Source organism: Ferruginibacter albus (genome assembly GCF_020042285.1).
In the GTDB taxonomy this organism is placed as follows: Bacteria; Bacteroidota; Bacteroidia; order Chitinophagales; family Chitinophagaceae; genus Ferruginibacter; species Ferruginibacter albus.
Genome location: NZ_CP083388.1, coordinates 2,673,162 through 2,730,832 on the forward strand (window position 1 = coordinate 2,673,162; position 57,671 = coordinate 2,730,832).

General features: G+C 34.7%; 57 protein-coding genes, 1 other RNA gene and 1 pseudogene (2 of these 59 cut by a window edge). 14 read left to right on the top strand and 45 right to left on the bottom strand.

Annotation, left to right across the window (positions count from 1 at the left end):
• A protein-coding gene (locus K9M53_RS11510) for an EamA family transporter (RefSeq protein WP_224014996.1) crosses the window boundary here: on the top strand, positions 1–309 show its 3' portion. Its footprint begins 615 nt before the window's first position; the window shows 309 of its 924 coding nt (coding positions 616–924); its start codon lies off the left edge, out of view; it ends in the stop codon at positions 307–309.
• Between the two features lie 69 nt (positions 310–378).
• On the top strand, positions 379–1,017 hold the full coding sequence (locus K9M53_RS11515) for a Crp/Fnr family transcriptional regulator (protein WP_224014998.1): 639 nt from the start codon (positions 379–381) through the stop codon (positions 1,015–1,017).
• A 208-nt stretch (positions 1,018–1,225) separates the two neighbouring features.
• On the opposite strand, the gene K9M53_RS11520 is transcribed toward K9M53_RS11515, so the two are convergent.
• The 3 genes from K9M53_RS11520 to K9M53_RS11545 all read right to left on the bottom strand — a co-directional run bounded on the left by K9M53_RS11520 (position 1,226) and on the right by K9M53_RS11545 (position 4,420).
• Positions 1,226–1,699, bottom strand: a complete 474-nt coding sequence (locus K9M53_RS11520; protein WP_224015001.1) for a hypothetical protein — start codon at positions 1,697–1,699, stop codon at positions 1,226–1,228.
• Positions 1,700–1,967: 268 nt separating this feature from the next.
• Positions 1,968–3,503 carry an OmpA family protein gene (locus K9M53_RS16135; RefSeq protein WP_315857661.1) on the bottom strand — a complete coding sequence of 512 codons (1,536 nt, stop codon included), beginning with the start codon at positions 3,501–3,503 and terminating at the stop codon, positions 1,968–1,970.
• 149 nt (positions 3,504–3,652) lie between these two features.
• Positions 3,653–4,420 carry a DUF72 domain-containing protein gene (locus tag K9M53_RS11545; RefSeq protein ID WP_224015003.1) on the bottom strand — a complete coding sequence of 256 codons (768 nt, stop codon included), beginning with the start codon at positions 4,418–4,420 and terminating at the stop codon, positions 3,653–3,655.
• 120 nt (positions 4,421–4,540) lie between these two features.
• Here K9M53_RS11545 and K9M53_RS11550 point away from each other — a divergent pair, with 120 nt between their 5' ends.
• Together K9M53_RS11550 and K9M53_RS11555 are read left to right on the top strand one after the other, a co-directional pair.
• Positions 4,541–4,756 carry a hypothetical protein gene (locus tag K9M53_RS11550; RefSeq protein WP_224015005.1) on the top strand — a complete coding sequence of 72 codons (216 nt, stop codon included), beginning with the start codon at positions 4,541–4,543 and terminating at the stop codon, positions 4,754–4,756.
• Positions 4,757–5,053: 297 nt separating this feature from the next.
• Positions 5,054–5,284 carry a hypothetical protein gene (locus K9M53_RS11555; RefSeq protein WP_224015008.1) on the top strand — a complete coding sequence of 77 codons (231 nt, stop codon included), beginning with the start codon at positions 5,054–5,056 and terminating at the stop codon, positions 5,282–5,284.
• A 49-nt stretch (positions 5,285–5,333) separates the two neighbouring features.
• Here K9M53_RS11555 and K9M53_RS11560 read toward each other — a convergent pair whose 3' ends face one another.
• The 4 genes from K9M53_RS11560 to K9M53_RS11575 form a co-directional block, all read right to left on the bottom strand.
• Positions 5,334–6,932, bottom strand: a complete 1,599-nt coding sequence (locus tag K9M53_RS11560) for an ATP-dependent DNA ligase (RefSeq protein ID WP_224015009.1) — start codon at positions 6,930–6,932, stop codon at positions 5,334–5,336.
• Positions 6,929–7,942, bottom strand: coding sequence for a ligase-associated DNA damage response exonuclease (locus K9M53_RS11565; RefSeq protein WP_224015011.1), 1,014 nt, complete (start codon positions 7,940–7,942; stop codon positions 6,929–6,931). Before K9M53_RS11565 ends, K9M53_RS11560 begins: the two co-directional genes overlap by 4 nt.
• A gap of 416 nt (positions 7,943–8,358) precedes the next feature.
• Complete coding sequence (locus tag K9M53_RS11570; RefSeq protein ID WP_255580625.1) at positions 8,359–8,583, bottom strand: YtxH domain-containing protein; 225 nt, start codon at positions 8,581–8,583, stop codon at positions 8,359–8,361.
• Positions 8,584–8,645: 62 nt separating this feature from the next.
• A complete protein-coding gene (locus tag K9M53_RS11575; RefSeq protein WP_224015014.1) occupies positions 8,646–8,813 on the bottom strand; it encodes a DUF1328 domain-containing protein in 168 nt (55 codons plus the stop codon).
• A gap of 837 nt (positions 8,814–9,650) precedes the next feature.
• Here K9M53_RS11575 and K9M53_RS11580 point away from each other — a divergent pair.
• The 3 genes and pseudogenes from K9M53_RS11580 (at position 9,651) to K9M53_RS11590 (ending at position 12,060) form a co-directional block, all read left to right on the top strand.
• A complete protein-coding gene (locus K9M53_RS11580) occupies positions 9,651–10,199 on the top strand; it encodes a YciE/YciF ferroxidase family protein (protein ID WP_224015016.1) in 549 nt (182 codons plus the stop codon).
• A 126-nt stretch (positions 10,200–10,325) separates the two neighbouring features.
• A pseudogene (locus K9M53_RS11585) lies at positions 10,326–10,766 on the top strand (low affinity iron permease family protein); the annotation flags it as partial.
• An 85-nt stretch (positions 10,767–10,851) separates the two neighbouring features.
• The gene (locus K9M53_RS11590) at positions 10,852–12,060 is read left to right on the top strand and encodes a DUF2252 family protein (protein ID WP_224015018.1); all 1,209 of its coding nucleotides are present in this window, start codon (positions 10,852–10,854) and stop codon (positions 12,058–12,060) included.
• A 23-nt stretch (positions 12,061–12,083) separates the two neighbouring features.
• Here K9M53_RS11590 and K9M53_RS11595 read toward each other — a convergent pair whose 3' ends face one another.
• A complete protein-coding gene (locus K9M53_RS11595) occupies positions 12,084–12,923 on the bottom strand; it encodes a L,D-transpeptidase (protein WP_224015021.1) in 840 nt (279 codons plus the stop codon).
• 225 nt (positions 12,924–13,148) lie between these two features.
• Complete coding sequence (locus K9M53_RS11600; RefSeq protein WP_224015023.1) at positions 13,149–14,225, bottom strand: NRAMP family divalent metal transporter; 1,077 nt, start codon at positions 14,223–14,225, stop codon at positions 13,149–13,151.
• A gap of 108 nt (positions 14,226–14,333) precedes the next feature.
• On the opposite strand from K9M53_RS11600, the gene K9M53_RS11605 reads away from it, so the two are divergent.
• Positions 14,334–14,549 (top strand): DUF6496 domain-containing protein, encoded by a 216-nt coding sequence (locus K9M53_RS11605; RefSeq protein ID WP_224015025.1) that lies wholly within the window; start codon positions 14,334–14,336, stop codon positions 14,547–14,549.
• A 190-nt stretch (positions 14,550–14,739) separates the two neighbouring features.
• Here the strand turns inward: K9M53_RS11605 and K9M53_RS11610 are convergent, their stop codons facing one another.
• The gene (locus K9M53_RS11610; RefSeq protein WP_224015028.1) at positions 14,740–15,504 is read right to left on the bottom strand and encodes a phosphatidylethanolamine N-methyltransferase family protein; all 765 of its coding nucleotides are present in this window, start codon (positions 15,502–15,504) and stop codon (positions 14,740–14,742) included.
• Positions 15,505–15,922: 418 nt separating this feature from the next.
• Here K9M53_RS11610 and K9M53_RS11615 point away from each other — a divergent pair, with 418 nt between their 5' ends.
• Complete coding sequence (locus K9M53_RS11615) at positions 15,923–16,144, top strand: hypothetical protein (RefSeq protein ID WP_224015030.1); 222 nt, start codon at positions 15,923–15,925, stop codon at positions 16,142–16,144.
• Positions 16,145–16,754: 610 nt separating this feature from the next.
• Positions 16,755–18,923, top strand: a complete 2,169-nt coding sequence (locus K9M53_RS11620; protein WP_224015032.1) for a carbohydrate-binding protein — start codon at positions 16,755–16,757, stop codon at positions 18,921–18,923.
• A 124-nt stretch (positions 18,924–19,047) separates the two neighbouring features.
• Here the strand turns inward: K9M53_RS11620 and K9M53_RS11625 are convergent, their stop codons facing one another.
• The 10 genes from K9M53_RS11625 to K9M53_RS11670 all read right to left on the bottom strand — a co-directional run bounded on the left by K9M53_RS11625 (position 19,048) and on the right by K9M53_RS11670 (position 26,621).
• Positions 19,048–19,491 (bottom strand): ASCH domain-containing protein, encoded by a 444-nt coding sequence (locus K9M53_RS11625; RefSeq protein ID WP_224015034.1) that lies wholly within the window; start codon positions 19,489–19,491, stop codon positions 19,048–19,050.
• A 252-nt stretch (positions 19,492–19,743) separates the two neighbouring features.
• The gene (gene idi, locus K9M53_RS11630) at positions 19,744–20,262 is read right to left on the bottom strand and encodes an isopentenyl-diphosphate Delta-isomerase (protein WP_224015036.1); all 519 of its coding nucleotides are present in this window, start codon (positions 20,260–20,262) and stop codon (positions 19,744–19,746) included.
• Between the two features lie 21 nt (positions 20,263–20,283).
• A complete protein-coding gene (locus K9M53_RS11635) occupies positions 20,284–21,588 on the bottom strand; it encodes a cryptochrome/photolyase family protein (RefSeq protein WP_224015038.1) in 1,305 nt (434 codons plus the stop codon).
• Entirely contained in the window at positions 21,578–22,273 is a 696-nt protein-coding gene (locus tag K9M53_RS11640) for a lycopene cyclase domain-containing protein (RefSeq protein ID WP_224015040.1), read from the bottom strand. The genes K9M53_RS11635 and K9M53_RS11640 overlap by 11 nt, the downstream gene beginning before the upstream one ends.
• On the bottom strand, positions 22,270–22,728 hold the full coding sequence (locus K9M53_RS11645; protein ID WP_224015043.1) for a sterol desaturase family protein: 459 nt from the start codon (positions 22,726–22,728) through the stop codon (positions 22,270–22,272). The genes K9M53_RS11640 and K9M53_RS11645 overlap by 4 nt, the downstream gene beginning before the upstream one ends.
• A 6-nt stretch (positions 22,729–22,734) precedes the next feature.
• Positions 22,735–23,193, bottom strand: a complete 459-nt coding sequence (locus tag K9M53_RS11650; protein WP_224015046.1) for an SRPBCC family protein — start codon at positions 23,191–23,193, stop codon at positions 22,735–22,737.
• Between the two features lie 3 nt (positions 23,194–23,196).
• Entirely contained in the window at positions 23,197–23,652 is a 456-nt protein-coding gene (locus K9M53_RS11655) for a hypothetical protein (protein WP_224015047.1), read from the bottom strand.
• Positions 23,652–24,488 carry a phytoene/squalene synthase family protein gene (locus K9M53_RS11660; RefSeq protein WP_224015049.1) on the bottom strand — a complete coding sequence of 279 codons (837 nt, stop codon included), beginning with the start codon at positions 24,486–24,488 and terminating at the stop codon, positions 23,652–23,654. Before K9M53_RS11660 ends, K9M53_RS11655 begins: the two co-directional genes overlap by 1 nt.
• On the bottom strand, positions 24,472–25,965 hold the full coding sequence (locus K9M53_RS11665) for a phytoene desaturase family protein (protein WP_224015051.1): 1,494 nt from the start codon (positions 25,963–25,965) through the stop codon (positions 24,472–24,474). The genes K9M53_RS11660 and K9M53_RS11665 overlap by 17 nt, the downstream gene beginning before the upstream one ends.
• Complete coding sequence (locus K9M53_RS11670) at positions 25,962–26,621, bottom strand: MarR family winged helix-turn-helix transcriptional regulator (protein ID WP_224015053.1); 660 nt, start codon at positions 26,619–26,621, stop codon at positions 25,962–25,964. The genes K9M53_RS11665 and K9M53_RS11670 overlap by 4 nt, the downstream gene beginning before the upstream one ends.
• 201 nt (positions 26,622–26,822) lie before the next feature.
• On the opposite strand from K9M53_RS11670, the gene K9M53_RS11675 reads away from it, so the two are divergent.
• A complete protein-coding gene (locus K9M53_RS11675; protein ID WP_224015055.1) occupies positions 26,823–27,689 on the top strand; it encodes a YihY/virulence factor BrkB family protein in 867 nt (288 codons plus the stop codon).
• Positions 27,690–27,982: 293 nt separating this feature from the next.
• A complete protein-coding gene (locus K9M53_RS11680) occupies positions 27,983–28,603 on the top strand; it encodes a phosphatase PAP2 family protein (RefSeq protein WP_224015057.1) in 621 nt (206 codons plus the stop codon).
• Here K9M53_RS11680 and K9M53_RS11685 read toward each other — a convergent pair.
• From K9M53_RS11685 to K9M53_RS11790, 22 genes are all read right to left on the bottom strand, one after another.
• The gene (locus tag K9M53_RS11685; RefSeq protein ID WP_224015059.1) at positions 28,600–29,853 is read right to left on the bottom strand and encodes a sensor histidine kinase; all 1,254 of its coding nucleotides are present in this window, start codon (positions 29,851–29,853) and stop codon (positions 28,600–28,602) included. The two genes, K9M53_RS11680 and K9M53_RS11685, sit on opposite strands and share 4 nt — an antisense overlap.
• Positions 29,853–30,521 carry a response regulator transcription factor gene (locus K9M53_RS11690; protein ID WP_224015061.1) on the bottom strand — a complete coding sequence of 223 codons (669 nt, stop codon included), beginning with the start codon at positions 30,519–30,521 and terminating at the stop codon, positions 29,853–29,855. Before K9M53_RS11690 ends, K9M53_RS11685 begins: the two co-directional genes overlap by 1 nt.
• A 55-nt stretch (positions 30,522–30,576) precedes the next feature.
• Positions 30,577–31,599, bottom strand: a complete 1,023-nt coding sequence (locus K9M53_RS11695; protein ID WP_224015063.1) for a YncE family protein — start codon at positions 31,597–31,599, stop codon at positions 30,577–30,579.
• A 66-nt stretch (positions 31,600–31,665) separates the two neighbouring features.
• Positions 31,666–34,692 carry an efflux RND transporter permease subunit gene (locus K9M53_RS11700; protein ID WP_224015065.1) on the bottom strand — a complete coding sequence of 1,009 codons (3,027 nt, stop codon included), beginning with the start codon at positions 34,690–34,692 and terminating at the stop codon, positions 31,666–31,668.
• A 7-nt stretch (positions 34,693–34,699) separates the two neighbouring features.
• On the bottom strand, positions 34,700–35,620 hold the full coding sequence (locus K9M53_RS11705; protein WP_224015067.1) for an efflux RND transporter periplasmic adaptor subunit: 921 nt from the start codon (positions 35,618–35,620) through the stop codon (positions 34,700–34,702).
• Between the two features lie 10 nt (positions 35,621–35,630).
• A complete protein-coding gene (locus tag K9M53_RS11710; protein WP_224015069.1) occupies positions 35,631–36,869 on the bottom strand; it encodes a TolC family protein in 1,239 nt (412 codons plus the stop codon).
• 11 nt (positions 36,870–36,880) lie between these two features.
• Complete coding sequence (locus K9M53_RS11715; RefSeq protein ID WP_224015071.1) at positions 36,881–37,306, bottom strand: PepSY-like domain-containing protein; 426 nt, start codon at positions 37,304–37,306, stop codon at positions 36,881–36,883.
• Between the two features lie 498 nt (positions 37,307–37,804).
• Positions 37,805–38,176, bottom strand: a transfer-messenger RNA (tmRNA) gene (gene ssrA / locus K9M53_RS11720).
• Between the two features lie 62 nt (positions 38,177–38,238).
• The gene (gene rseP, locus K9M53_RS11725; protein ID WP_224015072.1) at positions 38,239–39,624 is read right to left on the bottom strand and encodes an RIP metalloprotease RseP; all 1,386 of its coding nucleotides are present in this window, start codon (positions 39,622–39,624) and stop codon (positions 38,239–38,241) included.
• Between the two features lie 180 nt (positions 39,625–39,804).
• On the bottom strand, positions 39,805–40,962 hold the full coding sequence (locus tag K9M53_RS11730; RefSeq protein WP_224015075.1) for a 1-deoxy-D-xylulose-5-phosphate reductoisomerase: 1,158 nt from the start codon (positions 40,960–40,962) through the stop codon (positions 39,805–39,807).
• Positions 40,963–41,148: 186 nt separating this feature from the next.
• Positions 41,149–42,168 (bottom strand): T9SS type A sorting domain-containing protein, encoded by a 1,020-nt coding sequence (locus K9M53_RS11735; RefSeq protein ID WP_224015077.1) that lies wholly within the window; start codon positions 42,166–42,168, stop codon positions 41,149–41,151.
• Between the two features lie 233 nt (positions 42,169–42,401).
• Entirely contained in the window at positions 42,402–43,004 is a 603-nt protein-coding gene (locus K9M53_RS11740; RefSeq protein ID WP_224015079.1) for a DUF1684 domain-containing protein, read from the bottom strand.
• 7 nt (positions 43,005–43,011) lie between these two features.
• The gene (argH, locus tag K9M53_RS11745) at positions 43,012–44,343 is read right to left on the bottom strand and encodes an argininosuccinate lyase (protein ID WP_224015081.1); all 1,332 of its coding nucleotides are present in this window, start codon (positions 44,341–44,343) and stop codon (positions 43,012–43,014) included.
• 1 nt (position 44,344) lies between these two features.
• The gene (locus K9M53_RS11750) at positions 44,345–45,406 is read right to left on the bottom strand and encodes a M20 family metallo-hydrolase (protein WP_224015083.1); all 1,062 of its coding nucleotides are present in this window, start codon (positions 45,404–45,406) and stop codon (positions 44,345–44,347) included.
• Position 45,407: 1 nt separating this feature from the next.
• Positions 45,408–46,202 carry an acetylglutamate kinase gene (gene argB, locus K9M53_RS11755; protein WP_224015085.1) on the bottom strand — a complete coding sequence of 265 codons (795 nt, stop codon included), beginning with the start codon at positions 46,200–46,202 and terminating at the stop codon, positions 45,408–45,410.
• Positions 46,202–47,170: an N-acetylornithine carbamoyltransferase gene (locus K9M53_RS11760; protein ID WP_224015087.1), complete on the bottom strand. Its 969-nt coding sequence runs from the start codon at positions 47,168–47,170 to the stop codon at positions 46,202–46,204. The genes argB and K9M53_RS11760 overlap by 1 nt, the downstream gene beginning before the upstream one ends.
• A gap of 7 nt (positions 47,171–47,177) precedes the next feature.
• A complete protein-coding gene (locus tag K9M53_RS11765) occupies positions 47,178–48,311 on the bottom strand; it encodes an aspartate aminotransferase family protein (protein ID WP_224015089.1) in 1,134 nt (377 codons plus the stop codon).
• A 9-nt stretch (positions 48,312–48,320) separates the two neighbouring features.
• Positions 48,321–49,313 (bottom strand): N-acetyl-gamma-glutamyl-phosphate reductase, encoded by a 993-nt coding sequence (gene argC / locus K9M53_RS11770; RefSeq protein ID WP_224015091.1) that lies wholly within the window; start codon positions 49,311–49,313, stop codon positions 48,321–48,323.
• A complete protein-coding gene (gene argG, locus K9M53_RS11775) occupies positions 49,313–50,515 on the bottom strand; it encodes an argininosuccinate synthase (RefSeq protein ID WP_224015093.1) in 1,203 nt (400 codons plus the stop codon). Before argG ends, argC begins: the two co-directional genes overlap by 1 nt.
• Positions 50,516–50,612: 97 nt before the next feature.
• Positions 50,613–51,317, bottom strand: a complete 705-nt coding sequence (locus tag K9M53_RS11780; protein WP_224015095.1) for a GNAT family N-acetyltransferase — start codon at positions 51,315–51,317, stop codon at positions 50,613–50,615.
• 554 nt (positions 51,318–51,871) lie between these two features.
• Positions 51,872–53,365, bottom strand: coding sequence for a GH3 auxin-responsive promoter family protein (locus K9M53_RS11785; protein ID WP_224015097.1), 1,494 nt, complete (start codon positions 53,363–53,365; stop codon positions 51,872–51,874).
• A 118-nt stretch (positions 53,366–53,483) separates the two neighbouring features.
• Positions 53,484–53,921: a DUF4258 domain-containing protein gene (locus K9M53_RS11790; protein ID WP_224015099.1), complete on the bottom strand. Its 438-nt coding sequence runs from the start codon at positions 53,919–53,921 to the stop codon at positions 53,484–53,486.
• Positions 53,922–53,987: 66 nt separating this feature from the next.
• Here K9M53_RS11790 and mtaB point away from each other — a divergent pair, with 66 nt between their 5' ends.
• Positions 53,988–55,238, top strand: a complete 1,251-nt coding sequence (gene mtaB, locus K9M53_RS11795; protein WP_224015102.1) for a tRNA (N(6)-L-threonylcarbamoyladenosine(37)-C(2))-methylthiotransferase MtaB — start codon at positions 53,988–53,990, stop codon at positions 55,236–55,238.
• 177 nt (positions 55,239–55,415) lie between these two features.
• Positions 55,416–55,622, top strand: coding sequence for a hypothetical protein (locus tag K9M53_RS11800; protein ID WP_224015104.1), 207 nt, complete (start codon positions 55,416–55,418; stop codon positions 55,620–55,622).
• 130 nt (positions 55,623–55,752) lie between these two features.
• Here K9M53_RS11800 and K9M53_RS11805 read toward each other — a convergent pair whose 3' ends face one another.
• From K9M53_RS11805 to tatC, 3 genes are all read right to left on the bottom strand, one after another.
• Positions 55,753–56,544 carry a ferritin-like domain-containing protein gene (locus K9M53_RS11805; RefSeq protein ID WP_224015106.1) on the bottom strand — a complete coding sequence of 264 codons (792 nt, stop codon included), beginning with the start codon at positions 56,542–56,544 and terminating at the stop codon, positions 55,753–55,755.
• A gap of 12 nt (positions 56,545–56,556) precedes the next feature.
• Entirely contained in the window at positions 56,557–57,276 is a 720-nt protein-coding gene (locus K9M53_RS11810) for a ferritin-like domain-containing protein (protein ID WP_224015108.1), read from the bottom strand.
• Positions 57,277–57,384: 108 nt separating this feature from the next.
• Positions 57,385–57,671 carry the end of a twin-arginine translocase subunit TatC gene (tatC, locus tag K9M53_RS11815; RefSeq protein ID WP_224015110.1) on the bottom strand. It continues 586 nt past the right edge of the window, so the window shows 287 of its 873 coding nt (coding positions 587–873); its start codon lies beyond the right edge, outside the window — the gene reads right to left on this strand; it ends in the stop codon at positions 57,385–57,387.

Sequence of the window (57,671 nt, forward strand, 5' to 3'; positions counted from 1 at the left end):
TTTATTGTAGCGTTTGCTGTTGGAGAGCAAAAACTATTTGCATGGCAACAGATCAGTACATCATCTATGCTTGCAATAATTTATTTGATCACTTTTGGATCGTTGGTAGGTTATATTGCTTACATCTGGTTATTAAGTGTACGTTCTGCTGCTTTGGTAGGCACGTATGCTTATATTAATCCTGTAGTGGCAATGTTTTTAGGCTGGCTGTTGGTAAGTGAAACAATATCGTTTATACAGGTAATAGCATTGATAGTAATTTTAGTTGGTGTGTTATTAGTCAACTTTTCGAAATACAAGAAGTATTGAGCGCTTTTAAAGTTGACATATTTGTCATTATGGGCATTTGAGGTTAAATTTGTTTTACTAAAAATTGCTATGGCTTTACGTAATAACCTCATTCACATTTCCTCTGTGATCAATAAATGGGATACCAAGAAAGGTCCTTCTCCTTTATCTAAATTTTTAAAAATGGTGCATCCTGAAATGGATGAAGCTCCTTTGAAATATGTGGATGAGCATTGCTTTACTTACAATGTGAAAAAAGGAACCTTGCTTTTGAGAGAGGGTGAAATTTGCGAACACCTGTTTTTAATTTTAAAAGGTGCCGTGAGGGGTTATATACGTGATGAAAACAAAGAGATCATAACCTGGATAACACTGGAAAATGAAATGGTTACCTCGATAAGAGGCATGTATAAACAAGAACCTTCACTTGAATATATTGAGGCGATCGAAGATTGTGAACTGGTTGGTGCTACTTTTCAAGACCTACATTATTTGTACGACAATTTTAAGGACATGAATATTGCCGGCAGAAGACTTTTAGAAAAATATTGCATGGATGCAGATGCACGTGCAGAGATAGGCCGCTTGTCTAACGCTACTACCCGCTATAAAAGATTTTTAGAAACACAAAGTCAATTGGCAAATCGTGTTCCGCTTACTTATATTGCTTCTTACTTAGGTATTACGTTGGAAACATTGAGCAGGATCCGTAATAAGATGGCTAAGTAAAATTATCTTCTACAGTAAGATCAGTGAGGTTCATAAATCCTATGAGGACAGGGCATACCACATTCTATGGTTTATATTTCTCGCACAACAAGCTAAAGATGCATAAACTCTTCTTAATCATAGTAATTTGATAAATAAAATAGTTGATTACTAAATCACACTTTTAAACGCTTTCATCTTCTTCCGTTGAAGAAAATAATATCGAATTTTAAGAAAGGCTGCTTACTTCTTTTAAAAGATCATATTGGATGTCTTCATGCAGGCTATTAATTGCTGCAAGTATTTTTTTAATTTGTTGATCGTATAACTTTTGCAATGCTGCACTTCTTTTTATAGGTATATTAAAGGTTTTTACTAAAGTACAGAAATGAATAAGTATCATGGCTTCTGTCTGTTTGTCACCTGTATACTTCACGTACTTATTCGAATTACGCAAAATTCGTCGTAAATTTTTCTTAGCAATATAAAGGTTCTTTATGTTTACTTCTTTAAATAACTCACTCATTTCAATCTTTATTGCTTCTGTATACCCTTCTACATCATGCGCTTCAAAAAGTAAATAATTAAGCAATTCTTTATTTTCCTTTTTAAATTTTGCAAGACGTATACAAAGCTCTTCCATCTGTTTTGCAGAAATGTTTTGTAGCTCCTGTTTCAATTCACTAATACTTGCTGTTTTCATAGCTTAAAAAATAATTGCATTTAAGAAATAAATCATAAAGTAACTTCATTTAGTTAATATCGATAATACCACATCTGAACTTGCTTTAAATTTATAAACTAAATCTTTGTCTATTTATCCATATCTTTTTATGCCATTGAAGATCTACTTGAAACAAAGGGAAGCTTTTAGTTTTTCCCGCTCTCTAATTGTTCGTGCAAATGAAAGTACACTTAATACAAAAAATGGCTGTTTAAAACAGCCATTTATCTAATGTATTCTTAGGGATTTAATAAGTTGTCTCTAACTCTACTCTCCTATTCTTTGCACGTCCGAGAGAGGTTTTATTATCTGCAATAGGATTCGTTTCTCCAAAACCTGTTGCAGTTAATCTTGATTCAGCAATCCCTTTTTGAATCAAATATTTCTTAACTGACTCGGTTCTTTTTTGAGATAATTTCAAGTTATAATCATCATCGCCTACATTATCTGTATATCCTTTTATAACAAGATTAGCAGATTCATATCTTTTAAGTATATCCACCAGGGCATCTAATTGCACTAAAGATGACACTCTTAGTTTATCGCTATTTGTTTGGAAGAATATTTTACTGGCTATTTGTGTTATTCTTCTTATATCCACTTTAGACATTTCGGGACAACCTTTATTTGCAATTGTACCTTTTACTGCAGGACAACGATCATCAATATCCGGCACTCCGTCTCCATCTGTATCTGGACAACCTTTTAAACTTGCTGGTCCGGCTACATCAGGGCAACGGTCTTCTTCATTCATAACTCCATCCTTATCATTATCCATTGGACAACCATTGGCATCTACTTTAACGCCTGGTTTGGTATCAGGGCATTTATCATCCATATCAGCAACACCATCATTATCTTTATCAGGGCAACCTTTTAATTCTATTGATCCTGCGATTGTAGGGCAACGATCATCAATATCCGGCACTCCGTCTCCATCTGTATCAGGGCAGCCTTTAAATGCAGCTGTACCGGCTATTTCAGGACAACGATCATTTTTATCAGCCACGCCATCACTATCTTTATCCGGGCAACCTTGTAAGGATGCCGGGCCTGCATAATCAGGACATGCATCCAAATAATCAGGTGTGCCATCATTGTCTTTATCAAGAGGACAACCTTTCATATCTACTGTAACTCCTTTAGGAGTATTAGGACATTTATCTGCATGATCTGCTACACCATCACTGTCAGAATCTTTTTTCTTTCCAAAATTAAATGTCAATCCTAAAGAATGAAAAGCGTATGCATCATTGCCTCCACCTACCTTACCATCCTTATCATCACCAGTGGTATACATAAACATTTCTTGCAGGTTAAGCATTACAGAATTGCTTAGCCTGAAATTAACACCTGCGCCAAAAGATGGCACTGCATAATCAACTGTATTAGGATTGATGTTTATATTCTTATCAAATAGTAAAGCACCTCCACCAACAAATAGATAAGGTCTTACTGCGTGGCGAGGGCTTAAGATATTGAATCGAAGGTTTAAAGAAATGGTACTGAGATTATTTTTGAAATTTATAGAATCATGTTTTGACCCAACAATTCCTCTTGTTGCTAAAAAACTTATATCAAGGTGTTTTCCTAAATATCTTGAAACAGACAAACCGCCAAAGCCAAAAAAGCCGGTATTTGTTTTATAAAAGTCATTGCCCCAATCTCCTTCGTATTGAGTTGCGCCTCCATGTAAACCAATATTCCATTTTTTGTCTTCCGTTTGAGCATTTATTGCCACTGCAGATAATATGCATAAGCAGCCTAGTAATAGTTTTTTCATCTTTATACAATTTTGTTTACTATTACTTCTAATAACTATGCCTAAATATTTTTTCTATTAAATCATCGCAGAAAAGCTCTTTTATAGAGAAGATTTTTTTACAGTGAGTAAAACTATCTACATTTAGAGAAGTATGGGATATTAATAATTCACATCGCAAAATATTTATGACTTAACTCTTGTAATGTCCTGGCATTATTAAAAGCATCTCCTATAGTATTATTAAAGTATACATAAACATCTTTACCCCCTTGCATATATTCTTTTATTTGTTTGCTCTTTGCTTCTAAATACACATCATCATAACTTCCTTTGTAATCACCCAACAAACCATGAAACCTTATGAATACAAAAGATGCCTGTTTATTTACCCGGTTACTTTTTATTTTGGAAAAATCATGTAACACCATAGACGCTTTAAATTCATCTAGTAATTCAAACCCTTCTTCAACATACCAGGACACATCTCTGAATTCAACTGCGATATTCCAGTGATTTGAATGTTTTGAGTCGATTATTGTTTTAAGAAGGTTTTCAACCTGATCAAAATATTTAAGAGTGATCTTGCCGGGAAATTGAAACAGTAGACAGCCCTTCTTATCCCCTAACAACTCTATTCTTTTAAGGAATAAGTCAATATCAGTCTTCTTAAACTTTAATTCTTTTGCATGCGTAATCTCTTTCCAAAGCTTTACTGAAAATTTAAAATCAGCCGGAACTTCTTTAGACCATTTTTCAAAAGTAGATGACAAAGGAACCTTATAAAAAGTACTGTTCAATTCCACAGAGTTAAATAAGCTACTATAATATTCAAGCCTGCTTTTATCATGAAATTCTTTAGGGAATGTTGATTTATTCCCCGGCAGAACTATATTACTCGTTCCTATTCTTAAAATGCCAATTTCATTGCTTTTCATAAATAACGATCAGTTTAAATTGTGCCAGAAATTTAAATTATGCTCCTTAATACAATTATTCCCAGATCATTAGAATTTATAATGGCACTATTGTTGAATATTTTAAGAAAAATTATTTATATGAAAGTTTTAGGATTTATTTTAATCGCTGCCGGTATTCTAATGTTTGTATTTCACGGTATAAATTTTACAAAAGAAAAAAAGGTAGTGGATATTGGAGCTATAGAAATTAATAAAAATGAAACAAAACGTATAGAATGGCCCACTTATGCTGGTGTTATTGCGTTATTAGGAGGAATTACTTTACTTGTAATAGACAAAAGAAAAGAATCTTAAAGCAATTATAAATTGTAAGATTAATTGAAAAGATTACATGATTTACAGAAATGCAACTCTACGCATAGTTTTTGCAATCATCAACTCGGTTTTTCATAGGATATTGGATTTAAAACGGGCGGTATTTTTATACTGCCTTCTTTTCTCAAGTAATTAAAGTATTATTTGTTATACGTGCGTTAGTTTTTTGTTCGATATTCATCCAATTGAAAAATCGCAAGGCTCAAAGAAAATCTTTGAGCCTTACTTATTTAATTATTGGTATCGTAATTGTCTTGGTTTAAATAAAGAAAAATTATGGATAGAATAATTGCACCGAACGTATTTGATAAAGTAAAAGCAGAATTGGAAGAATTAGACAATGCCTTTATTGAGGTAAATGGAAAACAACTTAAACCAAGCAGTTGTTACTATATAGGCTATAATCCTCCACACATCCTTTATAATACTAATTGTCCGGATAGTCTCAAACTACATATTGAAAAAATACTCTCAAAATACACTTCATTCAATGAAAGTGAACTATAATGACTCAGATTTTAAAGGACTATTCCTTAAAATAGATTTGATTGACTACTTATTTGATTTCATATTTATTCAATAATTTTTTCAAATCATCCAATGTATTTATATCATTAACCGTTTTATCTTTTCTCCATCTATAAATCCTTGGAAATCGAAGTGCAACACCACTTTTATGGCGACTACTTTTGGCAATGCCTTCAAATGCTATTTCAAAAACCAACTCAGGTTTAACGGTTCTTACGGGTCCAAATTTTTCAATCGAGTTTCTCTTAACAAATGAATCTACTTCTGCAAATTCCTTATCGGTCAATCCGCTATATGCTTTCGCAAAGCTTACCAGCCTCTCGCCATCTTTAACGGCAAATGTGTAATCCGTATACAAATTACTTCTCCTCCCGTGACCTTTTTGGGCGTAGATCATCACTGCATCAATAGTCAACGGATCTATTTTCCATTTCCACCAATCTCCTACTTTTCTTCCAACCAGATAAGCAGATGATCTTCTTTTCAGCATTAATCCTTCACTCCCTACCTCTCTTGCTTTTAATCGAATAGCAGCCAAATCATCCCAGGAATTAAAATTTATTATAGGAGATAATTTTAAAACAGCGTTATTCACGGATTCAACTATGTGTTCCAACTGAGCTCTTCTTTCTTTAAGTGTTCTTTCACGCCAGTCATTTCCTTCATATTCCAACAGATCATACGCAAAAAATGCAACAGGGGCTTCATCTAAATTTTTTCGTGTTACATTCTTTCTTCCTATTCTTGTTTGCAAAATATTAAAGGATAAAGGCATGGTTTCTCTGAAAGGAAGTATCTCTCCATCCAACACTGTTCCTTCAGGCAATAAATCTTTTAAAATAAAATACTCCGGAAATTTATCTGTTATCAATTCTTCTCCCCTGCTCCATACAAATAATTCATTATTGCGTTTAATAATCTGTCCCCGAATACCATCCCATTTCCATTCTGCTGACCACTCATGTGGTTGGCCTAATGTTGCAGGTTCAGCATCCAATGCATATGCCAGGTAAAAAGGATAAGGCTTTGATATGTCTTTGAAAGAATGTTCTTCGCTTAGCAATTCGTCGAATAAAGTTGTTGATGGATCCCAGTTGCCGCTAATGTGATGTGCGATAACAGAAGGCGAAAGGTTTACAGATTTTGCCAACGAATTCACCATTGATTTTTGAGAAACACCAATGCGAAAACTACCGGCAATTAATTTATTAAAAACAAAAATTTCATGCTGACTCATTTTACCCCAGGCATCCGCAATAAATTCCTTCTTTACTTTTTCATCCGCTTTCTCCAATGTTTTTAATGTTTCTAAATAATGCCAAAGAGGATAATTATCTGTTGTACTTTTATTACCTGTTAATATCAATGCAATCGTTTCCCCTAGATCGCCTACGGTATGATAACATTCTTCGAACAGCCATAAAGGAATATCGGTAAGCTGCGAGCACCATATATGTAATAAAGAAGAGTTTACTATGCGCTTTGGTCGTCTTCCACTAAACAATGCAATTACCCAAACTTTGTCTTTATCATCTGCCGTAGAAAAATAATTTTCCAATGCCTTTAATTTGTCATTGGTTTTTGTAGAAGTTGCCAAAATAGTTACTAGCTCTGCAAACTGTTTCACGGTAATGGATTTGGTTCAACAATTGTTTCATCTTCATCTCCATACTCTGTCTTTACTTCTGCTGCTTCAATCCCCTGTTCATTCAAATAACGACTGAACGCTGACTGAAATCCATGAGTAGCAAACACTTTTTGTGCACCGGTATCTTTAATAGCAGTAAGCAAACCATTCCAGTCCGCATGATCGCTTAATACAAAACCTTTGTCTGCGTTACTTCTGCGGGTGTTTCCACGTACCTGCATCCAGCCACTGCAAATGCCCACTTCATATGGCTTAAACCTGTTTATCCAGGGAGAACTTTCAGAACCGGAAGGAGCAATGACTACACATCCTTTTAGTTTTTCTTTAGGTGTTAATGGAGTAATTAATTCTACTTCGGGAAGATGAATACCGGCATTTATTAATGCCTGGTGCATATTCCATACAGCGCCGTGTACAAAAATAGTTTCTGTTACTTCAGACAAAGGCTGTAATAATCGCTGAGCCTTTCCTAAGCTGTAAGCAATCAACACACTACTTACCTGCTCCTGCTGATTTTGTTTTATCCATTGTTGAATATTTTCATACACTACTTTTTGAGGCAACCATTTATAAATAGGCAATGCGAAGGTTGATTCTGTTATAAATGTATTGCAACGAACAGGCTCAAAGCTTCCACTGATGCCGTCATTTTCTACTTTATAATCGCCGCTGAAAACCCATATTTCATTTTTATACTCAAGCTTTACCTGTGATGAGCCAATGATATGCCCTGCGGGATGCAAGGATATTTTTACTCCGTTTATCGTGATCACTTCATTCCATTCTATACTTTGATAATTATTTTCTCCTAACCTTGCTTTTAATATCGCCGTGGTATAGGGATGGCAGAGATAATGCCCATTGCCGTTTTTTGCATGATCGCTGTGTGCATGTGTGATAATAGCTTTATCAACAGATTTCCATGGATCAATGTAAACATTTGCAGGTGGACAATATAACCCTCTATCAGAAAATTCAATTAAAGCCATACTTAAAATTACTTAAGTCAATTTATAAATACTATTTAGTCTCTTCAAACAAATGCCTGATCTTAACCACTTCCAAATCCAAGTCAACCTTTTAGTTGGGATGTTACAGCTATCCAACTATTCAAACTACATAAGCAAGAAAAACTCTTCAGGCTCCCATCAATGATACTATATATTTTGCAGGCGAGGGAACTTATAATGTATTTCATCAGGAACTGCTGAAGCTTTAACTAGAGGAGAATGTTGCACAATTGATTGGGTAATGGTAATATTTCAGCTTCTTTATTAGGTTTAAATCTAAAATAACTTTTCTCCATGAACAGTAACTGACTTCTAGATCAATTTAATTTATACATAAATTAAAGTATGCAAATAGCATGTGATTAAATTGAAGAAAATAACAATAATAAGTAAAGTTAAACCAACGCCTCATTAATTTTAGATTCAACATTTTCAACTTTTTCTACTACTTGATCTGCTAAAGCATTTACTTCATTATTTACGTCATCCCTGATAGCATTAATATTATCCTGAATAAAGTCCGAAAGATCATTAATGGATCTTGCAATTTTTTTTCTTGTTTCAGAGCCTTTACGAGGTGCTATAAGAATACCAATTACAGTCCCAATTATCAATCCCATAATAATTTTTTTAGAATTCATACACAATGATTTTTATAATAAAGAGATAATAAGAAACGTAATTACTTTTTCATAATAGTCACACCTAGTGTAAACATTACTATAACAAGCACGATAAATATAAAAAATAATGTCTTAGCAATTGATGCTGCTCCTGCTGCAATTCCGGTAAAGCCGAATATTGCGGCTACAATAGCAATTACAAAAAATATAGCTGCCCATTTTAACATAAAAAAGATTTTAAGTAGTTATTAAATAAACACAAAAAGTTCTTTAATTAATTGTTATAGAATCGTGCCATATATTTTTTAGCAATATTCATAAGCTTGGCGACTTCTATGTGTGGATTATTTTACACATTTATATTAAAAATCAAGGACTTGAAATTATACCCTCCTGTATTCTTTCCATTCTTGATCAATATAGGCATGGTTTTATAATTACAGACTACGGAGACGGACAGACTTAATCAATATTTTAATCATGGTAATCTATATACAAATCCTATGGCTTATTTTATTGTCAATACCCATTGCTTGTGTCGCATGGACTATTACTCACGAAGAAATATTCCAGGAGCCAAGAAAATATTGTATTTACAAAAGCCTTCATTGCAAAACTTTTATTCAGAGAAAATTCTTCTATCTTTTTACATGTGAATATTGTTTTAGTCATTACGTAACTATAGCATTTCTTTTTTTAACCAACTTCAGGCTATTAATTAATGATTGGAGAGGCTATATTATTGCAGGATTCTCATTGGTATGGTTAGCCAATATTTATATGAGCTTATTTGCATTTTTACGGCAAAGCATTAAGAAGGAAAAAACAGAAATAGAAATATTGAATAAAAGTGAAAAATCAATGGAATAAGATCAATATATACATTCACACTTTAGAAATCACCCAATTTTATCTCCTGTTAGATCTTTAAAATGCAGACTAAACCTACTCATTACGTGGATAATCTTTCTCGTTGTGTAGACTTAAAATTTACACTCCATCTAAAAAAATAACAGGCACGGTATTTTTAGAGTATTTGTCACTTAACAACTAAAAAAATAATTATGGAAAAGACAACAAAACGCTCAAACAAAGCAACAATGAGCAAGACACATGAAAACGATTCACGATTGGAAGAATTTTTCCATGATGAATTAAAAGATATTTATTGGGCAGAAAAACATTTGGTAAAAACACTTCCCAAAATGGCGAAAGCAGCCACTGCACAGGACCTGAAAACTGCTATCACCGATCATCTTGAAGTTACAAAAGGACATGTTACAAGACTGGAACAGGTTTTTGAAAGTTTAAACCAAAAACCACAGGCAAAAAAATGTGAAGCAATGGAAGGTATTACGAAAGAAGGTGAAAGTATTATTGAAGATACTGAAGATGGAACATCTACCAGGGATGTAGGAATAATTCTTGCATGTCAGAAGGTAGAACATTATGAAATTGCTACGTATGGAGGGCTTGCACAATTAGCAAAAACATTGGGCTATGAAGACGCTGCCGGCATTTTAACAAAAACATTGGCAGAAGAAAAAGAAGCAGATAAAGGATTGACAGAATTGGCAGAAAATACAGTTAACGAACAAGCGCACGCTGAATAAAGACGAAGACATACCTTTTATGAAAGAACCAGATCAATGATCTGGTTCTTTTTATTTTTCTCATTTTAATTATTTAAACATGAAACAAACTTCAAATACACAACACAAAACTTTTTTGAAAAATTTGCATCTAAGATCACTAAGACTACTGGAAGCACAGCTGCATTTATTATAGCATTCTTTTCTGTGATTGTTTGGGGGCTTACTGGTCCAATCTTTCATTATTCTGAAAATTGGCAGCTGGTTATAAATACCGGAACTTCAGTTATTACTTTCCTGATGGTCTTCTTAATACAAAAAGCACAAAACAAAGATTCATTGGCTATTCAGTTAAAATTAAACGAATTGGTTGCTGCGCATGAATTTGCAAGCAATAGATTAGTGAATGTAGAGAACATGACAGAAGATGAATTAAAAGTTATTCAGAAATATTATGGCAAGCTAAGTGATTTCACCAAACAAGAAGAAAGCTTACAACAATCTCATTCCATCGATGAAGCAAAGGGAATGCATGATCTAAAAAAAGAAATGGAAGAGGAATTAGAATCCAGGCTTAAACACAAATAAGATATACTCTCAGTCCTTAATTATATTCGTATACTATAAATGGCATGATTATTTTTATTGATTAAGTTCCTAACAGTACAGCACAATGGAAAATATATCAAAAGAGATTTTAAATTTTGGTAAGGATTTACTTCCCGATATGCTACAGTATAAGTATCAATTCATGACAGATAATCTTTATCGATTTTACAGGGGGACTAATCATATCTTTTACAAGGACCTAAAAAAATCCCATCTACTTCCTTCCTCTCCCGTTTCATGGATCAGCGGCGATTTACACTTAGAAAATTTCGGAAGCTTTAAAGGGGATAACCGTTTAGTTTACTTTGATTTGAATGACTTTGATGAAGCAGTATTAGCACCGTGCATCTATGAAGTAGTTAAAGTAGTAACCAGTATTTTCATTGCTTTTCAAGCATTAAATATTGAGCAAAAGAAAGCATTAAACATGGCAGAATTATTTTTAAAAACCTATTCCAATAAACTCATAAAAGGAAAAGCTGATTACATCGAAAGAAATACTGCTAAGGGGATTGTCTGCAACTTCTTAACTGCGGCAAGTGAACGTTCGCCAAAAGAATTAATAAAAAGCAGGACTATTACTAAAAATAAGGTTAAACTGGATCATCCAAAACATTTTCCTTTACATAAAACGTTACGTAAAGATTTAATTGAGCATATAACCACTTGGCTTAAAAAGGATGAAGCCAGTCCTTATAATTATGAAGTAATTGATGCAGCTTTCAGATTAGCCGGAACGGGTAGTGTTGGACAAAAGCGTTATTTGTTTTTATTACAGTCTTCAAATAAAGCAGGAGAAAAATTAATGTTGTTGGATATGAAACAATCAACTCCTTCTTGCGTTGTGCCTTATCTCTCTGTTAAGCAACCTGATTGGAAAACAGAAGCAGATCGTATTGTATCTATACAATATAAAATGCAAAATAAGATACCTGCGCTTTTAAGTACAAGCTGTTTTAAAAAAGACTGGTACGTTATGCAGGAAATGCAGCCCACTGAAGATAGCATCAATTTTAAATTATTAAAGAAAAACTATAGAGATATGTATCAGGTCATTGATGATATGGCAATGCTTACAGCTTCTTCTCAATTAAGAAGTTCTGGGCAACAAGGTTCAGCTATTGCTGATGAGCTAATTGAATTTGGGAAAGACAACAAATGGCAAAATAAAGTATTAAAATATGCAATACAATATTGTTCTAAAGTTCAGCAGGATTACATTTCATTTTTAAGTGATTATAAAAAAGGAGTTTTTAAAACCAAACCCCATTAATAATTTATATCCTAATTGTTTATTTATAGATCCGCATTCTTTCTTCGATTATTTTGTTCAAATAAAATACCCTCCTTATAAGGTTTTACTACATCATTTAAATTTTCTTCACTTATGTCAAGAGCATTACTATTTTCAACAAGTCGCAACCAAGGTTTTGGTTCACTATAATTATAAGTTCCAAAAATAATTACAGGCGTTCCTTTTAAAATAATTGAATCTTTTCCGGCTAGCACCCACTGGTCTGCCCAACTATATAAATATTTTGAATCTTGTTCAGAAAGCCTCATGCAGGAATGTGATGAGGGGTAACCAGGCAAACTATATTGATGCCACCCTATGCCCGATTTGTTTTCGATATTAAAATTCCATTTGAGATCCCACTCATCATTAAAGGTACTTTTTGTTTCTTCCGCCTTCCAATTAGTATAAAATAAGCCTGTTGGCGTAGGATCTGATTTTCTACCCATATTGGTTGCCCCTGTATATATCAGTTTGCCATTTTCATAAGCTCCAAAAGATTGAGTAGGATAAGAGAAAAAAATAACTTTATTAATTGAATCAAGGTTACTGACTGTTTTAGGAAAAGGGAAATAATCCTGGATGTTGTTCGTAAAGGTATCTGGTATTATAATAGAATCTATTAAACCCAAATGCTCTTTGTCGGTTCGGTTTATAGATAAAACGATATAAGTTTTATTAGAGTCTAATGAATTTTTTTTCAGGAAATTTTTTCCTGGATCTAAATGATATTTTATAATTATTGAAGCTTTATTTTCTTTTTTTTCAGTGGAATTCTGGTGACATGCTGCAAATACAAGCAATAAAAATATATAGCCTATGACTGTTATTATTTTTCTCATGGTTTAAATTTTAAATACTACTTATTCTATTTTAATGCCAAAGAATCAATTGACACACTAATAGAATAATTTAGTACAACATTTAAACATCAACATGAAAAAAGAGAAAACAACCAGACAAGAGAGTTAAGCACAGATTTAAACAGCACTATAAAGCCATGTGAAATGGATTTACCGCAAAAGAACTCTGACAAAAAGAAATTAGTCAATCCTAAAAAAAAGGTCTTAATGATGTAGAGAAAAATAAATCAACATAACTGCCGATACAGTCATTACGATCAGTGTTATAAAACCTAAAATATTTGAAAGCAAACTATTGGTATGTCCTTTCATAACTTTTTTATTATTACAAACATGCAAAATAACGGCAATCATTACAGGAGCCGTTACTCCATATAATATAGAAGTATAAACCAATGTTTTCATTGGGTTAATTCCCGTAAGATTTATAACTAAGCCAATAGCAAGCGAAATGACAATGGTAATGTAAAAGCCTTTTGCTTCACCAAAATGCTTGTCTAACCCTTGTTTCCAGTCAAACGTTTCAGCAATTATATAAGAAAGCGATCCTGCTAAAATAGGAATAGCTAAAAATCCTGTTCCCAATACTCCAATTGCAAAACACACATAAGAAAGTTTTCCAACTACAGGCTCCAATGCTTTGGCTGCCTGGTCAACTGTGCTGATATCTTTAATATTACCATGTAGAACTATACCTGTAGTTAAAATAATAAAGAACATTACCAAATTAGAAGCAAACATGCCTGTGTTTACATCAGTTTTTACATCACGCAACATTTGCTTGTCAACAACCACAGCTTTTATTTTATGCTTAACGTCTTCAGCTTCCATAGTTGCCTGCCAGAAAAAAAGATATGGAGAAATAGTGGTACCTAATAATGCCACCAGTATCTCTATATAATCCTGGTCAAATTTTATTGTCGGTATGAATGTATGCTTTAATACATCCATCCAGTTTACTTTAATAAAAAAGGGCACTATGATATACAGCAATACAGAAAGGCAAAGCCATTTTAAAATACCAGCGATCTGTTGGTAAGAGAATTTTATAATTGTTATGGTCAAAACAGTTGTAAACACAATGCTGAAAACAAAAGAAGGTATTGCAGGTATAAGCAGGTTGCTTACAGCTCCCATTCCTGCAATATCAGAACCTATATTTAAAACGGTAGCCGGAATGCTGAATACTAACATTAAATACAATATGGCTTTGGGGTAATGATTTCCGGGTCCTAATTTCTTCAAGAAATACTTTATTCCTTTTTCCTTTTTTGATTTCATATGCATCTAATTAAAAGAATTGTGCCACTTGGTTTGTAAAAAAGAAAGATAAATTTAAAAATGGCAAATGTTTTGAATTAATAAAACATAACTATAAAACAATTACCTATGGCAAAGTATTCTAAAAAAGCAGGCGACAAAGTAGAAAAAGCCATGCATGAAAAAAAGGAAGGTACATTAAAAAGCGGGAAGAGTGGCAAGAAAGTAACCAGTCGCAAACAGGCAATTGCAATTGGCTTATCGGAAGCCAGGAAAGAAGGAGCAAAGGTTCCTAAGAAATCAAGCAGCAAAAGCAAATCAGCTTCAAAAAAAAAATTCCAGTAAAAAACCTTCCAAATAATATTTTTTATAAGGAAGTATCAATTCTGGAATTGTTGGGTGTTTTATTATAACTTAAAAGCAAGACTAAATATCTTTCTTTTTTATTCCATCATTTGGGGATTATATTGCCCATTAAATAAAAGGAAGTAAAATCTATTTAAAGAAAAAATAGTAGATGTACCTATTTTTGACATTATGCCATAGACAAGGCCGGCTTACTTTTTTTAGGAAGAATATTTTGAATGATATGAGGCTTCTCAATCACAAAATAAAATATGTACATCATAACCTGGTTTAATAGTGCTCCCAAAATACCTTCGACAGACCCAAGTATTAATGCAGCCCCATAAGCATTTAGTTGACCTATTCCATACATTGGGTTTGAGAAATATTTATATGGACCTTCTATTTTAAAATCTACGAGAGGGCGTTTAAGAAAAAGATCTTTATAATAGTACGTATCAATACCAATTACGAAAGTAGCTGTTATATTTACCCATGTGCCGATAATTATTAATATCAGACCAATCAACTCACAAGTATATTTAAGATAAATTACATCAATATTGAAAGAAGGAAAAATGAAGTGTACAACCGGAATTATTGACCACTTAGTTGCTTGTGTCAACAATCCAAAACTTAAGCCTCTTTGAAAAAACATTATAGAAGTAAACAATTCATATTTATTCCAGGCTTTTTCCTCTCCAAATTTAGTAACCAATCTATTTACAAATCCTTTTTTCCCAAAGCCAGTAAACAGAAATATATAGCGAATCGCAAAAAGAATCACAAAATAGAAAATTGCTACATTGAAGGAAATATATTGGCTTATCCAAATGTGCGAACCATATCCAATAAAAATTAATAACAATGAATCAATTCTGCTATTTGTCAATTTATCTATTCTTATACCTGCTGATGCTAATGTTGTAATAAATATCTTTCTTATCAATTTCATTTACTTTTTTTAAATAAAAAAGCAAAATCATGCCATTTCCAAATCTTCAAAAAGTAAAAAAAATGAGGTGGAATTTCTACGAGATGCAAAAATCTTTATTCGAAGATGAAAACTATTAAATTAAAAAATCACCTAGAGATGATTAATAGAAAAATCTTTTGAATATGCTGAATCCATTATCAAAGATCAAATCATTCTTGCCAAGACTTACTTTTTAATATCCTAATAAACCCCGGTATGGTATTATTCGGGTAAAGATTGCCTCTATTTCATAACAACACATTGTTTTAACTGAATAATTAAGTGGCTTGGTTATTGTCTAAAATATAATAGGTTTTTCAAGGGGATTAAAAAGAAGCGGGGTGTACTAAAATGCATTCCGTTATTTATCTAAGACAAACCCTAGAATCAAATGATAATGGAAAAGATAATTATTGAATTTCAGGGTAAGAAAATAGAAGTTGAATCTTTATCTTCTGGGAATAAAATTACTTATAAGGTCAATTTTCACGATAGACCGAGTCTTACCATATTAAGGCATGTCGATAGCCATAATAATCCTGATTGGATATCTATACCTGAAGGAAATGATTTATTAGCACAAGAGTTAGGAGATCTAATAGAGAATGAAATGAAGTAGGTATTTTGTATTTAAGCTGAGCCTTACTTATTCTCGCTAATCCGTTCTTAATTTTCTTTTTTACTAAGTAATGTTTGAATTTCTGAAACATCAATTATTCTCGTTTCGGTTATACCATTTTCAATTTTCTTCAACATAATAGAATTATGTAGTTTACTAATAATTTCCCATGTAGAAGTATGTATGCTTGGATACCTATCAGCACACGATACAGTATCTCCTATATCTAACTGAACACTTTTATATATCATTGTGAAATATAATTTAGTACTAAAAAACAGCATCCTTACGATGCCGTTTTCAGGAGAATAATTTCTTTTATACCCAATGGGCATAAACAATCAAACCACTCAATGCGGCAAGGAGAGACAACACTATAATACCGATCAAACTTACCGTTGATTTAGTGTCATAAATGGATACCGCATAAACTCTATCATTTTGTATTTGCATTCCTGTAAGGTACGCTTATTAAAAGCGGAATGCTTTTTTATTTATATGAAAGGATCATAGTTGTTTTTTAAGACAAGAAAAGCCTATATAGGAATACGAGGCTTTTAATACTATTGGTTTGGCAATGTAATTGCTATACAAAGCAAAATTGGCTGCGATGAAATATAAGCTACTGCTTTTTACAACGTTTGCTTTAACGCATGTTTATTGCATTTCTCAAGTAAGAGTTTCAGTTATTGGAGCAAGTGTGGCAGCGGGCTATGGAATACCTGGACCAGCCAGTTACCCAAGCCAGATGTCAGTAATACTCGGAAGCAACTGGAATATAGGCAACTTTGGAGTCAGTGGTGCTACCATGCTGAAAGAAGCCGACGATCCTTATATCAATTCCTCTAATTATACAGGCGCTCAAAATTTTAGCCCTAATATTGTGACAATTGAACTCGGTTCTAACGATGCAAAAGATTATAACTGGGTGCATAAAGATTCTTTTGTAACGGACTACACTCGTTTTATTAATGTTTTTAAAGCACTTCCCTCCCATCCCGTAATTTATATCTGTTTGCCTATTCCTGCTTTCACACATAATTTTTCTATTAATGACAGCATCATCACCAATGGTGTAATACCATTGGTAAAAACAATAGCCGCTGATAATAATGTTAAGCTGATTGATCTGAATACGCCTTTACAAGGACATCCCGACTGGTATCAATCTGATGGCATTCATCCTAATGAAACTGGAGCATTGGTGCTGGCGCAAGTAATAGCGCGTGCAATTGCAGCACCCACTAATTTATTGCTAAGTGTACCTACTATTCATCAAATTGATCTTAGCTGGACAGATAATACTAATGAAACCGGATTTACTATTGAGAGATCTGTTGATAGTATAACATGGAATACATTAATCTCTCTCCCTGCCAACACTACTACTTACAGTGATATGGGAATTACAGCTTCTACTAAATATTATTATCGTGTTTATGCTACCATTTCTGTTGGCAATACCGTAAACTCAGACATTGCAAGTACCAGCACAACAGTTGTCAATACTTTAATACCTATTATTAATAGTACAGATACTGCCAGCGGCACTATGGGCCAATCTTTTAATTATGCGATTACAGCTTCGAATAACCCTACCAGCTATACAGCAACCAATCTTCCTGATGGATTAACTATAAATACTTCTACCGGTATAATTAGCGGTACAATAGCAATTTCTCCAAATTCAGGCAGCAATAGTATCGTTACTATTACCGCTACAAATACAAATGGTACGGGCACAAAAATCCTTACTCTTTCTGTTAAAGCTATTGCCAGTCCTTTTAATGGTACGGCTGCTACAATACCGGGAAAGATTGAAGCAGAGAATTATGATTATGGTGGCGAAGGTATAGCCTATCATGATACAGAACCCTCAAATACATTAGGACAATATCGGACTGCAGAAGGTGTGGATATTGAAAATTGCACAGATGTAGGCGGCGGTTACAGCATTGGACAAATACAAGCAAACGAATGGACTCAATATACAGTAAATGTAATTACTGCCGGAACATATACCTTACAATTGCGTGTTGCTTCTATTAATTCAGGAGAAACCTTCCATTTGGAAATGGATGGCATAAATATATCCGGCACATTAGCGGTACCGAATACAGGAGGTTGGCAAACATGGCAAACGGTAAGTGCAAGTATTAATTTACCTACAACCGGCTTAAAAAAATTACGAATTATAATGGGTACCGGTGGATTCAATATTAATTCGGTCAATTTTATTTATACCGGTCCAATCCTTCCTTTAAATCTAACCTCGTTCAATGCAATTTATAAAGATTGTAATACAATAGCTTTTAATTGGCAGGTAGCCGATGAAAGCCCCGGTACCTATTATCAGTTAGAGTCTTCTACTATAAAAAATAACTTTGCTATAATAGCTACAATTTTACCAAAAGGTGCATCTGCTTATCAATATATATATCATGCGACTGCAGGTATGTCCTATTTTTTTAGATTAAAAATCATAAATAAAGAAGGTGAGATAATTTATAGTCCTGTTATAGCTATGCATAATAGTAATTGCAGTGCAAATAATATTACTGTCGTTAACTTGTCTAATAATTATTTACAAGTAAATAATCTCGATGGAAATACAAATCATATTATTTTATACTCAGTTGACGGGCTTGAACTTTCTAATACTATTATCAACAGTACTAGTGCTACTATCAGTATTGATCGTTTTAGCCGCGGAATCTATTGGTTAAAAATTATAAGCAAGGATAATAATATTTTAAAAACCGCCAAGGTCGTTCTGTAGTATAGCTATAAAAAATCTGTACTATGTAAATAATAATTAAGTTAGTTAAAACCCATCCACATTATTACGTATAAATCGCTTTTTTAAAAATTGTAGTTATTATCCAATATTAATGTAATCATCCTTAAAAAAACTCCCATAAGCGTAGTTGTCCTCTTGCAGGAATTTTATTTTCAAACTCCACAGGATCAGATAATACCCATCCAAAGCGGTTTCCTTTATAGTCTCCAAATGCCTTTTCTTCTAAGGTTAGTAAATTCATGACATCATCTGTTAGTGAAAAGTCTTCAACTCTAAGAATCTTTTCCAGCGTGACTTGACCGATAATGAATCCAAAAGGCAATGTGTTAAAGTCTTTAATATATCTTGTAAAGGGAGCCTGATTTGCAAAAACACTTCCTCTCTTACTTTGGCTCGCATGAATTAGCAGGGTTCCTCTGTAATCAGTAGCCCATGATCTGGTTTCTATTTTTTTAACACCTATCATTACAAGACTTGCCCAAGGTTGCAAAAGAGATAAAGCTTTCATGTTTACAAATAACGTAAATAAATTTTTTTCATCGCTCAAAAACTGACCTAGAAGTAGAGGATTCTTACTTTTAGTTCTTACACAGTTTCATTACCCCCATTTGTCATGGCTAATAATACATGTCTGGAAAATCACATTAAGTGAATCAAATAGGTGGTCAACATAATTAACGACCGTTAACAGCAGAAAATCTACATATAGAGTATAGGATAATAAAAATCAAATAAGGATATTAGGGCAATTATCTGCTTACGAAGACTATGCGTCTAATCGTCTAAAAATAAGTGTTTTTCATTTCCCTATTTTGTAAAGCAATTCCTGAAATGCCTGGTTAAACCAGACAGTGTAATACGATGGATTGTCTTTTAAATCTTTTAAGACTTTATCTGTATGAAGCCACTTATAATTTTGTACTTCATTTATATTTATTATCGGATTTTGGTTGCAATAGCCAATAAAAACATAATCCAATTCATGCTCTGTTAAATTATTTTCAACCTTCGCTTTATAAATAAAAGAATAGACCAATTGCAAATTACATTCTAAACCCATTTCATAATACAATCGCTCCTTTGCACTTAAGCAAACATCTTCTTCCCATTGTGGATGCGAACAGCAGGTATTTGTCCATAATCCCGCTCCGTGGTACTTGTTGCCTGACCGCTGTTGTAAAAGAAGTTCTTCTTTATCATTAAATATAAATACAGAAAATGCTCTGTGAAGTTGGCCTTGCTCATGTGCAGTCAATTTTTCCATTATGCCTAGTGCATTATCATTCTTATCAACCAGTACAACATTATCTCTGTTCATATCGCTTCAATTAAAAATTTATCAATTGTTTTCTTTCACTGCTTCAGCATATACTTGCAAAGCCCTGTTTCTTGCAAAACTGTGCTCAACCATTGGTTGTGGATAAGCATCTGTGCCAAATTCGGGAAGCCATTTTTTGATGTACACTAATTTTTTATCGAATTTTTCAGTTTGAACAGTTGGATTAAACACTCTGAAATAAGGTGCAGCATCACAGCCTGATCCTGCTGCCCATTGCCAGTTTCCATTGTTGGCAGACAAATCGTAATCATTCAGCTTTTGAGCAAAGTAGGCTTCTCCCCAACGCCAATCTATCAGTAAATGTTTGCATAAAAAACTTGCCACAATCATCCTTACCCGATTGTGCATATATCCTGTTTCGTTCAATTGTCTCATTCCTGCATCCACAATTGGGTAGCCTGTTTTTCCCTTACACCATCGTTCAAATTCCTGTTCATTATTTCGCCATTTGATATGGTCGTAATTAGATTTAAAAGATTGATGAACCACTTTTGGAAAATGATATAGGATCTGCATAAAAAATTCCCGCCAAATCAATTCATTCAACCATGTTTGATTATGTTCCAAGGCAAATGCAACACATTTACGAATGCTGATTGTACCAAATCTTAATGCTATCCCCAACTGTGTAGTGTGTTGCATTGCAGGATAGTCCCTGTATTTATCATATTCATCAATAATTGTCTTATCTAACTTCGGTGATTTAAAAGTGATGTCTGTCTTATCAAAACGGGTTTCATTTAACGAATGAATTTCAGTAAAGTCTTGTTTAAAAAAGTTAGCAGCGTCAGAATAAGAGGTCTTGTAATTTTCCGGAGTTAACAGTTCTTTCCATTTTTTTGAATATGGTGTATAAACGGTATAGGGTGTACCATCATTTTTCAACACATCGTTTTTTTCAAAAATTACCTGGTCTTTAAATCCCTTGAAAGGAATATTTTGTTTGCTGAAAAAATTATAGATCTCTTTGTCTCTCCGTATAGCTTGAGGTTCATAATCCCGATTGCAAAATACCGCCTGAATATCATATTGTTCAAACAGATCTTTAAAAACAGTTAGTGGCTTTCCGTAAAAAGTGTTTAACCTGGCATTCGACTGTTTTAGTTGACTATTTATTTTGGAAAGTACCTGGTGAATATAATCCACTCTTCTATCCTTTTTATCCTCCAACATTTCTAAAATATCGGGATCGAAAATAAAAACACACAATACAGGATAATTGGAAGAAAGTGCGTGGCACAAACCCACGTTATCATCCAACCGCAAATCTCTGCGAAACCAAAAAACAGATACTTTACTTTTCATCGTTCGCAGATTTAAATCGTTTAAAAAAATAAAGCGTCCAAAGAAACTGCGTATATCCATAAACGGCATCTTCAACAGGTATTGTTCCCACTCTAATACCTAAGAATTCAGCAGGATTATAATTTACAATCGGTGATTTTAATCCCATACCGGTTAAAACTCCATTTACAGGAAAGAAACCCAACATCAGAATAGTAAACACCAGAGACGCTTTACCAATCCACTCTGCACGTACAATAAAATGTAAATAAATTAAGGTTATTATTGTGGCAACAGTTGTTACGAGCGTGTACATTTTTTCATAATGATGCAAGGCGACAACCGAACAGGCAATAACACTAACAAAAACAATCAGGTTATTAAAACCGGAAAGCCAATCCCATTTAAAAAATTTGTCTATTGAATAGTAGGTAAATATGCTGGAAAAGGGTATACAAATAAAAAACAACCACTCTTCAATTGGTAACCCTGCTATGCTTACTCCAAGCGTGTAGTCTTTATTAAACCACCATACTCCTTTTGCTGTAAACCATATATCCCATGCTATAAAAGGAATTGCCACAATGGTAGCAGACTTTATGAATGCTCCAAACTGACGATTAAAAAGTATTCTACGGTCAAAAGATGCGATAAAACAAATAATGACCGTTAAAAACAAAATCAATGAATAGGTATATTCCTTCATTTATCTTCAGATATAAAATACATTTTGAAATATTTGAAGGGTACATAAAGAAACCCGAAACATTCGCCCTCTTCTTTTCCGATATGTTTATGGTGTTGTTTGTGCGCCCTGCGAAGCGCAAGGAAATAAGGGTTTTTAGTGTGCGTAAAATATTTTATCCTTTGATGGATAAAAACATCATGCACAAAAAAATAACACATTCCGTACAACATAATTCCCAATCCTACAAAAAACAGGTAGTTGAAGTTTTTCAATGAACCAAAATACATTAGTGCAATGGTTGGTATGGCAAATATGACAAAGAAATAATCATTCTTCTCTAAAGCACTTTCGTTGCTATGGTCGTGGTGGTCTTTATGCAATACCCACAAAAAACCATGCATTATGTATTTATGGATAAGCCAGGTTGCTCCTTCCATTACTATAAATGTTCCTAATACAATTAAAAAATTCATACAGAATTACTTGTTAAATAATTTTTCTAAAACCTTGTACCGGAAATTAAAAATTGTTTCCAATTTTTTTCTTACAAAAATCGTATGTGCAATACTACCCAAAACACCAAACGGCAGCTCATAATTCACTGTATCCTTCATAAGCACACTATCCTTATTTGTAATAAATTCGTGAAAATGGTTCCAATATTTATAAGGTCCCTTTTCTTGAAAATCAGTAAAGCTCTTATTCCATTCTACGTGACTAATCTTAGTCCGCCATTTTAGCGGAATGCCCAAGACTGGTGAAACCTTATAATCAATAATCATTCCTTCAAAAATCTGTTCTTCATTATAATTTGATAATACAGTAAAGTTCATTTCCTTAGGAGTAATTTTAGATAAATTCATTGGGGAAGAGAAAAAATCCCAGGCTGTTTTAATATCACAATGCAACTTTTGTTCTCTATATAAATGATATTTCATGGCTTAGTTATTTAAGAGCATTTCTATATTTTTCTGCACGATCTCTGACTTAATTTGATGTTTGTTTTTTTTAATAAAATCAGCATCGTCTTTTATATTTGAATTATACCCTAAAAAAGACGGAGCATTTTTTTGAACAGAAAGACGAATAAATCTCAATTCCACATTTCCAGGTTCTTTGCCTATAGCAGTTTCGATATTTGTTTTTCCTTTTTTAAATGTATTGAGTTTGCTTATGGGGCTAAAAACATGCTTTGCCCAAATGGTTTGCAACGCACCAAGATAAGCGAGGTGTGTTGCGGAATTATTTTTTGTTTTAGAAAGCTCCGTAATCATTCGTTCGCACATTTCTTTATCGGAGGCAAACTTTCCGTAATTAGTTCTCACTTCATCCAGAATGTTTGAATTAAACCCGGAGAAAAAGAATAAGGCGCATATAAGTAAAAAAGATATTCTCATTATAAAAGAGTTGTTTTATAGCGTATATAACTTTTCAACGCTACCAATGCCTTATAGGAATTAGGAACACTAACTCTACTATTCAATATTTCTTTCGATGATTTTCTTTTTATCCTGTTAAACAAAGACAAATAATATCTGTATGCTAAATACACACCAAACATAGAGCAATTGGGAAGCTTCTTTATTCCAATTAAAGCCTCATTAAATTCTTCTTCAATTTCCTTTTCAATTTTGGATTTCGCATGGTTGTTGAATACATTGATATGAATATTGGGAAAATAGGTTCGTCCCAGAATCTCATAATCATTTTTTAAATCTCTCAAAAAATTAACTTTCTGAAATGCTGAACCTAACTTCATTGCATAAGGTTTTAGTTCTTCATATTTCTCCTTATTACCTTCTGTGAAAACTTGCAGGCACATTAATCCAACTACTTCTGCTGATCCAAAAATATACTCCTGGTATAATTCTGAATTGTAGTCTACTTTTTGTAAATCCATTTCCATACTACGCAAAAATTGCTCGATTAGCTTTTTGTCAATTTGATATTTATGTACGATCTCTTGAAAAGACTGTAAAATTGGGTTGAGCGAAATGCCCTCCTCCAACGCGATCTCAGTTTCGATTCTAAGTCTGTTCAACAATTTTTCTTTATTGTACCCGTGAAAACTGTCTACGATTTCATCTGCCAATCTCACATATCCATAAATTGCATAAATACCCGAACGAATAGACGGTTTCAAAGCCAAAATGCCCAAAGAAAAACTCGTACTGTATTTTTGAGTCGTTATCTTACTTACTGAGTAAGAAAGTTCATCAAACAGCTGTTTCATAATACTCAGGTTTTATTTTGTTTATTTCATTTGCCACAATTTTACCCGATATGATAGAAGGTGGAACTCCAGGTCCGGGAACGGTCAACTGACCTGTGTAGAATAAATTTTTCAGTTTTTTGTTTCTTATTTTAGGTTTCAAAACCGCTGTTTGACGAAGTGTATTTGCCAGTCCATAAGCATTTCCGCCATACGCATTATAGTCTGAAATAAAATTGCTGATACAATAACTTCTTTTATACTCAATACTCGACCGTAAGTCTGTTATGCCTGTGTGGTTTTCAATTCTCGAAAGCATTTCTGTAAAATACTTTTCCCGGATTATTTCCTCATCATTAATTCCAATAGGTAAAGGCATCAACAAAAACAGGTTTTCTTTTCCTTGAGGTGCAACCGAATTATCTGTTTTTGAGGGACAGCAGGCGTAAAAGAGTGGTTTCAGGGGCCATTTTTTTTCACTGTAAATACAATCAATATGTTCATCCAAATCATTTTCAAAAAATAGTGTATGATGATTCAGATTGGGTAGTGTTTTATTAATACCTAAATAATAAATCAGGCTCGATGGCGCAAATGTTCTGTTTTGCCAATATGTGTCCGAATAATTTCTATACTCTTTCTTTAAAAGGGTTTCTGTATGATGATAATCCGAAGAAGCTACAACAGCATCAAACTCTAAACTTTCGCCATTGATAGTTAAAGATATTACTCTACCGTTTTGTGCATTGATGCTTTCAACAGTTTGATTAAAATGAAAAGTTGCGCCTTGTTTTTCAGCTAAGCTTTTCATTGCAAGTACCAATTTATAAAAGCCACCCATGGGATAGTATGTTCCTAAAACATAACCACCGTAATTCATCAAACTGTATAGTGCCGGAATGTTTTTGGGAGATGCGCCTAAAAAGATTACCGGAAACTCTATTAATGTTCTTAATTTTTCGCTTTTAAAATATTTGGCAACATAATTTCTAAAGTTGGTCAGCAAATCCAATTTTAATGCACTTTTAGCTATTTGAGGAGATATAAATTCACGCCAGTTGTAACACGGCTTGTTGACAAAATTTTTCATACCTACTTCGTATTTGTATTTTGCCGATTGCATAAATTTTTCCAATTGTAAGCCTGCACCTTTCTCAATTTGTTCAAACAAAATTTTTAGTTCTTCAAACTTTTGAGGAACACTAAATTTTGTATCTGAAAAAATCATTTCAAACTGTGGATTTAATGAAATCAATTCAAAGAAATCAGACACTTTATACCTGAAATCATTAAAAAAATCATCAATTATATCAGGCATCCAATACCAACTTGGACCCATATCAAAAACAAAACCTTGTTCTGTTGAAAATTGCCTGGCTCTTCCTCCCGGCTGATTATGTTTTTCAAATACATGAACCTCATTTCCCGCTTTTGCCAAATAAGCAGCAGCAGATAATCCAGAAAATCCAGAACCAATAACTGCTATTCTTTTTTTCATCGCTTTTTATCTTTTAGTGCTTCTTCTAATAAATATTCAGGTTCGATGTTCTTATCATAAATTGGTCGATGAAAATCATTTAGCTTAGTAAGGAGCCTGATTAATTCCATCTTTTCGTTGTGTGTTAAATTTCCTGTTACAATTTTTGTTGCTTTTCTAATTTTGCTCATTTGAGTTTCTAAAACTTTAATGCCTTTCTTAGTGATTTTTAAAACTTTACTCCTTTTGTCGACTTCGGAAGCTGTTTGATTTATCCAACCTTGTGCAATCAGCCGACCGATAATTTGCATGCCTGCAGGCTTTTCGTGAACATTCTTTTTTATCAAGTCCATTTTTGTCATTTCACCAAATGCCTTAAGATTGATCAAATAAATAAAATCTTCTTGACTAGAAAAATCTGATCCAAATATTGCTGATTTGGAATAGCCCTTTGCATATCTATTCAAGTGAACAATGAAAGTGTTAATTACGCTCTCTGGACTTCGTCCATTTTCTTTGCCTTCCCAATTAGGTTCGTTATTTGAAGCATTGCTATTGTAATTGTCAACTATCCATCTTTTAAAATCCTCGACGCCATTTCTTGACTTAGAAATATTACTTTCTACTTCAAATTGCTGAACGAGCTCAATCACTTGCTTAATTAAAATATAATTCATATTAATAAAATAGTTCACTAAAATACTATATTTTTTACAAATAGTATTATTTTATACATTATTAATTTTTGTGACACTTCACTTAATATCAATATTATGGCAACAGATAAATGAAAATTTTATATGCAGATGAATTTAACTGGCGCTATAATAACAAAGGAGTAAAGAAAGAACGTATGCGTTTTATTATCTTTAACCTATATGAAAAAGCAAACAACATTATCTAATATTAGCAGCAGTATCATTCCATCATTGCATTTGTTGCGTAAAAATGATCCATTACGGCTTGCGGGAGCTACTGCATTTTTTACCACCTTTGCTTTACCATTTATTGTTTTTATACTGGCGCAATTTTTTCATTTATTCCTTAGCCCCAAAATTATTGGCCATGGATTGATTGAAAATATTGCAGGCAATATTGGACAGGATGGAGCAGATCAAGTAAGGCAGGTCATTCATAGCATACGCAGTTTCAATAATCACTGGTATGTTATTTTATTTGGATTTTTGTTTCTCTTGTTTGTAGCTACTACCTTATTTATCGTCATTAAAAATTCAATTAATCAAATATGGACTATAACTGTCGAAAGATCTGGCCTTTTGTATAATCTTAGAAGCCGCTTAAGGTCCTTTGCAGTTATACTATTGATAGGCATACTGTTCTTTGTAAACTTGTTCTTTAAAAGTATTGAAACCATTGGCGGGAATTATACTGAAGATATTCTTACAGGCAGCAGTATATATTTCAAAGTGATTTTTAATGAAGTAAGTAGTGTAATAATTGTTACTACATGGTTCGTTATATTATTTCGTTTTCTTGCAGACGGCAAGCCAAGATGGAACGCTGCAATTGTTGGCGGATTATTGACAAGCATACTATTTATTGTAGGGAGGGTTTTGTTAAAGGTTTTATTAATCAATAGCAATATTGGTAAACTATATGGCTCATCAGGTTCTTTTGTTTTGCTGTTACTATTTGTTTTCTATTCTTCCTTTATATTGTATTACGGTGCTTGTTTTATAGCAGTTTATTCCGAACAAAAAAAGTGGTTAATAAAGAACGATTGAGCTAGTATTAATGATTATAGATAAGGCGCAATTCAAATTCTATCCTAAAAATTACCGCTCTGTTTCACTTGTATTAGGTTCTGATAAAGAATGTGCAGTAAAACTTGCTGAGACTGCGCCATATTCTAAAGGTACCCAAAACTAAAAGCCGGACTATGCAGTTTTCCTCCCATCCCGCCCGCCTTTTTTGATGGATATCAAAAGCCTCCCTTTAATTAGCCTTTGGCTAGACTTTATCGCACTTACTTAACTACTTCAGAATTACTACAAAATCAACTTGTAGGTTTGATGCCATGAAATATTTTCTTTCATTCTTATTGGTTTTTGCATTTTCAAAAGCAAAAGCACAGAATTTTGACTATAACCTTTTAAACACTGTCTATAAAAATGAAACCTCTTTCAAGAATAATTTTTTTAAAGTTGACGCTCAGAGTGTAATTGTTTTCAATGTTGCGGCTCCTGTAAGTATATTTACTGTTGGCTTGATAACCCACGATAAACAATTGAAAAGAAACTCTTTTTTTATAGCCGGAGCTTTTGTCGTGTCTACCTTCATTACACAGTCTACCAAACAAATTGTAAAACGGGAACGCCCATTCATAAAATATCCCCAAACATTTTCCGATCGTTATGATGGCGATGGCTATTCTTTTCCTTCCGGGCATGTATCATCTGCATTTTGTACGGCTACTTCATTAAGCTTATACTTTCCTAAATGGTACGTCATTGGGCCTTCTTATTTGTGGGCGGCAAGCATTGGATGGGCACGTATGTATCAAGGCGTACATTATCCTTCTGATGTATTGGCGGGAGCTTTTGTTGGGGCAGGCAGCGCATGGCTGGGATATAAAGTACAAAAGTATATTGATAAGAAACACTATGCTACTATAAAAAACAATGCTTTTGCTTTTTAAAATGTTATAGAAAATTCATGCAGATTATTGTGATACTTATATTGAGGCAAGTATCCTGCTATATCACTTATTTGTTTTATAATAGACAATCCTAGTCCATTACCATTTTTTTCAATACCTGCATAGCGATAAAAACGCTGAAAAACCTTTTGTTCATCTAAGGATGCAATTGAAGAAGTATTAGAAAATGTCAGTTTGTTATCTCTTAAAAGTATATTTATTGTTCCATCTTTTTTATTGTAGCGAATAGCATTATTAAAAAGATTCGAGATCAATATATCTACAAGATATCTGTTAGTCTTGATAGCCGTATTATCCAACTGAACAGTAATAGTAAGATTTTCAACTTGTGCTAACTCTTCCAGCTGGATAATCTTTTCTTTTACTAATTCATCTAAGCGAATATCTGTTGTTTCATTAAACTGATTGTTCTCTATTTTAGCTAAGAGTAAAAGTGATTGAACAAGTCTTGATAACTTACCCAAAGAATCATATACCCCTTCTAACAATTTCATTTGACCTGAACTAATTGTTTCATCCTGTATCAATATATCCAGGCGGGAATTAATGACAGCAAGCGGTGTTTGCATTTCATGCGAAGCATTTTCGGTAAATGTCTTTAATGTATTATAATCTTTATTAACTCTTTCTGCCATCATTCGAACTGCCTGGTTTAATTCAGCAAATTCATTGATGGAAGTAGTTGTTAATTGTAATTCCGGCTTAATAGTAAGATCAAATTGTTTTAACTCTTTCAGTGTTATATTGAATGGCTGCCATAGTTTACGTAACAAAATGCGATTAAGGAGAAACAGCATCAACAACAATACAATCACTGTTCCTAAAGTAATAACTAAAATCTGCTGGATAAGGTCTTCTGTTTCTTCCTGAGATTTTGAAACAACTACTTTATAGTTTTTCCCATTTACCACTATAGGAAAAATAAGTTGGCGTACAGGAGTCTTTTCTTTTTCCGTCGAATCAAAAATATATCGACTACTGAATTTTCGCTGAACGCTTTGTGTGAGTAATTCAAATGATATCTGCTGATCCTCATAATTAGAAGGCGTAGGTAATGCATGGTTGATCTTTACAAAATCGAAAACTTCCTGTTCTTCTATCTGTAGATCCTGGTCCAATTGATTAATCAGTGCATATCTTATAATTGCATAATAGCAAACACTGCTTGCCAACAATACAATGATGGCTGTTATAATACTTATCCGGTTATATCTTGCTGACAGTTTCATTAATCCGTAAACTTATATCCCATTCCATAAATAGATTTAATATAGTCTTCTGAACCGCTTTCCAATAACTTTTTTCGAAGGTTTTTAATATGCGTGTAGATAAAGTCGTGATTATCGGATGCTCCGTCTCTCCATAAATGTTCTGCTATTGCATTCTTGGATATTACTCTTCGTTTATTGCTTATAAAATATAGTAAAAGTTCATATTCCTTTTTGGTCAATTCCAGTTGTCGTCCAAAAACAGTAGCTTGCTTTGCCTGAGTATCAATAACGATATCATTAAACTCTATATTAGAATTTCCTTCAAAATTTTTCCGCCGTATGATCGCCGCTACTCTTGCTCCAAGTTCCGAAAGATGAAATGGTTTTGACAAATAATCATCAGCTCCCAAATTCAATCCTGCTATTTTATCATCCAGCGAATCTTTAGCCGAAATAATTAATACTCCGTCGCTTTTGCGCTCTGCCTTTAATTCTTTTAGTAATTGTAATCCGCTGCCACCGGGAATTGTAATGTCCAACAAAATACAATCGTATTCATGTTCATCAATTTTATTGATGGCACCAGCAAGATCAGCAGCTATTTCGCAGTTATAATTTTCCCGCTTTAGATAATCAGCAATATTTTCGCTTAATGATTTTTCGTCTTCTACTATGAGAATATTCATTACTGCAATTTTGGTTTAAGTTACAAAAACCAACTTAAGAAAATACAGAAGCTTTTTATCTTCCTAAAACTATTATTTGAAAACTACCGGGAATGATCTTAGGCTTTGTTTTCTTGTCCGCATCAACAGGCAAAGGCTCGAACTCTGCAGTAGGAAGATAAACATAATGCGTATGTTCATCTATAGTAATTGTTCTTGCACCTTTTTTGGTAGCAACTTTGTCTACTATTTTAAATTCATTTTCCGATTCTTCGCTTATCACTGTTAATGTGCCATCTCCGCATGAAGCAAAAATATATTTAAGTGTTGGGTCAAATGCGGTTCCGTCACATTCGTCTCCAATAGGGAGTTTAGTAATTACTTTACCGGTAACGGCGTCCAGTACTATTAATAATTGATTATCGCAACCTGCAAATAATCTTTTTGTCTTTTTATCAAATGCCAATCCTGTAGGAGATTCTCCGGGTGTAATAGCCCAACGTTGTAATACTTTATTTGCTGTTATATCAACTTCTGCAATTTCACTTTTGTCTTCAAGATTAACGTATAGTTTCCCGGCATCATCGCTTACGGCTTCTTCAGGTTTTCCTTCTAATGCTATTGTTGCTACAACAGTATCTGTTTGCGGATCAATAATACTTAAATTCTTACCTCTACCATTACAGGTAATTATCTTTTTTGAAAAGCCATCATACATAATTGCATCAGGGTTTTGATCAGTAGGTACCTGTTTTAATATTTTAAATGATGTAAGATCAAAGACAGTAACAGTATTTAATTTTCCATTACTGGTATAACCTTTATTCATGCTATTAACAAACGCAATACCATGTACCCCTGTAGTATTTGGAATAACCCCTAAAGAATCGCCTGTTGTTCTATCTAAAATATTTACTTGTGTGCCATGAGATTGAAACAATTTATTGGAACCCGGATCAAGCTTAATATAATCCCAACCGGTTGTACCTGCCATGTGAAAAGTATTGATAACATGATAACCGCTTTTGCTTTGTGCGCTTGCCGACATAGAAATTCCAACAAGCATAGTAATAACTGTAGTTTTAATAATGTGTTTCATTGAAGTGCATTTATAGTTTAGACATCAAACCTACTTCTGCATTTTGTAGTAATTCTGAAGCACTGTTTATTTTGAATGTTTGTTATACCATAAACGTATCATGCTTGGCAATACGATCAATAATAAAGGCAGTGCGGCTATAAACCCGCCAATAACAGCAATTGCTAATGGCTGGTGCAGCTGAGCACCTGTTCCTATTCCTAATGCCAGCGGCATCAATGCAATGATAGCACCCAATGCTGTCATTAATTTAGGGCGAAGTCTTGTAGATATAGAATAAACAATCGAGTCATCCACCGATCTTGTTTTATGCGACTCTCTGAATTGCAGAAAAGTAAAAATGGCATTCTCCCCAATAATACCTACTATCATAATTAAGCCGGTATAACTTCCCACATTTAATGGCGTGCCTGTTAAATATAAGGCTGCATAACTTCCGGCAATACCCAAAACAGCAATCAGCAAAATAGTTAGAGCAATTTTGAAATCTTTAAAAAGAAAAAGTATTACCCCGAATACCAATAAGCTCGATGTGAGCAATATCGTTAATAACTCTGTGAAAGATTGTTGTTGCTCAGCATAAGCACCGCCGTAAGAAATATGATAACCTTGCGGCAAACTAATATTGGCAGCTATATTTTTCTGAATCTCTTTCATAACGCTCCCCAAATCACGACTATCAAGCCTTGCGCTTATAACTCCCATCGATTGAAGATTTTCTCTTTCTATCTCGGCATCACCGGTACTTATTTTTACAGTTGCCAATGATGTAATAGGGATGAGTTTTCCGGTTGGTAAAAATATTTGTAAATGATCAATATCCGTTACACTTAGTTTTCTATTCCCCTGGAATAATAATCGTACTGAGATGCTTTGTTCTTTCTCTAAAACATTACTTACCACACTACCTTCCATTGCGGTTTGCAATTGCAATTGCAGGTTGGCAGGTGTAATACCAAACTGCGCAAGCTTTGTATTATCCGGTTCAATGCTTATGGAAGGCCCGGTTATTACAATACCATCAAATACATCAGCCGTTCCTTTTACATTGCTTGTAACTTCGGCTATTTGTTTTGCCAATTGTTGCAATTGCTGAGGATCATTGCCAAATACTTTTATTTCTATTGGTTGAACCGAGGTCATCAGGTCACCTAACATGTCTCCTATCACCTGCCCAAAATCGATACGCATGGCTGGTTCTATCGCCTCTACTTTAGTACGTATATCATTGATAACTTCATCCGTACTTTTAGTTCTGTTCTTTTTTAATTGTATTAAATAGTCTCCCGTATTGGGTTCTGTAATAAAAAAACCCATTTGCGTACCTGTACGTCTTGAGTAGGCTTCTACTTCAGGAATCTTTACAATTACTTTTTCCATTTCCTGAAGCATATGATCTGTTTCTTCTAAGGATGTTCCCGGCGGTGAACTATAATCAAGCACAATGCTGCCTTCATCCATCTCAGGCAAAAATCCTGTTTGTAATCTTGGAAATATAAACCAGATAAGTCCTGCAAATAAAGCTATAATAATAAAGCTGAGATAAGGTTTAAGAATAAAAAAAGATACCCATCGTTGTGTTTTTACCGGATGTGCGACAGGAACTCTTGAATTAGAATGGCTATTTTTTGTCAACAGCAGATAGATAACCGGCAAGCCTAACCATGTTACAAAAAATGAACAGATCAAGGTAATGATCATAGTGTCTGTCAATACTTTAAAATAAGCACCTGCAACACCACTCATTAATAAAAATGGAATAAAAATAACAATGGTACTGAGCGACGATCCAACCATTGCGGGGAATAAATAATTAATGGACCGTTGTAGCAAAGAGTTGGTAGGTTCTTCGGGATGCTCCTCGTGTGTACGATGAATCTGCTCTACTACTACTATCGCATCATCTATTATTAAACCAATGGCTGCTGCAATAGCGCCAAGCGTCATTATGTTTAATGTATATCCTATAGCATATAATACTATTAATGTCAACGCCAGCGTAACAGGTATCGTAATTAGAATAGTAGCACTTGCTTTTAAAGACCGAAGAAAAATAATAGCAACTATAATCGCAAGCACCAATCCTATCCACAAAGAATCGTTCACACTTTTTACAGAATCTTTTACAAAATCAGCCTGTACATAATAAGGTTGAATAGATACATCTTTGGGAAGAATATTCTTTAATGCTGATATTTTACTTTCTATACCCTGGGAGATATTAATAAGATTAGCATTAGGCTGTTTGATAACTGCGACCAGTACTGCTTCTCTTCCATTTGCATTGATACGAGTAAACTCCACCGCTTCTTTCACTTCTACATCAGCAATATCTTTTAATTGTATAATTCTTTTTCCATCGTTACTTAAAATGATATTCTTAATATCTTCTTTATCGTGAACGGTAGCATCGGTAACAGTAAGATATAGATAGCGATAATCCGATAAATACCCATTTGATTTAATGAAATTGGTTTGATTCAATGCATTAGAAACAGCATCAGGAGTAATAGATAATGTACTCATTTTTTGTACATTCAGTTGCAACCAATACTCTTTTGTTTTGCCGCCAATAATGCGTATCTCCGAAACACCATCTACCTGCGAAAGAAAAGGTTTAATGGTAAAATTTGCCAGCTCTTTTAATTCTATTGGCGACTTTGTATGACTTTCTAATGTATAACCCATCACCGGTAAAATAGATGGATTCATCTTTTCAACAGTGATGCCAAGGTCAGGAGGTAATACATTCTTTATCTCATTGATTTTAGATTCAATCCTTTGCTGACTTAAATCCACATCAGCATCCCAATCAATAAATGCTGCAATCTCGCAACTACCACGGCTTGTAGTACTGCGAATAGTTTTTAGGTTAGGTATTTGTCGAATAGCATTTTCCAATGGCCTTGTAACATTCACCATCATTTTATCAGCGGGCTGTAAGCCACCATCCGCTATTATTTTTATTTTAGGAAAAGTTATTTCCGGAAATAAAGTGGTCTGCATTTTTCCATATACCAATATGCCGCCTGCAATTATTATAGCAAGCAGTACGGAAAGCGGATTTTTATGTGAAAGGAAAAAGTTTTCCATTGTTTAATTATTGTATGATCTGAACCTTTGCAGTATCCGGTAATGAATAATTCCCTGTCAACAATATTTTGTCCGTTGATGAAAAAACAGGTGATAATATTTCTATTTTATCAGTTGTTTCAATTCCTTTTTTTACAGGGACTTTTACAGCAGTAGTACTATCTATCATTTTCATTACCCAAAAATCGCTTTGCGTTTCATCGGTTAATACAGCCGCTCTTGGTAAAGAAGATGTATTGTTTTTAGAAGATTTTATCACTCTTACTTTTGCTATAAGGTTTTCCGGAATGGGATGGGAAACATTTATTTTTAAAATTATTTTTTGCGTTTGCGAAGCAGCATCCATTGTAGGCATATTGCCGCTTATAATGCCCGTTAGCTTTTCTCCATCAGGCAAATTAATCTCTAAGGACTTTTTATTTAAAAGATAGGGGCGAAGTTCATAGGGCATATCCAACAAAAATGCAAAACTCTTGGTATCAGTAATAACAGCTAATTGTTCGCCATCCTGTACATACTCCCCCGATTGATGATCTATTTGAGAAATAAAACCGCTTTCTTCTGCCTTAATAGTATTTACGCCGGAGAATTTAAATGTCGAGTCCAATATGCTGATGCTATTACCAATACTTTGTGCTTCTTTGGTTTTAATGCTGAATAAGTTTTGTCCTTTTGCCACATACTTATTCAATGAAACATTTGCCAATTGAAGATAACCTGTAGCATTTGCTCTCACCATCCATTTTTGCAAAAAAGAAGAAGTTGCATTCAGTTCTACATAATCTTCCATTGGCGCACTGCTGATAGAAGTAATGGTTACTGGTGTTCTCGATTCAACTGATGCATCTTCCTGCACAGAATCTTTTGGTTTGCAGGAGTTAAAGCAAGCAATCATTAACAATAGATATAGCGTAACAAGTTTTTGCATAAGAATAATTTTACCGGTTCCAGTAATTAAGCTGATTAATGATTTGAAGGCGGCTCATATTATTTTGTGTGATAAGATCTTTTGCGTTTATGTAATTATTCAGAGCAAGGATATAATCGGTGATCCTTACTTCTCCAACTTCTAATAATTTTTCATTTACATCAATAAGGGATTGTGAGTATCTTAATTGCTCATTAATAGAAATAAGCAGATCGTCTGTTGTATTCAATTGTTGCAACAATTGATCAACCTGTTGCCGATATTGTTTGGTAAAAAAGGATTGGTAATTCTGCCTTGTCCTTTCCTGAATGGTTATTTTATTATACTGTAGTTTTCGTTGCTTACCATCATAAATAGGAATAATCGCACTAATACCAAAGCTTGTTCCAAAGTTTTTATAGGCGCTGTATGCTAACGTAGAATTGTAGCCTGCATCTGCAAATACATTTATTTTAGCACGATACGCATTTGTTACGATTGCTTTGTTATTAACTAAACGCAAACTGTCTATCTCAAACTTTTTAAAAAAGATAGAGTTGTTAACATCCGGTAAACTCTTCAAGCTTATATCGGGATAGTCTAGTGCTGTAGAAGAAGTATCATTGATACCACTTAAGTAATTAAGTGTTGCATAATCGTTTTTAAATTGAATAACCAACTGCTTCAATTGTAATTGTTGTTGCTGTAAGGTTACCAGGAAAGAAAGGTAATCAACCTGTTTATAAACATTGCTTTTAGTTAGCTTTTTTAAAATGCTATCTTCTTTTAAAAGTAAAGCGTAAATATTTTTATTGAAACCAACCTTCATCTGATCCGTATAAGTTGTTATATATTGACCGATAATGGTGCGTTTTAAATCTTGTTCCGAAATTTTAATGGTATTGCTAATGTCTTTATTCTGTAATTGAATATCCTGTAGTTGAGCAGAAATATTTTTTGCGTTGTTCAGTTGTTTGTTCACGCTTATTAACGCGTTATAATTACCTCCATTGGTTATAGCAGCATCATATCCATAACCGTTTATAACAGGCGCGTATACATTCGTGCTGCTACCATTTACCTGTAGCTTGTTTGCTGCACGTACCAACTGGCTATCATAAGTAGCAGATAAGACCTGGTTTTGATAATCCTGTAACAAGGGACTATTCTCCACTGCCTGATTTATAAAATATTCCAGTGTTTTATTTTGAGAAAAGCAGCTAAGGCTTATTATGATATAAAAAAAAGTAATGCTTAATTTTTGCTTCATTATCCAAAGAATTAATCTTTTTCTTCTTTAATAAATTTCCCATCGGAATCGAATAGTACATCTACACCATTTACTTCAGCTTCATAATTTATTGTACCATCCGCCTTACTGATCTTTTCTGCTCCTTTAATCTTTTGTTCTTTGTAATTTTGTTGTAGATAAGTTACAGAAGCGGAAGGTAGCTCAGAAGTCTTTATAGCTGTTTCCGATTCAAGATAATTCCCATCTGGTGTAAATGTAGCAGCCATATCTTTACCTTTCTGTTTAAAAGCCGCTTCATAATTCCCGTTTTCTTTTTCCCATTTAGCGTTAATACCCGAAAATAATTTATTAAAAGAAGCCTTTACAGTTTCTGGTACATTTGAGGCACTTATTTTTTGAGCAATGGCGATCGATGTTGTAAGCGATATCATTACCAATAAAATTATCTTTTTCATAATTATAATTTTCAATAAAACTAAAATGGTATTCTGTAGAAAAATTGAAGAGGAAATCCGAAAAGTAGAATAAAGATTTATTGGACTTTACATTAATGGCATATTAGAACCATTATTAAAGCAGGGAAAGGTATTATCACTTACAAATGGCCAAACAATATACAATTTTGTTAACCGGTAGCATAATGATTATAATCAACAGCGAATTTATTTACGTGCAGGAATAGATAAGCTTAGCCGAAATGGAAATGAAACGTTTTTTACTACTGTAAAAAAATTATTATCTCTTACAGATTTCCAATTCGTATACAATTGCGCTTCTAACTTACACAAACAATCCGTAGTTAGATTGATGTTCGATAATAAACTCTACTATCAAAACCACATCTATCGAACACTATACTTAATAGAAATCCTTAAACATAACTTATTAATTCTCAAACAAAAAACAGTTGCTTTTATTAGACGAAAAAAGGAACTTTTAAACAAAGTCCCTTCAAGTGGAGCTGCAGGGAGTCGAACCCTGGTCCAAACATATTCGCCGTAAGCTTTCTACATGTTTATTTTGGCATTACTTGTAGGGAAATAACCGGAACCAAACACACCAATTATTTCCTTAGATGAATGGTCTTAAGCAACCAGCACATCATTTGGTTGCAGCAACCCGTTTCTGTTTTGAGTCGGCGGCGGAACTTGGTAACAGGTATACCCGTTCGGCGGCCCGAATGGTTACTTAATTACTAATTAAGCAGCCATGGCATACGAAGTATTGCCATTTGAAGTTTTCGTATTCATATTAAAGTGCTAATTACGCAACGCACTACATGCTTACACTTACAAAGAACTATGCTGTCAAAACCGGTCAGCCCCGAGTATAAGTTCGGTTTTTTTTAGTTTTAAAGTTGTGAGTTAAAAATTTACAACCCCCAACTCTAATGTCCTCTTCCCCATCCAAACCAATCATTGCCGTTGGCGTAGATCATTAAGCCAAACAATAAGATCATACCAACTATTTGTGCGTACTCTAAAAATTTCTCACTTGGCTTACGACGGGTTATCATTTCTACTAAAGTAAATACTACGTGTCCTCCATCCAATGCAGGAATGGGCAATAAATTCATAAAGGCTAATGCAATAGATAAAAAGCCTGTTATTCTCCAAAACGCTTCCCAATCGCCCCAGGTAGTAGGAAATACTGAACCTATTGACTTAAAACCTCCTAAACTTTTATAGGCTTCTGTCTTAGGATTAAACATTAGCTTAAACTGGTACACATAATCTGTTAGTGATGCTATGGCTGCATTAAAACCTGCAGGAATAGATTCAAAAAATCCCGGTTTGTATATATGTAGTTTGAAAGCTTTCAAACTATCATATTGCATTTGTGTAAGCGGGGGTATGCCCAATCTTCCATCTGCATTTACAACTGCCGGCAGATTTATTAATTGTTTATTTCTTTCAACAGTAAGAATAACAGCCTGGTTTCTTTTATTGTTTAGGTAGGTAGGAATTTGATCCATGAATTGCATCGAAACAGAATCTACCTTTACAATCTTGTCCCAATGTTGTAATCCAGCTTTTTTTGCATTAGAGCTATCTTCCTTATTAAACTCACCAACGATAGCAGGAACCCTGGGCATTAATAAAGCCGACTTTGAATGTTTTCTATCTACCAGCTGCCCTAAAATGCGGACAGGAATTTTGATAGTTGTATCAACACCATTTCGATTCACTTCAATAGTGCTTCCTCCATTAAATAAAACAGCCTTCGTAATATCTTCAAAGTACTCTATTTTTTTTCCGTCAACAGCAAGTACTTTATCTCCATTTTTTAATCCAACCGAATCAGTCATTATTGGATCAACGCACCAAATACCTGCAACAGATGAATTGATCGTTTTTGTTTCGCCCCAGATAAATAATACCATTGAATAGATCACAAATGCCAGCAGCACATTCACTATAATCCCCCCTAACATTATTATTAAACGTTGCCATGCCGGCTTGCTGCGAAACTCATAGTCTTTTGGCGGAAGCTTCATCGCTTCTTTGTCCATGCTTTCATCGATCATACCGGCAATTTTTACATAGCCGCCTAAGGGTAACCAACCGATACCGTATTCCGTTTCGCCTATTTTCTTTTTTACCAATGAAAACCAGGGATTGAAAAACAAATAGAATTTTTCTACCCGGCACTTAAACCAGCGGGCAGTAATATAATGTCCAAACTCGTGCAGTATTACAAGAATAGATAAGGAAAGAACAAGATAAAAGATCTGCATTCCTGCATTTCCCCAATTGATAGCTAATAACGTCATTTATTGAAGGTTTAGGGTTTAGGGCTAAGGAGCATTACATAAACAAAGCTTAATAGTAGTAATGCCGATGAACGAAATGTGACACAACGATGTTTAATCAGGGAACAATTGTTTGTACCAAAATAAAAAATCAAAGTGCTTAAAAATCCGGGCACGTTTTCCTTATACCTGTTGCCTTAATTATAATTTAATTAATGAAGCCGCAAAATTACGTGCTTCCCCATCGCTTTCAAAATATTCATCGAGTGTTGGCTGCTCGATATACGAGACATTTTGCATGGTTTTTTCCACCACGGCAGTAATATCTAAAAAACCGATGCGGTTGCGAAGAAAGGCCCATACTGCAATTTCGTTGGCAGCATTGAGAATGCAAGGCATATTCCCGTTCTTATACAAGGCTTCTGTTGCCAACGCCAAATTTCTGAAAGTTTTAACATCGGGCTCTTCAAACGTGAGCGAAGAAAAGCGCCGCATATCGTAACGGGGAAAATCGTTTTTAATGCGTGTGGGAAAAGCCATGGCATATTGAATGGGCAGTTTCATATCCGGTAATCCCATCTGTGCTTTTATGCTTCCATCTTCAAACTGCACCATGCTGTGAATAATACTTTGCGGATGTACTACCACTTGAATTTGCTCGGGCTTTAAATTGAACAACCATTTGGCTTCGATCATCTCCAGTCCTTTATTCATCAGCGTTGCAGAGTCAACCGTAATTTTTGCGCCCATGCTCCAGTTAGGATGTTGCAGCGCATGATCACGTTTTACATTCACCAAAAAATTTGGTTTTTTGCCTAAGAAAGGACCTCCGCTCGCCGTAAGAATTATTTTCTCTATGGGGTTTCTACCCTCTCCCACCAGGCATTGAAAAATAGCTGAATGTTCGCTGTCAACAGGAATGATCGGTGCCCGTTTTTCAATGGCTTTTTGCATTACTATATCGCCTGCAACAACCAATGTTTCTTTATTTGCAAGTCCGATAGCTTTACCTTTTTCAACGGCTTTGAGTGTTGGCTTTAAGCCGGCAAAACCTACAATGGCAGCCAGCATCATATCATAGCTGTCAAAGTCTGCCACTTCTTCCAATGCTTGCTCACCTGTAAAAACCTTTATATTGGTAGATGATAGTGCCTGTTTTACGGTCTCGTACTTTTTTTCATCGCCGATGACCACTGCATTGGGGTTGAATTCCAGCGCCTGTTTGATGAGTAATTCATCATTGGTTTGTGCCGTTAAAATTTCCGCTTCGAACAGATCGCTATTAACACGGATAACATCCAGCGCCTGTGTACCGATAGATCCAGTAGAACCAAATATTGCAATACGTTTTTTTTGCATGCCTCTAATCCCTGAAAAATTAAATTATTACTTTTTTGAATTCAGCATTAGTACTAAATGCTGAATTAGTAAAGATAAGGGAAAATAAAAAAGATGTGTAATTAAGAGCTTTGTTAAACCTTTCCCAATAAAATACACAAGACAGAACTGTTCTTTCGGGCAGTTTGCAACAAATGCTTAAAAGCATTATTTAATAACCTTTAGGCTTTTTTTAAAGTTGTCGTTGCCGGTTATCTCCAAATTATAAAGTCCTTTGGAGAGATCGCCAACACGAATAGTTTGATAAGAATTGTTACCATTATGATCTATTTCTTGAGTAGATACTTCCTGTCCGCTGTTATTAATTAGCCTCATTACATAACTCCCTTTCGGCATATTTTCAAACTTCAGTCCTATTACATTTCCACTTACAGGATTAGGATAGATCATTATTGTAGCCATTGAGCCTTCCATTGTTACATTCACTATTGGAGTATAACTTATTTTATTATTATTATCGATACCACTTATTCTATAATAATTATTTCCTTCAGCGGGATCATCATCAGTCCAGTTATATTGCAATACGGCTTTATTTGGTAAAGATGGTATAAATGCTATTTTGCCGAAACTTCTTCCATCCAATGATCTCTCTATTGCATATTCTTTTATAGAAGATTGACTGATTACACTCCATTGTAATTTTATAGTTGAAGCGCTTGTTTGCTTTGCCCTTACATCAATAAAACTTAAAGGAAGTACAGTTTCTGTATTAAATAGAATTTTAAACCGATCTGCGGCCTGTGATGCCGCATTACTGTTTACCAAAAAATTTACGACAGTAGAATCACTTAATGCAACAGGAGTAAGATTACCGGTATAATTATCTTTTAAAAAAGCTGTTTTACCTACAGAAAGCATATTGGGAAAGAACCGGAGCTGGTATTGTTGCTGTAGCGTACGAAGCAATTTAAAATAGATGGTATCATTTTGTCTTAATGTTGGCCTTCTATCAGAAAATAATGATGTTCCACTTTCTACAACCGAAAATGTTTCATTTATATTAGCCAGCTTTGGTGCATCTTCACCTATTATTGGAGACATGCTGTACGAATCATTAAAATAAACCTGGTTATAGTCCAGTTGGCTAGTTGAGTTATCTGCATTTACTTTATACAATCTTGAAATAAATAATGATTGGGCTGATACTTGAGCGGCAAAGAACATAAATATGAATAGAAAAAAACAAGCGGCTAAAAAGACTTTCTTGTGTGTAAATGGGAGTGTAAAATTTTGCATAGCATAATTTAAAAGTACAAGCAATGCAATATAACAGTGTATTTCACACGTATTAAATTTTAATCCTTTTTTTTGAGATATCTCAACCTGTTTTAATGTAACAGTGCGCCACAATGGCTTTTACTTGTTTTATATATGTTGTTAAAAAACAACCATGTCGGCTATTTATCTAGAGGTTTGCCGAATATTTTTTCTCCGGCTTTAATTTCAACTTTAATAGTATTTTCTTTGGGAGGAATGGGGCATGCATATCCTTCTTTATATGCACAAGAAGGGTTATAAGCTTTATTAAAATCAATTTCGATAACATTATTCCTGATGTCGCTTACAGTAAAATCTATAAACCTGCCGCTACCATGTGTTTCATCCCCATTGGTCTCATCTGCGAATGGAATAAATAAATGATCTTTATATTTTGGCGACCTCATCAACATAGCAGATCGATACAAGTAAAGCTGGCACGTTTTACCTTTTAAATTGAAGGTAGCTTTGCCAAACTTAAAATACTTAAATGAAACACCTGCACTTGTGTTCATTCCAAAGCCTATACTATCGTGAATACGCTCAAAAGATGCAAACACCCTATAATTTTCATCAATTGGAAAGAATTGCAGAAAAGATGTATCGTCACCTTTCACTACATCATGTGTACTAATATACTGTTCACGAAATTTTTGTAATGAATCTTTATAAGAACCGTAGTTTTTTTGCCCAAAAGAAACGATGCCAGATAATAAGAAAGAGAATAAGATCAATCGTCTCATAAAATGATCAGCTTATTAGTTTATCAAAGGCTTGTTTCACTTTATTGAATTTAAATCTCTCAACAACAGCATTCATTTTCTGTTGAATGGCTTCATTTTGAAGATTGCCGATTGCTCCTTCGTGTGTATGACTTACATTAGTTGAATACATAAACTCACCTTTTTCGATTGATAAACCAACTTGTTTGTAAGCATCTCTGAAAGGAATACCTTTTAAAACCAACTTGTTTACTTCTTCTACGCTGAATATGTATTTATATTTTTCGTCTGCCAGGATATCTTTATTAATGCTGATGTTGCTCAACATTAATCCTGCCATCTGAATGCAATCAGTCAACGTTTTAAATGCAGGGAACAAATGTTCTTTTAGCAATTGCAAGTCTCTATGATAACCAGATGGAAGATTGGTGGTCATCATTAAAATCTCATTCGGTAATGCCTGCAAACGGTTGCAATGCGAACGTATCAATTCAAATACATCTGGGTTCTTTTTATGCGGCATAATGCTGCTGCCTGTTGTTAATTCATCCGGGAAAGAAATGAAAGCAAAGTTTTGATTTAAGTATAAACAAGCATCCATGCTTAATCTTGCTAAGCTTGCTGCAATATTTGCTAAAGCACTTGCAACAATGCGTTCCGATTTTCCTCTGCCCATTTGTGCATATACTACATTATGATTCAAATCATCGAAACCTAATAATTCCGTAGTTAATGTTCTATTGATTGGGAAAGACGAACCATAACCCGCTGCTGAACCTAACGGGTTTTTATTGACTACTTCATAAGCTGCTTGCAATGTAATCAAATCATCGCTTAAGCTTTCGGCATAAGCACCAAACCATAAACCAAAGGAAGATGGCATGGCTAACTGCAAATGCGTATAGCCGGGATATAGATCACTTTTATGTTTTTCGCTTTGAGCAATTAACAGATCAAAGAACTCTTTTGTTACGCCAACCAGCTTTTCAATCTCACTTCTTAAAAACAATTTCAGATCTACTAAAACCTGGTCGTTCCTGCTTCTTGCGCTGTGAATCTTTTTGCCGACATCGCCCAATTTTTGAGTCAATAACAATTCAACCTGTGAGTGTATATCTTCTACTCCATCTTCTAATTTAAAATCAGCTTTTGCTATTTGTTGATAGATGTTTTTTAATTCTTTTACCAACACATCTCTTTCATCAGTTGTTACTAAACCAATTGTTTCCAACATGGTAACATGAGCAATAGAACCCAATACATCAAAAGGCGCTAAATACATATCCATTTCCCTGTCGTTGCCAACAGTAAATTTTTCTACTTCCTGTAATGATGTTTTATCTTTTTGCCAAAGCTTCATGTTACACTATTTGCTCTAGTAATTTAATATATGTTTCGATACCGTCTTTTATCTCGCTTAAATAAATATACTCATCTGCAGTATGACTTCTTGCACTATCACCGGGTCCCATCTTCAGCGTAGAGAACGGCATTAATGCTTTATCTGATGTTGTTGGCGAACCGTAATAACCTTTGCCTAATGCAATACCTGCTTTTACTAACGGATGATCCAATTTAATAGAGGTTGATTTCATCCTTGTCGTACGAGGCTTGAATGAACTTTTCAGATTCGCTTTCAGTGCATCCAATATTTCCTCAAATGTATATAATTCATTTACCCGCACATCAATTACATATTTACAGGTAGATGGCACTACATTATGCTGTGTATTTTCTGTGCCGATAACGGTAACGGTTAAACGGGATTCACCGAGCAACTCACTTACTTTATCAAACTTATAATTGCGGATCCAGTTAATATCATCAACTGCATTATATAAAGCATTCTCTCCTTCATTACGCGCCGCATGACCAGCTCTGCCCGGAGCCACGCAATCAATAACCATCAATCCTCTTTCTGCAACAGCCATTTCCAGTTTTGTAGGTTCGCCTACAATTCCAAAATCAATATTTCCTAAGTATGGCAACACCAATTCAATTCCATTTACACCGCTTATCTCCTCTTCTGCACTTGCGGCAAACACTACATTGTGATTGATATTGTCTTTATCGTAGAAATATAAAAATGTTGCTATCAAAGAAACCAAACATCCTCCTGCATCATTACTTCCTAATCCAAATAGCTTATCATCTTTTACAATTGGCGTGAACGGATCAAGCGTATAACCTTTATTTGGCTTAACCGTATCATGGTGAGAATTCAACAACACCGACGGTCTGTTTACATCGTAATGCTTATTTTTTGCATAGATATTATTGCCTACTCTTGAACAAGGAATGCCGTGTGTTGTAAAAAAGTTGATGATGATCTCTGCTGTATCATTTTCTTCTTTTGAAAAAGAAGGCGTGCTGATCAATTGCTTTAACAATTCAACCGCATCATTATATAAAGATTCTTTCATGTTACTTTATTAAAGTTCCTTTTGTTTCGTCTGTTACATTTTGTAACAGATCGTTGGCATCGCCGATCAATACTTCTTTTACACCACTATCAATTGCAGCAAAAGCATTGTCTATTTTTGGTAAAATGCCATCAAATAATTTTTTCCCATCCAGCAATTGCTGATAAATATCTTTAGTAATTAAAGTAATGACTGAATTATCATCTTCCACATTTTCCAAAACGCCTTTCTTTTCAAAGCAATAGATCAAACGAACATCGTATGCTTTCGACAATGCAACCGCTAAAGAAGAAGCGACAGTATCGGCATTGGTATTCAGCATTTGCCCTTTCCCATCATGCGTAAGAGGTGCCAGGATTGGTGTCAATCCTGCATCTAACAACAATTGCAAATTATATATTGTTAATTGTTTTGTATCCACATCACCCACAAAACCAAAATCAATTCCTTCTTTCGTAACTGGCCTTTTAGTGGCAGGAATAATATTTGCATCAGCGCCTGTTAAACCAATTGCATTACAATTTAGTGATTGAAGTTTAGCAACTACTTTTTTATTCACCAACCCGCCATACACCATCGTTACCAAATCAATCGTTTCTGCGTCTGTAATTCGTCTTCCGTTTATATAGTTTGATTGAATGCCTAATTTATCACCAATCTTTGTTGCTATTTTTCCGCCACCGTGAATCAATATCTTCTTCGCTTTTATGGATGCAAATGTTTTTAGAAATGAATCAAGCGCAGCATCATTGTCAACTACATTGCCACCTACCTTTATAACAAAAACCTTGTCCATTAAGAATTTGATTTTAGAATATTGCTTAACACTGCTTGTGCCGCCCACACTCTGTTTGACGCCTGCTGTGTAACAATACTATTTTCGCTATCTAATACTTCATCGCTTAATTCTACATTTCTTCTTACGGGCAAGCAATGCATGGCTTTCGCATTATTTGTGAGCGCCATCTTTTTTGCATTCAACATCCATGCAGGATCGTTGGTATAAATCCTGCCGTAATCAGTATAAGTGCTCCAGTTTTTTACATATACAAAATCTGCATTTTTCAATGCTTCATCCTGGTTTGTCGTTATCGTTGCACCTTCTGTAAATTTCTCATCCAATTCATAATCTTCCGGGTGCGTAATTACAAAATCAGCTTCGCCCCAGGCATTTATCCATTCTGCAAAAGAGTTTGGAACGCACTGTGGAAGAGGCTTTATATGAGGCGCCCAGGTCAATACGATCTTCGGTCTACGATTTTCTATTTTTGATTTTATCTGCGATTCTTTAATGGTAATAATATCTGTCAGTGATTGCAATGGGTGTAATGTTGCACTTTCCAAACTTACAATCGGTACGCCTGCATATTTAATAAAAGAGTGCATCACTTCTTCGCTGTAATCTTCTTCTTTATTACGCAACGTAGGAAATGCACGTATGCAAAGAATATCAAAATAGTTTCCTAAGATCGGCGCAGCATCTTTTACATGTTCAACAGTATTACCACTCATGATAGCACCATCTTCAAATTCTAGTGCCCAACCATCTTTATCAACGTTGAATACAATTGGCTCCAGTCCTAAGTTTTGAGCCGCTACCTGCGTACTTAACCTTGTACGTAAAGAAGGATTTAAAAATAGCAAGCCGATTCTTTTACCCGAACCTAATGCCTTATCAGCAAATGGATTGGCTTTATAAGATAGCGCTTTTGCTACTAACTCATTAATATTACTTACATCTTTAACTGAAATGAAATTTCTCATTCTAGTATTATGCTTTTAATTCTTTTTGTAATGCATCTAAAAATATATCCGCTTCTGCTTTACCCAAATTCAACGCAGGTAATAAACGTATTACATTCGGTTTTGCTTCGCCGGTAAATATTTTATGTTTAAATAAAAGATTCTTCTTTACGTCTTTCAACTCTTCCGGCAATTCAATTCCAATCATTAAACCTTTACCTCTAACTTCTTTTATCTTAGGAAGTTTTTTTATTTCTTCAATTAAATAGTTACCAACCGTTGCTGTATTCTGCATTAAGTCATCCTGCTCAATAATTTCCAACACAGCTAAAGCTGCCGCACATGCCAAATGATTGCCACCAAAAGTAGTTCCCAACATAAAATGTTTTGCAGGAATCTTTGGTGAAATAGAAATACCTGCAACAGGAAAACCATTGCCCATTCCTTTCGCCATGCTGTAAATATCAGCTTTTACACCGCTATGATCATGTGAGTAAAATTTACCGCTACGTCCATATCCGCACTGCACACTATCGGCAATGAATACACTGTTATGCTGATCGCAAAGTGTTCTTATCAATTTTAAAAATGAATCCGTTGCCACTCTTATTCCGCCTACACCTTGAATACCTTCTATAATTACACAGCAAACATTATTTCCGTTCTTATCAAAATATTCCTGTAATGCAGCTTCATCATTGAAAGGAAGAAATACTACATTCTCTGTTTGATTAACCGGTGCAACTATATTTGGATTATCAGTTGCAGCTACTGCAAGCGATGTTCTTCCGTGAAATGCTTTTGTAAATGCAACGATCTTTTTTCTTCCGTTATAAAACGAAGCTGCTTTCAATGCATTCTCATTTGCCTCTGCACCTGAGTTACAAAGAAACAATTGATAGTCTTCTTTACCGCTCACTTTACCTAACTTCTCTGCTAACTGAACCTGTAAAGGAATTTTTATAGAGTTAGAATAGAAACCTACTTTGTGCAATTGATCTTCTATTCGTTTTACATAATGCGGATGCGTATGACCAATACTGATTACCGCATGACCGCCATACAGGTCAAGGTATTTTTGTCCTTTATCATCCCAAACATAAGAGCCGCAAGCCTTTTCAATGGTGATGTCATTTAGTGGATATACGTCGAATAATTTCATCGTATTATTTTAGAAGGAATTTGCTTTTAATTTTAATCCAGTAGTTTCACCCAATCCAAAAATCAAATTCATGTTTTGAACTGCTTGTCCGCTTGCACCTTTCGTCAAATTGTCTATTACAGAATGAACCACTAACCTGCTCCCCACTTTTTCTAATTGAATAATACACTTATTAGTATTCACAACTTGTTTTAGAAAGACAGGTTCTTTTGTTATTGCTGTAAATGGATGACCAGCATAAAAGTCTTCATATAATTTATTCAACTCCTCAATGCTCAAATCACAATTCATTTGTGAGCTTATAAAGATGCCTCTTGTAAAATCTCCACGCCATGGAACAAAACTTAAACCACCATCTTTTGGCGATGCAGGAAATACATTTTGCAACTGGTGTAATGATTGCTGTATCTCATCATTATGTTGATGCGTTAATGTTTTATACGCTGAAATATTATTTTGTCTCCAACTAAAATGCGATGTTGGTGATAATGATTGACCGGCTCCGGTACTACCTGTAATACCTGTGGTATAAATATCATTCGGCAATAAGCCTGCTTTTGCCAAAGGCAATAATCCTAATTGAATAGCTGTTGCAAAGCAACCTGGATTGGCAACATTGCTTGCTTTCTTAATTTCTTCTCTTTGCAATTCAGGAAGACCGTAAACAAATTTTCTCCCTTTGATAGCAGCATCTTTATTCAAACGAAAATCATTTCCAATATCAATTAATTTAACTGATGCAGGAATATCATTTGCTTCTACAAATTTCTTTGCTTCACCATGACCGGCACAAAAGAAAATTACATCAACATCATAATTATGTTCAGCAGAAAATTTTAAATCAGTTTCACCAACCAAGTCTGCATGTACTTTACTTATTAAGTTGCCCGCATTACTTCCGCTTTGTGCAAAAGCAATCTCCACTTCAGGATGATTGATTAATATTCTAATCAACTCACCGCCTGTATAGCCCGCTGCTCCTATGATTCCAGCTTTGATCATTATTTCTTTTTATTGGTTTCGCAAACACTATGATAAATGCCCACCTGGTTTCCGAATATTCTTGTAAAGCCCCTTACATCTTCGCCGGTAAAGCCGGTATTCATTTCACCGTATTTGCCAAATTTGCTGCTCATCAGATCGTTTTCACTTTCAATACCGATGATCTGGAAATGATAAGGGTTTAATTGTACAAATACATCACCTGTTACTTTACGCTGACTCTTTTCCAAATACGCTTCAATGTCTCTCATCACCGGATCTAATATTTGTCCTTCATGCATCCAGTTCCCGTAGAACTGAGACAAGGTATCTTTCCATTGCAATTGCCATTTGGTCAACACATGTTTTTCCAATGCATGATGCGATTTTAAAATTACCATTGGCGCTGCTGCTTCAAAACCAACTCTACCTTTAATACCAATAATAGTGTCGCCCACATGAATATCTCTACCTACTCCATAAGGACCGGCAATGTTTTGTAAATATTGTATTGCTTTGGAAGGATGGTCAAACGATTTATCATTTACTGCTTTCAACTCTCCTTTTACAAAACTTAGTTTTACTTCTTCTTTTCCTGTTTTAGTTACTTGTGTTGGCCAAGCTTCTTCGGGTAAAATACCTTTACTGTTCAAGGTTTCTTTACCACCAACACTTGTTCCCCATAATCCTTTATTTATGGAGTAAACTGCTTTTGCAAAATTCATTTCAACACCTTTACTTTTCAGGTATTCTATCTCCTGTTCACGGCTCAATTTCATGTCGCGGATGGGAGTAATAATTTCTATACCCGGATTTTCAATCTGCAAGATCATATCAAAACGTACCTGGTCGTTGCCTGCTCCAGTACTTCCATGCACTACTGCTTCTGCTTCTAATTTTTTTGCATGATCCGCAATATGTAAAGCCTGGCTTAATCTTTCTGCACTTACACTTAATGGATAAGTGTTATTCTTTAAGCAGTTTCCGAAGATCAAATATTTAATAATGGAATCGTAATAACTTTCAACTGCATTAATAGTAGTATGCGTTTTTACGCCTAATTTATACGCATGTTGTTCTACTTGCTTTAATTCTTCATCGCTGAAGCCGCCGGTGTTTACAATTACGGAGTGTACTTCATAGCCTTTTTCTTCTGTTAAATATTTTACACAGAAGGATGTATCTAAACCACCGCTAAAACCTAATACTACTTTTTTGCTCATTGTTATTGTTTATTGTTTCACACAAAGAGACAAAGAATACTACGAAACAACGATTTTGTGTTCTTTGTTTTCTTAGCGTTCGTTGTGTGGAACTTTCTTAAAAATGAAAATAATGTCTCAACATAGATTTTGGAGAAGGTCCGCCGCCACCTTGCCTGCGCTTCAACAAACGCAAAAAACGACTTTGCTTTACTTCCATAAAGCGCTCGTACACTTTTGAATGTTCTTCAAAATCTTTTTTTGTTTCTTCCGGTTGTGCATGATCAGCCGGATCGTACAACATCGCCGTACACATACAGTTCTTACGATCTTTGCTCATCAAGATATCATAATTCACACAGCTTTTACAGCCTGCCCAAAATTCTTCATCATCTGTTAACTCTGAATAGGTAACCGGCTCGTAACCCAGGTCTGAATTAATTTTCATCACTGCCAAGCCGGTAGTTAACCCAAATATTTTTGAATCAGGATATTTTTCTCGAGAAAGGTCGAAAACTCTTCTCTTAATATCTTTAGCAACGCCGCTTTTTCTGAAAGAAGGAGCAACGATCAACCCGCTGTTAGCCACAAACTTTCCATGTCCCCACGCTTCAATATAACAGAAGCCAACCCATGTGCCATCGTTGGTAACGGCAATCACCGCTTTGCCTTCTTCCATTTTTTTAACGATGTAATCCGGCGAGCGCTTTGCTATTCCTGTGCCACGAGCCTGCGCCGAAGCTTCCATTTCATCGGTAATGGTTTTCGCATAATGCGCATCGTTAGCAGTTGCAACCCTTATTGTAATGTTATTGTTTTCCAATTGATAAAAATTGAAATAAAAATGTTAGATAATAATAATTATAAAGAATCCGAATTGGAGATTTTTTCACTGACAGGGGCAATGGAAAATTGCTCGGCCTATCAGCAACCAGGTCGGCGTCGGGGAGTGGGTTGAGAAACAAATGCCACAGAAAGTACGGCCCTGCCAGAGCCTGTAGTAGTAATTGATATGTAGTTATTACCGGTCACTTTTCTGTGAGTTTATTTTGCGCAGCAAATGTACATATTATTTTTTGTCTGAACTATCATTTTTTTGATTTTTTTGATTGGGCTGATTACAAGTTGATTTTGGGTACCGTTGATGGTTTTTCATGGCAGCATCGTTGTGTCACATTTCGTTCATCGACATACCAATTTTCATCTTTAATTATGCTGTGTTCTTTAGTAGAGTTCTCGCTTGTCATTCCGAGGCACGAGGAATCTAATTTTCAATAATCATCCTATTTTAATAAGAATAAGATGCTTCATTCCTCAGCATGACAAAATAGGTTGATACTAATTTCATCGTTTCATAAATTCGATGATTCCAACTTATTAAACCAACTCATTCTTATTAACAACAAACGCCTCCAATTCATCCGCAATCTTTCTATCATTACTTAATCTCGGTACTTTATTTTGTCCGCCGAGCTTGCCAATACTTTTCATAAAATCAATAAAGCCATTCTTTTTTACAACAGCTATTTTTAGTGGCTGTAAAATATTACCTGCAATAAGATCATCGTAGTACACATTTTTCTTACGCAGATTATCATCTATTTTTTTTGCAAAGGATTCTAAATTTGCCGGTGCATTATCAAATTCAATAAACCATTCATGATAGCTTTTACCTTCACCTTGTGCTATCATTGGTGCAATGGTAAACTCTGTAATACTTGCGTTTTCTTCTGTCGCCGCTTGTTGTAAAGCAGCTTCTACTTCTTCACCGATGATATGCTCGCCAAAGGCAGAGATAAAATGTTTAATTCTACCGGTTACGATTAAACGATACGGATCAGTAGAAACAAACTTTACCGTATCACCAATATTATAGCTCCACAAACCTGCATTGCTGCTGATCAACAGCGCATAGTTCTCTCCTGTTTTTACATCTTTTAAACTTAACCGTGTCGGGTTATCGTTGAATATCTCTGCTGCAGGAATAAACTCAAAAAATATTCCGCTATTGGTATTTAATAATAAGCCTTGTTCTTTCTGCGTATCCTGGAAAGCAAAGAAACCTTCGCTTGCAGGGAATAATTCTATCGTATCAATCGGCCTACCAATGCTTTCAAAGAGTTTTGTTTTATACGGTTCAAAGTTTACACCGCCTTGTACCAGCACACTAAAATTGGGGAATAGCTCTCCTATTTTTTTACCCCTCTTTTCGATGAGTCTGTCAAAATACATTTGTACCCATGGCGGAATACCACTGATTAATGTCATGTTCTCATTGATCGTTTCATCCACAATAGCATCCAGCTTGGTTTCCCAATCTTCAATACAATTGGTTTCATAAGAAGGCAATTGATTGGTACGTAAATATTTCGGCACATGATGGTTAACAATACCACTTAAACGACCAACAGGTACATCTCCTATTCTTTCCAGTTCTGGAGAGCCACTTAAGAAGATCAGCTTTCCATCGGCAAATTTTGTATTGCCCGTTTCAGCCATGTAACATAAAAGCGCATTACGTGCCGTATTGATATGATTGGGAATAGAATCTTTTGTGATGGGAATATATTTAATACCGCTGGTAGTACCGCTTGTTTTGGCAAAGTAAATTGGTAAGCCTTTCCATAAAACATTTTGTCTGCCTGCTTTTATTTTTTCGATATAAGGCTTAAACGCTTCGTAATCTCTTACGGGAACATGCTGCACAAAATCTTCATAAGATTTTATTTGCTTGAAGTTATGGTCTTTACCAAACTCTGTTTTACTGCCTTCTTTAATGAGATGATTAAAAATGGATTGCTGATTTTCCACCGCACATTCCATATCTTTTTTAATCTGCTTGTATATATAATTGGCAAAAGGTTTTGCCAAAAAGGATTTTATTTTCATTCTTATGACACTAATTATTTCGAATTACACTAATTCATTCAATCGCAACAACGAAATTACTGTATTCTATAAATGAAATTCGTTAATATTTGGGTAATTACTATTTGCAATCGCAGTCCCAATCTGTATCCAGGTCAATACAGGTAACTACTTCCACTACATCGTTTTCTTTTGGAGCAAATACAATGCGCAAGTGATGCCCCTCGGCAACGCCTTCCAATGGATATGTTTTACCTCTGTCGTCTTCTTCAATTTTCTTTTCATTTACTTTCCCGTTCTTTAATATCGCTTTTACTTCCGCTTCATCTATATGGCGACAATCCATTCTGCACTTAGCATGTTTGCTGTAAATGATCTTTGATGCAGAACGATTAAAGTCATCATCGTTATCCACCGATATAATACTATCCGCATGAATAACATTGATCGTTTGAACATCGGTATTGCGAACATAATGTCCACGCTGGTGCGACTTTATAAACCATATTGCGCACGCTGCAATGAACAGGATGATTAAGGGAAGATATTTTTTTAGCATACTGCGAAAATAACACCTTATATCGTCTACCTTATGCCTTTCATCATTTTTGTATCTTTGCGCCTCATGAGCAAAACCGTAGCATTACATACATTAGGCTGTAAGCTTAATTTTTCCGAGACATCTACCTTAGGTAGGTTATTGGAGAATGATGGTTTTGTAAAAACCGACTTTGATAATGTGGCAGATGTATATGTAATAAATACCTGCTCTGTTACCGAGAATGCAGATAAAGAATGCCGACAGCTGGTGCGCCGCATACAACGCAAAGCACCGGAAGCGATGGTAGTAATTACCGGCTGCTATGCTCAATTAAAACCAAAAGAGATCGCAGAAATTCCGGGAGTTGACCTGGTATTAGGCGCTGCAGAAAAATTCAACATCACGCAACATCTTAAAGAAATTACCAAAGGTGATAGCGCAAAAATTTGCAGCTGCGATATTGAAGATGTAAATACTTTCACTGCTTCTTATTCTATCAGTGACAGAACAAGAACTTTTTTAAAAGTGCAGGATGGCTGCGATTATAATTGTGCTTTCTGCACCATACCAATGGCAAGAGGCAAAAGCAGAAGCGATAGTATTGAAAGTGTATTAGCGAACGTAAAAAAATTGGCAGCAGATAATGTTAAAGAGATTGTTTTAACAGGAGTGAACCTCGGAGACTTCAGAACGATCGAAAAAGAAAATTTCTTTTCACTTGTACAAGAGTTGGATAAAGTGGAAGGCATTGAGCGTTTCCGCATCTCATCCATTGAACCTAATTTATTAAGCAGCGAGATCATTGAATTTGTGAGCAACAGTAAAAAGTTCATGCCGCATTTTCATATTCCATTGCAAAGCGGCAGCAATAAAATATTAGGATTGATGCGCCGCCGCTATAAAAGAGAATTATACGCAGAAAGAGTTGGCTTAATAAAAACATTGATGCCGCATTGCTGCATAGGCGTTGACGTTATTGTTGGCTTTCCCGGTGAGACGGAAGAAGACTTTAAAGAAACGTTCGACTTTTTACATAGTCTTGATATTTCCTACTTACATGTATTCACGTATTCTGAAAGAGCGAATACAGTTGCATTAGATATTAAGCCGGTTGTACCAATGAATGTTCGTAATGAACGGAATAAAACATTGCGCAATCTTAGCTATCAAAAAATGCAATACTTTACGCAACAACATATTGGCGAAACAAGAAAAGTATTGTTTGAAGAAAATAATAAGAACGGCATGATGGAAGGCTACTCCGACAACTACATTAAAATTACAGCGTCGTATAAACAGGATTGGGTAAACGAGATCGTTGAGTGGAAAATATGATCTTCTCTTCTTCCAAAACGGGTAAACTACACAAACAGCACAAATAACGGGTTAAAATAACAACAATTAATTGTTATAAGTCAAAATAACAATAGCTTAAGGTTTCTAAAAGAGAAAAAGCGTAGTTTAGTTCATTGCTTCTTAAAACAACTAAGTTTTAATTTTAAACGCTATGGTATGAGATTTAATATTTCACAAATAGATATTGGAGACCTTATCTCTTGCTTAGACAAATTCCCGAGCAGAAATTATTCAACTTACCAGGTTACCAATAAACTTGACAAAACTATTTTAATAGTTGAAAAAATTGGAGATGCTGAGAGCGAAAAAAGAATGATCGATATAAAGGATATCGTGGAAGTAGTTCAAAAACATACATCATAGGCATCCCTATTCTACCTCTCTTTTTTTTATTCATAATCAGTTAATTTATACAAGACCCCAAAACGCTATCTTATATAAATAAGAAAAGGCTGACACACTATTGTGCCAACCTTTATCTAGCTAATGAACACTATTTAATAAATGGACCTGCAATTGCCAACACTTCATCTTTGGTCAAAGGCTCATCAAACGCCTCCGTAATACTGGTTGCAGAAGAAGTAGTCAATGTTTTTACATCTACTCCGCCTTGCATTGTATTATCTTCACCCGCATAAATAGCAGCAGGTAACCCATTGGCTTCTGCATTCGATATCCATCCTTTTAAGCCTCTCAGTCTTCTAATTTCAGAAGCATGTCTTGCTTCTACGGAATGTATATCCAATGCCGCTGTTAATACAGCGCCACTTCCCAACAGGTTTGCCGCCTGACCTTTGTAGGCTCTAACCCCTGTATCTTCAAATGCATTGGATAGTGCCAAAAAAGTTTGATAATTGGTGAACACATCTCCAAAAGTTCCTCCGGCTGTAAAATCAAATGTTGGTTTTGCAACAGGTGTACCGTTTAAAGATGTAATGGTAGATTGCAATAAAGCAACATGTGCCGTTTCGTGTTTACTTATTTGTTGAATAAGCGTTCGGTCACTACCGGGAATAAGGTTGGATGTACCCAAGCCTGTGGTATAAAACTCTGCTTCCAGGTATTCTAATGTAAGTGCAAAGTTCAACACATCTGTTACTACATCAGTAATGCCTGTTGGCGCTGCTTTTGCCTTATTGGTCTTTAGTTCAAAAAATAATAATGGAATGGCACTGATGGCTGCTTTGATTCCAAAATCCAATCCTTTTGATAAGGCATCACGACGTGATAGTCCTTCATCAGTTATTTCGTTATGAATTTCTTCAAATAGTTTTATCGCTTTCATACATTTAATTTTTTAAGGAAGTTTAGTAGCTGAAATTTTTGTTGTAAGAAAAGTATTGGCAGTAGCAACAATGCTGGGGTTGCCTGCATTCGGTGTCCTGGAAAAATCCAAGCCTGTTGAAGCTGCCACTACATCATCACCTGCAAAGTCTGCCGATTTTGGATTCAACAGATCCCTGATAGCTGCTGCATGTCTTGCTTCTACCGAAACGATCTTACCGGCCAGCGTTAAATAAGCTGCAGAAGCAATGTATTGTCCCGCGCCGTTATAGGCAGATACACCGGTATCTTCCAAAGCTTTAGCGGTACCTAATACACTTGCCCTGTTGTTAAAATTCACAGAAGAAAAATCAACTGTTAATGCAGGAATAGCATTGGCACCCAAAGCTGCCTTAAAAAAATCACGGTGTGCTACTTCATGCCCCATGATGTCTGATAAAATTTGTTTTTCTTCATTGGTAATACCGGAATAAAAAGAAGCATTCACTTTTACATAAAAAGCAGCTTCCAATTGTTCCAATGCGTAAGCAAAGTTTAAAATGCCGATATCACCGCTGCCAACATCAATGGCATTTGCCGGTGTGTTGTTATCGTCTTTGCTGCAAGCTTCCAATCCTATTACCAATGCAGTTGCAGTAAAGGCTGAATACTTGAGAAAGTTTTTTCTATTTAAAGAGGTAGAAAGTGTTTCATTAATAATACCCACTTCATCTCTGTTCCGATTTTCTTTCATTGTTATATTTTTTAGTTTTTGAAAAATGATTTTTTTAGCGGGTACACCAATTGACTTCGTTAGACCGAATCAATTCAATCGTTATAGGTTTTAAAGAAGGGAAATATTTTATACTTCTGCCGACCGTTTTCTTTCAACACGGGAAGCCAATAGAATACTTATTCCATATAAAATAAAAAGTGGAATAGAAACAATTAACTGACTTATCCAATCGGGTGAAGGCGTAATAATAGCAGCAACTGCAATAATGATCACAATAGCAAACTTTGAATACGATCTTAATAATTTACCGTTAATGATACCGATCCTGGTGAGAACAACAGTTAGTACCGGCAATTCAAATGCAAGTCCACACCCTAATATTAAATTGGTAAGCGTACCTACATAATCGTTTA

Bases quoted from the DNA above. Each gene is read 5' to 3' on its own strand.
- K9M53_RS11515 (WP_224014998.1), top strand. From the start codon at position 379: ATGGCTTTACGTAATAACCTCATTCACATTTCCTCTGTGATCAATAAA.
- K9M53_RS11520 (WP_224015001.1), bottom strand. From the start codon at position 1,699: ATGAAAACAGCAAGTATTAGTGAATTGAAACAGGAGCTACAAAACATT.
- K9M53_RS16135 (WP_315857661.1), bottom strand. From the start codon at position 3,503: ATGAAAAAACTATTACTAGGCTGCTTATGCATATTATCTGCAGTGGCA.
- K9M53_RS11545 (WP_224015003.1), bottom strand. From the start codon at position 4,420: ATGAAAAGCAATGAAATTGGCATTTTAAGAATAGGAACGAGTAATATA.
- K9M53_RS11550 (WP_224015005.1), top strand. From the start codon at position 4,541: ATGAAAGTTTTAGGATTTATTTTAATCGCTGCCGGTATTCTAATGTTT.
- K9M53_RS11555 (WP_224015008.1), top strand. From the start codon at position 5,054: ATGGATAGAATAATTGCACCGAACGTATTTGATAAAGTAAAAGCAGAA.
- K9M53_RS11565 (WP_224015011.1), bottom strand. From the start codon at position 7,942: ATGGCTTTAATTGAATTTTCTGATAGAGGGTTATATTGTCCACCTGCA.
- K9M53_RS11570 (WP_255580625.1), bottom strand. From the start codon at position 8,583: ATGGGATTGATAATTGGGACTGTAATTGGTATTCTTATAGCACCTCGT.
- K9M53_RS11575 (WP_224015014.1), bottom strand. From the start codon at position 8,813: ATGTTAAAATGGGCAGCTATATTTTTTGTAATTGCTATTGTAGCCGCA.
- K9M53_RS11580 (WP_224015016.1), top strand. From the start codon at position 9,651: ATGGAAAAGACAACAAAACGCTCAAACAAAGCAACAATGAGCAAGACA.
- K9M53_RS11590 (WP_224015018.1), top strand. From the start codon at position 10,852: ATGGAAAATATATCAAAAGAGATTTTAAATTTTGGTAAGGATTTACTT.
- K9M53_RS11595 (WP_224015021.1), bottom strand. From the start codon at position 12,923: ATGAGAAAAATAATAACAGTCATAGGCTATATATTTTTATTGCTTGTA.
- K9M53_RS11600 (WP_224015023.1), bottom strand. From the start codon at position 14,225: ATGAAATCAAAAAAGGAAAAAGGAATAAAGTATTTCTTGAAGAAATTA.
- K9M53_RS11605 (WP_224015025.1), top strand. From the start codon at position 14,334: ATGGCAAAGTATTCTAAAAAAGCAGGCGACAAAGTAGAAAAAGCCATG.
- K9M53_RS11610 (WP_224015028.1), bottom strand. From the start codon at position 15,504: ATGAAATTGATAAGAAAGATATTTATTACAACATTAGCATCAGCAGGT.
- K9M53_RS11615 (WP_224015030.1), top strand. From the start codon at position 15,923: ATGGAAAAGATAATTATTGAATTTCAGGGTAAGAAAATAGAAGTTGAA.
- K9M53_RS11620 (WP_224015032.1), top strand. From the start codon at position 16,755: ATGAAATATAAGCTACTGCTTTTTACAACGTTTGCTTTAACGCATGTT.
- idi (WP_224015036.1), bottom strand. From the start codon at position 20,262: ATGAACAGAGATAATGTTGTACTGGTTGATAAGAATGATAATGCACTA.
- K9M53_RS11635 (WP_224015038.1), bottom strand. From the start codon at position 21,588: ATGAAAAGTAAAGTATCTGTTTTTTGGTTTCGCAGAGATTTGCGGTTG.
- K9M53_RS11640 (WP_224015040.1), bottom strand. From the start codon at position 22,273: ATGAAGGAATATACCTATTCATTGATTTTGTTTTTAACGGTCATTATT.
- K9M53_RS11645 (WP_224015043.1), bottom strand. From the start codon at position 22,728: ATGAATTTTTTAATTGTATTAGGAACATTTATAGTAATGGAAGGAGCA.
- K9M53_RS11650 (WP_224015046.1), bottom strand. From the start codon at position 23,193: ATGAAATATCATTTATATAGAGAACAAAAGTTGCATTGTGATATTAAA.
- K9M53_RS11655 (WP_224015047.1), bottom strand. From the start codon at position 23,652: ATGAGAATATCTTTTTTACTTATATGCGCCTTATTCTTTTTCTCCGGG.
- K9M53_RS11660 (WP_224015049.1), bottom strand. From the start codon at position 24,488: ATGAAACAGCTGTTTGATGAACTTTCTTACTCAGTAAGTAAGATAACG.
- K9M53_RS11665 (WP_224015051.1), bottom strand. From the start codon at position 25,965: ATGAAAAAAAGAATAGCAGTTATTGGTTCTGGATTTTCTGGATTATCT.
- K9M53_RS11670 (WP_224015053.1), bottom strand. From the start codon at position 26,621: ATGAATTATATTTTAATTAAGCAAGTGATTGAGCTCGTTCAGCAATTT.
- K9M53_RS11675 (WP_224015055.1), top strand. From the start codon at position 26,823: ATGAAAAAGCAAACAACATTATCTAATATTAGCAGCAGTATCATTCCA.
- K9M53_RS11680 (WP_224015057.1), top strand. From the start codon at position 27,983: ATGAAATATTTTCTTTCATTCTTATTGGTTTTTGCATTTTCAAAAGCA.
- K9M53_RS11685 (WP_224015059.1), bottom strand. From the start codon at position 29,853: ATGAAACTGTCAGCAAGATATAACCGGATAAGTATTATAACAGCCATC.
- K9M53_RS11690 (WP_224015061.1), bottom strand. From the start codon at position 30,521: ATGAATATTCTCATAGTAGAAGACGAAAAATCATTAAGCGAAAATATT.
- K9M53_RS11695 (WP_224015063.1), bottom strand. From the start codon at position 31,599: ATGAAACACATTATTAAAACTACAGTTATTACTATGCTTGTTGGAATT.
- K9M53_RS11700 (WP_224015065.1), bottom strand. From the start codon at position 34,692: ATGGAAAACTTTTTCCTTTCACATAAAAATCCGCTTTCCGTACTGCTT.
- K9M53_RS11705 (WP_224015067.1), bottom strand. From the start codon at position 35,620: ATGCAAAAACTTGTTACGCTATATCTATTGTTAATGATTGCTTGCTTT.
- K9M53_RS11710 (WP_224015069.1), bottom strand. From the start codon at position 36,869: ATGAAGCAAAAATTAAGCATTACTTTTTTTTATATCATAATAAGCCTT.
- K9M53_RS11715 (WP_224015071.1), bottom strand. From the start codon at position 37,306: ATGAAAAAGATAATTTTATTGGTAATGATATCGCTTACAACATCGATC.
- rseP (WP_224015072.1), bottom strand. From the start codon at position 39,624: ATGACGTTATTAGCTATCAATTGGGGAAATGCAGGAATGCAGATCTTT.
- K9M53_RS11730 (WP_224015075.1), bottom strand. From the start codon at position 40,962: ATGCAAAAAAAACGTATTGCAATATTTGGTTCTACTGGATCTATCGGT.
- K9M53_RS11735 (WP_224015077.1), bottom strand. From the start codon at position 42,168: ATGTTCTTTGCCGCTCAAGTATCAGCCCAATCATTATTTATTTCAAGA.
- K9M53_RS11740 (WP_224015079.1), bottom strand. From the start codon at position 43,004: ATGAGACGATTGATCTTATTCTCTTTCTTATTATCTGGCATCGTTTCT.
- argH (WP_224015081.1), bottom strand. From the start codon at position 44,343: ATGAAGCTTTGGCAAAAAGATAAAACATCATTACAGGAAGTAGAAAAA.
- K9M53_RS11750 (WP_224015083.1), bottom strand. From the start codon at position 45,406: ATGAAAGAATCTTTATATAATGATGCGGTTGAATTGTTAAAGCAATTG.
- argB (WP_224015085.1), bottom strand. From the start codon at position 46,202: ATGGACAAGGTTTTTGTTATAAAGGTAGGTGGCAATGTAGTTGACAAT.
- K9M53_RS11760 (WP_224015087.1), bottom strand. From the start codon at position 47,170: ATGAGAAATTTCATTTCAGTTAAAGATGTAAGTAATATTAATGAGTTA.
- K9M53_RS11765 (WP_224015089.1), bottom strand. From the start codon at position 48,311: ATGAAATTATTCGACGTATATCCACTAAATGACATCACCATTGAAAAG.
- argC (WP_224015091.1), bottom strand. From the start codon at position 49,313: ATGATCAAAGCTGGAATCATAGGAGCAGCGGGCTATACAGGCGGTGAG.
- argG (WP_224015093.1), bottom strand. From the start codon at position 50,515: ATGAGCAAAAAAGTAGTATTAGGTTTTAGCGGTGGTTTAGATACATCC.
- K9M53_RS11790 (WP_224015099.1), bottom strand. From the start codon at position 53,921: ATGCTAAAAAAATATCTTCCCTTAATCATCCTGTTCATTGCAGCGTGC.
- mtaB (WP_224015102.1), top strand. From the start codon at position 53,988: ATGAGCAAAACCGTAGCATTACATACATTAGGCTGTAAGCTTAATTTT.
- K9M53_RS11800 (WP_224015104.1), top strand. From the start codon at position 55,416: ATGAGATTTAATATTTCACAAATAGATATTGGAGACCTTATCTCTTGC.
- K9M53_RS11805 (WP_224015106.1), bottom strand. From the start codon at position 56,544: ATGAAAGCGATAAAACTATTTGAAGAAATTCATAACGAAATAACTGAT.
- K9M53_RS11810 (WP_224015108.1), bottom strand. From the start codon at position 57,276: ATGAAAGAAAATCGGAACAGAGATGAAGTGGGTATTATTAATGAAACA.